This is a genomic window from Pseudomonas sp. MWU12-2037 (assembly GCF_023242345.1).
Classification (GTDB): Bacteria; Pseudomonadota; Gammaproteobacteria; order Pseudomonadales; family Pseudomonadaceae; genus Aquipseudomonas; species Aquipseudomonas gingeri_D.
The window spans coordinates 1-57,469 of sequence record NZ_JALLIZ010000028.1 but is presented as its reverse complement, the minus strand read 5'-3'; the positions used below and the strand labels follow the sequence as shown (position 1 = coordinate 57,469).

48 protein-coding genes (1 of these 48 cut by a window edge) are annotated in these 57,469 nt (G+C 59.6%); 22 read left to right on the top strand and 26 right to left on the bottom strand.

Going from position 1 to position 57,469, the window contains the following annotated elements:
- The 4 genes in view from M5B42_RS30435 to M5B42_RS30420 are tightly spaced (at most 51 nt apart) and all read right to left on the bottom strand, a layout consistent with a single transcriptional unit that may run on beyond the window.
- Window positions 1-300, bottom strand: the 5' end (the start) of a protein-coding gene (locus tag M5B42_RS30435) for an ABC transporter substrate-binding protein (protein ID WP_248747911.1). 1,302 nt of this gene lie to the left of the window's left edge; the window shows 300 of its 1,602 coding nt (coding positions 1-300); the start codon lies at window positions 298-300; its stop codon lies off the left edge, out of view.
- A gap of 51 nt (window positions 301-351) precedes the next feature.
- Complete coding sequence (locus M5B42_RS30430; RefSeq protein WP_248747910.1) at window positions 352-2,439, bottom strand: acetate--CoA ligase family protein; 2,088 nt, start codon at window positions 2,437-2,439, stop codon at window positions 352-354.
- A gap of 18 nt (window positions 2,440-2,457) precedes the next feature.
- Entirely contained in the window at window positions 2,458-3,618 is a 1,161-nt protein-coding gene (locus M5B42_RS30425) for an acyl-CoA dehydrogenase family protein (RefSeq protein WP_152739573.1), read from the bottom strand.
- 18 nt (window positions 3,619-3,636) lie between these two features.
- Entirely contained in the window at window positions 3,637-4,428 is a 792-nt protein-coding gene (locus M5B42_RS30420; protein WP_152739574.1) for an enoyl-CoA hydratase-related protein, read from the bottom strand.
- Between the two features lie 312 nt (window positions 4,429-4,740).
- Between M5B42_RS30420 and M5B42_RS30415 the strand changes: the two genes are divergently transcribed.
- The gene (locus tag M5B42_RS30415; RefSeq protein WP_103498739.1) at window positions 4,741-5,937 is read left to right on the top strand and encodes an MFS transporter; all 1,197 of its coding nucleotides are present in this window, start codon (window positions 4,741-4,743) and stop codon (window positions 5,935-5,937) included.
- Between the two features lie 43 nt (window positions 5,938-5,980).
- Complete coding sequence (locus M5B42_RS30410; protein WP_152739576.1) at window positions 5,981-6,577, top strand: NUDIX domain-containing protein; 597 nt, start codon at window positions 5,981-5,983, stop codon at window positions 6,575-6,577.
- A gap of 7 nt (window positions 6,578-6,584) precedes the next feature.
- On the opposite strand, the gene nadE is transcribed toward M5B42_RS30410, so the two are convergent.
- Genes nadE through M5B42_RS30395 form a run of 3 tightly spaced genes read right to left on the bottom strand, consistent with a single transcriptional unit; the run spans window position 6,585 to window position 9,300 of the window.
- Window positions 6,585-7,412: an ammonia-dependent NAD(+) synthetase gene (gene nadE / locus M5B42_RS30405; protein WP_248747909.1), complete on the bottom strand. Its 828-nt coding sequence runs from the start codon at window positions 7,410-7,412 to the stop codon at window positions 6,585-6,587.
- 1 nt (window position 7,413) lies between these two features.
- On the bottom strand, window positions 7,414-8,643 hold the full coding sequence (pncB, locus tag M5B42_RS30400; RefSeq protein ID WP_103498742.1) for a nicotinate phosphoribosyltransferase: 1,230 nt from the start codon (window positions 8,641-8,643) through the stop codon (window positions 7,414-7,416).
- A 3-nt stretch (window positions 8,644-8,646) separates the two neighbouring features.
- Window positions 8,647-9,300 (bottom strand): isochorismatase family protein, encoded by a 654-nt coding sequence (locus M5B42_RS30395; protein WP_152739578.1) that lies wholly within the window; start codon window positions 9,298-9,300, stop codon window positions 8,647-8,649.
- Window positions 9,301-9,468: 168 nt separating this feature from the next.
- Here M5B42_RS30395 and M5B42_RS30390 point away from each other — a divergent pair, with 168 nt between their 5' ends.
- Genes M5B42_RS30390 through M5B42_RS30380 form a run of 3 tightly spaced genes read left to right on the top strand, consistent with a single transcriptional unit; the run spans window position 9,469 to window position 11,244 of the window.
- Complete coding sequence (locus M5B42_RS30390; RefSeq protein WP_177098848.1) at window positions 9,469-10,014, top strand: adenylyltransferase/cytidyltransferase family protein; 546 nt, start codon at window positions 9,469-9,471, stop codon at window positions 10,012-10,014.
- Between the two features lies 1 nt (window position 10,015).
- Entirely contained in the window at window positions 10,016-10,732 is a 717-nt protein-coding gene (locus M5B42_RS30385) for an NUDIX hydrolase (RefSeq protein WP_103498745.1), read from the top strand.
- Between the two features lie 8 nt (window positions 10,733-10,740).
- Window positions 10,741-11,244, top strand: a complete 504-nt coding sequence (locus M5B42_RS30380; RefSeq protein WP_103498746.1) for an NUDIX hydrolase — start codon at window positions 10,741-10,743, stop codon at window positions 11,242-11,244.
- Here the strand turns inward: M5B42_RS30380 and M5B42_RS30375 are convergent.
- A complete protein-coding gene (locus M5B42_RS30375) occupies window positions 11,239-12,081 on the bottom strand; it encodes a PhzF family phenazine biosynthesis protein (protein WP_248747908.1) in 843 nt (280 codons plus the stop codon). The two genes, M5B42_RS30380 and M5B42_RS30375, sit on opposite strands and share 6 nt — an antisense overlap.
- A gap of 224 nt (window positions 12,082-12,305) precedes the next feature.
- Between M5B42_RS30375 and M5B42_RS30370 the strand changes: the two genes are divergently transcribed.
- Window positions 12,306-12,842 carry a phage infection protein gene (locus M5B42_RS30370; RefSeq protein ID WP_248747907.1) on the top strand — a complete coding sequence of 179 codons (537 nt, stop codon included), beginning with the start codon at window positions 12,306-12,308 and terminating at the stop codon, window positions 12,840-12,842.
- Between the two features lie 72 nt (window positions 12,843-12,914).
- Here the strand turns inward: M5B42_RS30370 and hemB are convergent, their stop codons facing one another.
- Entirely contained in the window at window positions 12,915-13,889 is a 975-nt protein-coding gene (hemB, locus tag M5B42_RS30365; RefSeq protein ID WP_103499260.1) for a porphobilinogen synthase, read from the bottom strand.
- 697 nt (window positions 13,890-14,586) lie between these two features.
- Between hemB and M5B42_RS30360 the strand changes: the two genes are divergently transcribed.
- The 5 genes from M5B42_RS30360 to M5B42_RS30340 all read left to right on the top strand — a co-directional run bounded on the left by M5B42_RS30360 (window position 14,587) and on the right by M5B42_RS30340 (window position 18,738).
- Window positions 14,587-14,898, top strand: a complete 312-nt coding sequence (locus M5B42_RS30360; protein ID WP_103499261.1) for a hypothetical protein — start codon at window positions 14,587-14,589, stop codon at window positions 14,896-14,898.
- 348 nt (window positions 14,899-15,246) lie between these two features.
- Window positions 15,247-15,942: a fumarylacetoacetate hydrolase family protein gene (locus M5B42_RS30355; protein ID WP_177098897.1), complete on the top strand. Its 696-nt coding sequence runs from the start codon at window positions 15,247-15,249 to the stop codon at window positions 15,940-15,942.
- A gap of 458 nt (window positions 15,943-16,400) precedes the next feature.
- A complete protein-coding gene (locus M5B42_RS30350) occupies window positions 16,401-17,777 on the top strand; it encodes a glycosyltransferase family 39 protein (protein WP_248747906.1) in 1,377 nt (458 codons plus the stop codon).
- A gap of 71 nt (window positions 17,778-17,848) precedes the next feature.
- A complete protein-coding gene (locus M5B42_RS30345) occupies window positions 17,849-18,031 on the top strand; it encodes a hypothetical protein (RefSeq protein ID WP_248747905.1) in 183 nt (60 codons plus the stop codon).
- A 359-nt stretch (window positions 18,032-18,390) separates the two neighbouring features.
- A complete protein-coding gene (locus M5B42_RS30340) occupies window positions 18,391-18,738 on the top strand; it encodes a hypothetical protein (RefSeq protein WP_152739583.1) in 348 nt (115 codons plus the stop codon).
- 49 nt (window positions 18,739-18,787) lie between these two features.
- Here M5B42_RS30340 and M5B42_RS30335 read toward each other — a convergent pair whose 3' ends face one another.
- The 9 genes from M5B42_RS30335 to M5B42_RS30295 form a co-directional block, all read right to left on the bottom strand.
- Complete coding sequence (locus M5B42_RS30335; protein ID WP_248747904.1) at window positions 18,788-19,378, bottom strand: hypothetical protein; 591 nt, start codon at window positions 19,376-19,378, stop codon at window positions 18,788-18,790.
- 41 nt (window positions 19,379-19,419) lie between these two features.
- Window positions 19,420-19,980, bottom strand: a complete 561-nt coding sequence (locus M5B42_RS30330) for a hypothetical protein (RefSeq protein ID WP_248747903.1) — start codon at window positions 19,978-19,980, stop codon at window positions 19,420-19,422.
- A gap of 126 nt (window positions 19,981-20,106) precedes the next feature.
- Window positions 20,107-20,958, bottom strand: coding sequence for a PoNe immunity protein domain-containing protein (locus tag M5B42_RS30325; RefSeq protein WP_248747902.1), 852 nt, complete (start codon window positions 20,956-20,958; stop codon window positions 20,107-20,109).
- Complete coding sequence (locus M5B42_RS30320; RefSeq protein ID WP_248747901.1) at window positions 20,955-21,362, bottom strand: hypothetical protein; 408 nt, start codon at window positions 21,360-21,362, stop codon at window positions 20,955-20,957. The genes M5B42_RS30325 and M5B42_RS30320 overlap by 4 nt, the downstream gene beginning before the upstream one ends.
- Before the next feature lie 756 nt (window positions 21,363-22,118).
- Complete coding sequence (locus tag M5B42_RS30315; protein ID WP_177098856.1) at window positions 22,119-22,640, bottom strand: hypothetical protein; 522 nt, start codon at window positions 22,638-22,640, stop codon at window positions 22,119-22,121.
- 697 nt (window positions 22,641-23,337) lie between these two features.
- Window positions 23,338-23,736: an SMI1/KNR4 family protein gene (locus M5B42_RS30310; RefSeq protein WP_177098857.1), complete on the bottom strand. Its 399-nt coding sequence runs from the start codon at window positions 23,734-23,736 to the stop codon at window positions 23,338-23,340.
- Window positions 23,737-23,738: 2 nt separating this feature from the next.
- Window positions 23,739-32,213, bottom strand: a complete 8,475-nt coding sequence (locus M5B42_RS30305; RefSeq protein ID WP_248747900.1) for a hemagglutinin repeat-containing protein — start codon at window positions 32,211-32,213, stop codon at window positions 23,739-23,741.
- A gap of 207 nt (window positions 32,214-32,420) precedes the next feature.
- Complete coding sequence (locus M5B42_RS30300) at window positions 32,421-32,930, bottom strand: toxin-activating lysine-acyltransferase (RefSeq protein ID WP_152742253.1); 510 nt, start codon at window positions 32,928-32,930, stop codon at window positions 32,421-32,423.
- Window positions 32,931-32,941: 11 nt separating this feature from the next.
- Window positions 32,942-34,642 carry a ShlB/FhaC/HecB family hemolysin secretion/activation protein gene (locus M5B42_RS30295; protein WP_248747899.1) on the bottom strand — a complete coding sequence of 567 codons (1,701 nt, stop codon included), beginning with the start codon at window positions 34,640-34,642 and terminating at the stop codon, window positions 32,942-32,944.
- Window positions 34,643-34,948: 306 nt separating this feature from the next.
- Between M5B42_RS30295 and M5B42_RS30290 the strand changes: the two genes are divergently transcribed.
- The 5 genes from M5B42_RS30290 to M5B42_RS30270 all read left to right on the top strand — a co-directional run bounded on the left by M5B42_RS30290 (window position 34,949) and on the right by M5B42_RS30270 (window position 40,930).
- On the top strand, window positions 34,949-35,863 hold the full coding sequence (locus M5B42_RS30290) for an AraC family transcriptional regulator (protein WP_177143637.1): 915 nt from the start codon (window positions 34,949-34,951) through the stop codon (window positions 35,861-35,863).
- 137 nt (window positions 35,864-36,000) lie between these two features.
- Window positions 36,001-36,756: a YkgJ family cysteine cluster protein gene (locus tag M5B42_RS30285; RefSeq protein ID WP_103495209.1), complete on the top strand. Its 756-nt coding sequence runs from the start codon at window positions 36,001-36,003 to the stop codon at window positions 36,754-36,756.
- Window positions 36,757-36,939: 183 nt separating this feature from the next.
- Window positions 36,940-37,380: a CBS domain-containing protein gene (locus M5B42_RS30280; protein ID WP_103495197.1), complete on the top strand. Its 441-nt coding sequence runs from the start codon at window positions 36,940-36,942 to the stop codon at window positions 37,378-37,380.
- 320 nt (window positions 37,381-37,700) lie between these two features.
- Window positions 37,701-39,392 carry a lipid IV(A) 4-amino-4-deoxy-L-arabinosyltransferase gene (gene arnT / locus M5B42_RS30275; RefSeq protein WP_248747898.1) on the top strand — a complete coding sequence of 564 codons (1,692 nt, stop codon included), beginning with the start codon at window positions 37,701-37,703 and terminating at the stop codon, window positions 39,390-39,392.
- On the top strand, window positions 39,389-40,930 hold the full coding sequence (locus M5B42_RS30270) for a glycosyltransferase family 39 protein (RefSeq protein WP_248747897.1): 1,542 nt from the start codon (window positions 39,389-39,391) through the stop codon (window positions 40,928-40,930). Before arnT ends, M5B42_RS30270 begins: the two co-directional genes overlap by 4 nt.
- 44 nt (window positions 40,931-40,974) lie before the next feature.
- On the opposite strand, the gene ggt is transcribed toward M5B42_RS30270, so the two are convergent.
- The 3 genes from ggt to M5B42_RS30255 all read right to left on the bottom strand — a co-directional run bounded on the left by ggt (window position 40,975) and on the right by M5B42_RS30255 (window position 45,384).
- The gene (gene ggt / locus M5B42_RS30265; protein ID WP_177098864.1) at window positions 40,975-42,702 is read right to left on the bottom strand and encodes a gamma-glutamyltransferase; all 1,728 of its coding nucleotides are present in this window, start codon (window positions 42,700-42,702) and stop codon (window positions 40,975-40,977) included.
- A 204-nt stretch (window positions 42,703-42,906) separates the two neighbouring features.
- Window positions 42,907-44,262, bottom strand: a complete 1,356-nt coding sequence (locus tag M5B42_RS30260; RefSeq protein WP_248747896.1) for an MATE family efflux transporter — start codon at window positions 44,260-44,262, stop codon at window positions 42,907-42,909.
- Between the two features lie 87 nt (window positions 44,263-44,349).
- Window positions 44,350-45,384, bottom strand: coding sequence for a hypothetical protein (locus M5B42_RS30255; protein WP_248747895.1), 1,035 nt, complete (start codon window positions 45,382-45,384; stop codon window positions 44,350-44,352).
- Window positions 45,385-45,620: 236 nt separating this feature from the next.
- Between M5B42_RS30255 and M5B42_RS30250 the strand changes: the two genes are divergently transcribed.
- Complete coding sequence (locus M5B42_RS30250; RefSeq protein ID WP_248747894.1) at window positions 45,621-46,433, top strand: glycosyltransferase; 813 nt, start codon at window positions 45,621-45,623, stop codon at window positions 46,431-46,433.
- Window positions 46,434-46,623: 190 nt separating this feature from the next.
- On the opposite strand, the gene M5B42_RS30245 is transcribed toward M5B42_RS30250, so the two are convergent.
- The gene (locus M5B42_RS30245) at window positions 46,624-47,502 is read right to left on the bottom strand and encodes a LysR family transcriptional regulator (protein WP_177098867.1); all 879 of its coding nucleotides are present in this window, start codon (window positions 47,500-47,502) and stop codon (window positions 46,624-46,626) included.
- 246 nt (window positions 47,503-47,748) lie between these two features.
- Between M5B42_RS30245 and ampC the strand changes: the two genes are divergently transcribed.
- Both ampC and M5B42_RS30235 read left to right on the top strand, forming a co-directional pair.
- Window positions 47,749-48,924: a class C beta-lactamase gene (ampC, locus tag M5B42_RS30240; protein ID WP_248747893.1), complete on the top strand. Its 1,176-nt coding sequence runs from the start codon at window positions 47,749-47,751 to the stop codon at window positions 48,922-48,924.
- A 43-nt stretch (window positions 48,925-48,967) separates the two neighbouring features.
- The gene (locus M5B42_RS30235; protein ID WP_103495205.1) at window positions 48,968-49,369 is read left to right on the top strand and encodes a hypothetical protein; all 402 of its coding nucleotides are present in this window, start codon (window positions 48,968-48,970) and stop codon (window positions 49,367-49,369) included.
- A 9-nt stretch (window positions 49,370-49,378) separates the two neighbouring features.
- Here the strand turns inward: M5B42_RS30235 and M5B42_RS30230 are convergent, their stop codons facing one another.
- The gene (locus M5B42_RS30230; protein WP_103495206.1) at window positions 49,379-50,287 is read right to left on the bottom strand and encodes a helix-turn-helix domain-containing protein; all 909 of its coding nucleotides are present in this window, start codon (window positions 50,285-50,287) and stop codon (window positions 49,379-49,381) included.
- A gap of 174 nt (window positions 50,288-50,461) precedes the next feature.
- On the opposite strand from M5B42_RS30230, the gene M5B42_RS30225 reads away from it, so the two are divergent.
- The 3 genes from M5B42_RS30225 to M5B42_RS30215 are packed head-to-tail and all read left to right on the top strand — an operon-like array spanning window position 50,462 to window position 54,256.
- Window positions 50,462-51,820: a glutamine synthetase family protein gene (locus M5B42_RS30225; RefSeq protein WP_248747892.1), complete on the top strand. Its 1,359-nt coding sequence runs from the start codon at window positions 50,462-50,464 to the stop codon at window positions 51,818-51,820.
- A 49-nt stretch (window positions 51,821-51,869) separates the two neighbouring features.
- The gene (locus tag M5B42_RS30220; RefSeq protein WP_248747891.1) at window positions 51,870-52,958 is read left to right on the top strand and encodes a polyamine ABC transporter substrate-binding protein; all 1,089 of its coding nucleotides are present in this window, start codon (window positions 51,870-51,872) and stop codon (window positions 52,956-52,958) included.
- Window positions 52,955-54,256, top strand: a complete 1,302-nt coding sequence (locus M5B42_RS30215) for an FAD-binding oxidoreductase (protein WP_248747890.1) — start codon at window positions 52,955-52,957, stop codon at window positions 54,254-54,256. Before M5B42_RS30220 ends, M5B42_RS30215 begins: the two co-directional genes overlap by 4 nt.
- A 100-nt stretch (window positions 54,257-54,356) precedes the next feature.
- Here M5B42_RS30215 and M5B42_RS30210 read toward each other — a convergent pair whose 3' ends face one another.
- The 3 genes from M5B42_RS30210 to M5B42_RS30200 all read right to left on the bottom strand — a co-directional run bounded on the left by M5B42_RS30210 (window position 54,357) and on the right by M5B42_RS30200 (window position 57,304).
- Window positions 54,357-54,623 (bottom strand): colicin immunity domain-containing protein, encoded by a 267-nt coding sequence (locus tag M5B42_RS30210; RefSeq protein ID WP_248747889.1) that lies wholly within the window; start codon window positions 54,621-54,623, stop codon window positions 54,357-54,359.
- 69 nt (window positions 54,624-54,692) lie between these two features.
- Complete coding sequence (locus M5B42_RS30205; RefSeq protein ID WP_177098871.1) at window positions 54,693-54,983, bottom strand: hypothetical protein; 291 nt, start codon at window positions 54,981-54,983, stop codon at window positions 54,693-54,695.
- Window positions 54,980-57,304 (bottom strand): S-type pyocin domain-containing protein, encoded by a 2,325-nt coding sequence (locus tag M5B42_RS30200; RefSeq protein ID WP_248747888.1) that lies wholly within the window; start codon window positions 57,302-57,304, stop codon window positions 54,980-54,982. Before M5B42_RS30200 ends, M5B42_RS30205 begins: the two co-directional genes overlap by 4 nt.
- Window positions 57,305-57,469: the final 165 nt, after the last annotated feature.

Below are 57,469 nucleotides of genomic sequence, written 5' to 3'. Positions count from 1 at the left end.
GGCGGAACCGTCCACGGCGATTTCCACCAGGGTGTTGTAGATCGCCGAGAAGCCGACGAAGGTGAAGGTGTCGCTCCAGGAACCGGGATCGTAGGAGTCGGAGGTGCTGCCGCCGGCCAGCCCCAGGCGCAGGGTTCCGCCGGGTTTTGGCGTGGCGTCGGCGGCCCAGGCGCTGAGCGGGAAGCCCATGGAAACGGCAGCGCCGGCCAGCCCGGCCACAGCGCCGAGCTTGAGGAAGTCGCGGCGCTCCAGTGAAAGGCCGTGGGAAAACTGAGGAATCTTGTTGTTATTATCGCTCATCGAATTGCCCCTGTTACGTTGCGGGAAAAGGGTTCGTTTACTGATGCGGTATTAGGCCAAACGGATCAACGCATCCACCGCCACCGCGCCCTCGGCGTTGACCAGCAGCGGATTCACATCCAGTTCCAGCAATGGCCCGGCGTTCTCGCAGGCGTAATCCGCCACCGCGCGAATCGCCTTGACCAGAGCCGGCATATCCACCGCGGGGCCACCGCGAAAACCGGTCAGCAGCGGTGCGCAACGCAAGCCCAGCAACGCCTGGTGAATGGCCTGGTCGGTGGTCGGCAGCAGCAGGCTGCAGCTGTCCTTGAGCAACTCCACCAGAATCCCCCCGGCGCCGATCACCAGCGCCAGGCCGAAACCGGCTTCGCGCTTGACGCCGACGATCAGTTCCGCCAACGGTGGCGCGGCCATGCGCTCCAGCAACACCTGATTGAAAGCGAGCTCCGGCGCCTGTCGGGCCAGGTTGCCGCGCATGGTCTCGAGCGCCGCCTGCAACGCCACCTCGTCCTTGAGGTTAAGGGCGACACCACCGGCCTCGGTCTTGTGCGGCAAATCGGCACTGACCACCTTGAGCACCAGCGGGTAACCCAGGCTGCGGGCCTCGACCAACGCCTGCTCCGGCCGACACAACTGACCCTCGGGCAACGGCAGGCCGAAGGGCCGCAGAGCCTGCTTGGACTGCCACTCATCCAGCAGCCGTCCGCTACCCAGCACAGCATCCGGGCATACCGGCAACAACGCCGCCTCACCGCCATACAACAAGGCCTCGCGCCGCTGGCGGTAATGAGCGATCCGGCCCCAGGCCGCCAGCCCGTCTTCCACCCCTTGCAACGCCGGTACGCCGTGGGCGTGCAGACGTTCGCGGGCATGGGCCGGCAATAACTCGGGAAAGGCCGAGGCAACGAAACCGCTCTTGCCATGCCGCTCCAGGCACTCGCAATACAGCTCCAGCAGGAGATCGCATTCCTTGCGCTCGCCGGTAAACTGCGCCGGATAATCGAGCACCAGCAAGGCGGCATCGGACGGGGTACGCAAGGCCGTTTCGAGCATCTTTGCCAGGGCGTCACGGTCGCCCCAGATCGCCGTGGTGAAGTCCAGCGGATTGACCAGGTTGGCGTAGCTGGGCAACACCTGCGCCAGTTCGCCGCGCTGGTCTTCGTCCAGGGTGGGCAAGGTCAGGCCATTACGCTCGGCGTAGTCGGCGATCAGCCCCGCATCACCGCCGGAGCAGGCCAACCCGGTCAGGCTCGGACCCGCCGGCAAATGACCGCAGGCCGCCGCCTTGAGGGTTTCGACAAAACTCACCGGGCCACTGACCCGAATCACCCCGAGACGCGCGAACAGGCTGTCGTACAGCGCATCGGAACCGGCCAGGGAGCTGGTGTGACTGAGGGCCAGCTCGGCACCGATCTGCGACACCCCGGTTTTCAGGGCGATCACCGGAATACCTTTCTCCAGCGCCTTGTACGCCGCCCGGGCAAAACCCTGGACATTCTTCAACCCTTCCAGGTGCAGGCCGATGGCGGTGACCCGTGGCTCGTCGAGCAGCACGTCCATCAATTCGGCCACGCCCAACTGCGCCTGATTGCCCACCGAAGCCATATAGGCCAGGGGCAAGGAGCGGTCGCTCATGGACAGGTTGTAGGCGAAGTTGCCGCTCTGGGTCAGCACCGCCACGCCCTTCTCCACCGCCTTGCCGCCGTGGGCCACCGGCCACAGGGCAACATTGTGCAGATAGTCGAGCAAGCCATAACAGTTGGGCCCGAGCAACGCCATCTCGCCCGCCGCCTGCAGCAATTGTTCCTGCAGGGCCTGCCCCGCTTCGCCGGTTTCGGCAAAGCCGGAGGCATAGCAGATCGCCCCGCCCGCGCCCTTGGTTGCCAGTTCGGCGACACAGGCCAGGGTCAGTTCGCGGTTGGTAGCGATAAACACCGCGTCCGGTCCACAGGGCAACTGCGCAACCGACGCCACGCAGGGAATTCCGTCGAGTTCGGCATGCTGCGGATTGACCAACCACATCTGGCCCTGGAAACCGCCGTCGGCACAGCGCTTGAACGCCCGAGCCATGCTGCGCCCACCCACGAAGGCCAGGTGACGCGGCGCAAGCAGGCGCTTGAGGTTGTCTCTGATGGACATAGTGTTCTCCTGGTCCGATCAGCGCAGCAGCGGCCGCAGCAGTTCGCGGGAAATGATATGGCGCTGGATTTCCGAGGTGCCTTCCCAGATCCGCTCGATCCGCGCATTGCGCCAGATCCGCTCCACCGGCCCTTCGTCCATCAGGCCCATGCCGCCAAAAATCTGCACCGCTTCGTCGGCGGCGCGGCCCAGTACTTCGCTGGCGAACAGCTTGGCCATACCGGCCTCGCCGTCGGTCATGGTGCCCTGGTCCATTTTCCAGGCGGTGTGCAGGGTCATCAGTTCGGCGGCGCGGATTTCCGTGGCCATGTCCGCCAGCTTGAAAGAGATGCCCTGGTAGGTACCAATGGCCTGGCCGAACTGCTTGCGATCGGCCGACCATTGCAACGCCACATCCAGCGCCCGCTGAGCCTGGCCGACACAGTTGGCCGCGACCATCACCCGCCCGGCGGTCAGCCAGGCATTGGCGACGTCCCAGCCCTTGCCGATCTCGCCCAGCACCTTGGCCGCCGGGACCCGGCAGTCGTCGAAGAAGATTTCGCTGGTGTGATAACCGCGGTTGCTGACGCATCTCGGGCCACGGCGGATGGTCATGCCGGGAGTGTCGCGATCCACCAGGAACGAGGTCACGGCGTTGCGCTGGCGGCCATTGTGTTCGTAGGTGTCGGTCACCGCGAAGACGATGGCGAAGTCCGCGTGCCCGGCATGGCTGATGAAATGCTTGCTGCCATTGAGGACGAAATCATCGCCATCGCGTACCGCACGGGTCTTGATCGCATTGGCATCGGAGCCGGCGCCGGGCTCGGTCAGGGCGAAACAGTCGACCTTTTCACCGCGCACACAGGGCAACAAGTAGTCCTCGATCTGCGCCCCGGTGCAGGCCATCAGGATCTTCGACGGGCGCGCGACAAACACATGCAGCGCCCAGGACACTTTTGACAGCTCACGCTCGATCAGCGCCTGGGACAGGTAGTCGAGGCCACCGCCACCGACTTCTTCCGGCATGTTGAAGGCATAGAAGCCAGCCGCGATGGCCTTGGCGCGAATCTGTGCGGCCAGTTCCGGCGACACCGCGTCGGCGCGGTCAACGGCTTCCTCATGGGGCAGCAGTTCTTTCTCGACAAAGCTGCGAACGGCGTCCACCAGCATGTCCTGCTCTTGGGTCAGTTGGAAATTCATGGGGTACCTGCTGTTCGGTTACTGGCCGATAAAATGAGGGGCGCGTTTTTCCACCACGGCCCGGAGTGCCTCGGCACCATCGCGGCTGCGACCGCAGAGCAGGCCGGCGGCCTGTTCGGCCTGGAGCTGTTCGGCCAGGCTGCGCTGGGCGCCGTCGCGGATCAGCACTTTGCTCTGGGCAAAGGCGAAGGTCGGGCCTGACGCCAGTCGGGCGGCCAGCTCGGTGGCGGCGGATGCCAGCTGCTCATCGGCGCAGACTTCGCTTACCAGGCCGGTGGCCAGGGCGCGGTCGGCCCCCCAGAGTTCGTCGAGGAACAGCAGGCGCTTGGCCTGCTCGCTACCGATCAGGCGTGGCAGGTGCCAACTGGCCCCGGCGTCCGGCGAATAAGCCATGCTGGTATAGCCGGCCTTGAAGCGCGCCGATTGCGCGGCCAGGCGAAAATCGCAGCACAGGGTCAGGTCCATCCCGGCCCCCACCGCCGTGCCGTTGATGGCGGCGATGGTCGGCTTGGCGAAGTTGTGCAGGCGATTCATCAGGAGGTGGGCGGTTTCGGTCCAGCCGTAGCTTTCGAGGATTCCACGGCGCTCGGCATCGGCCCATTCGGCCAGGTCCGCGCCGGCGCAGAAGCTGCGGCCGCTGCCGGTCAGCACCAGCACCCGCACCGCCGGGTCGGCTTCGAAGCGTTCCAGCAGGTCGATCAGTGCCTTGAGGGTGGGAATGTCCAGCGCATTGCGCTGCTCGGGACGGTTGAGGGTGATCCGGGCGATGCCGGCCTCGACCGCGTGAAGCAGTGTCGGGTGGGAGGTCATGAAGGGCCCTCGTCTTATTGTTTTTGAGCGTGAGGTGAAGCGTTGCGGCCGATACTAAACAAGTGTTCAGTAACATCGCAATCTCTTGGGAAAATCCGCAGATGTGCGGACTTAAAGGGCAAGTCATTGATTAAAAATGGGATTTATAAAATCGAAGGCAAGACCGCGAGCAAGTTGTTACATCTTCGAACAACTCCCCTTGATAGCCGTCGAATAATCAACATGGCTGATATCGACTATGCCTGTGACCCTCTTACACCGCCGCCCGCCAATGTCTAGACTCGCGTTCCGTCCGTTCCAGAGCCTTCGCCGATGAATAACCACCCCGCCCCCGTGATGACCCGAGCCCTGGTGATGTTGTTCGCCTTCTGCTGTGGCGCCATTGTGGCCAACATCTACTACGCCCAGCCGATCATCGAGCTCATCGCTCCGGACCTCGGTATTTCCGCCCACAGCGCCAGCCTGATCGTGTCCCTGACCCAGATCGGCTACGCCCTGGGCCTGTTTTTCCTGGTGCCGCTGGGTGATCTGCTGGAAAACCGCAAGCTGATGATCGGCACCGCGCTGATCGCTGTGATCAGCCTGGTGGCCGCCGGCCTGGCCCGCCAGCCCGGTGTGTTCCTGGTGGTGTCGCTGCTGATCGGCTTCAGTTCGGTATCGGTGCAGATCCTGATTCCCCTGGCCGCGCACCTGGCCCCTGAAGAATCACGCGGGCGCGTGGTGGGCGGGATCATGGGCGGCCTGCTGCTGGGTATCCTGCTGGCGCGGCCGCTGTCCAGCGTGATCGCCGACCACTTCGGCTGGCGCACGGTGTTTATCGCCGCCGCCGTGCTGATGCTGTTCATCATGCTGGTGATCCTCACCACCATGCCCAAGCGCCAGCCCAACCACAGCGCCACCTACGGGCAACTGCTGGGGTCGCTGGGGAAACTCTTTCGCGACCAACCGGTGCTGCGTCAGCGCGCCTGGTACCAGGGCCTGATGTTCGCCACCTTCAGCCTGTTCTGGACCGCCGTGCCCCTGGAGCTGTCGCGGGTCCATGGCTTGTCGCAGTCGCAGATCGCCTTGTTTGCCCTGGTCGGAGCGATGGGGGCCATCGCCGCGCCGATGGCGGGTCGACTGGCGGATGCCGGGCATACACACCGGGCGTCCTGGCTGGCGATGTTGCTGGCAACCCTGAGCTTTGCCCCGGCGCTGATTCATCCGGCCTATAGCGTGATCGGCCTGGCGGTGACCGGCGTGTTGCTGGACTTCGCGGTGCAGATGAACATGGTGCTCGGGCAGCGTTCCGTCTACGCCCTTGATGCAGCCAGCCGCGGTCGCCTGAATGCCTTGTACATGACCAGCATTTTCATCGGCGGCGCTACCGGCTCGGCCCTGGCCAGCGTGTTGTATGAGCAAGGCGGCTGGCTGGCGATCATGGCGCTGGGCAGCGCGATGCCGCTGGTGGCGCTGTTGAGTTTCCTGATGGTCGCGAGCCGTCGGAAGCGTCAGCCGGCGCTGGCATAGAATCTTGTATGATCTGCTCTTTGCACACCACAGGGCGTGGATCATGACCGCAACGAAAGACCGGGTTCGCATCATCGACAGCACCGTCCTCTCGGACGACTGGTACCTGCTGAAGAAAACCACCTTCGATTTCCTGCGCAGCGACGGCACCTGGCAGCGGCAAAGTCGCGAGACCTACGACCGCGGCAATGGCGCGACCATCCTGCTGTTCAACCGCGAAAAACAGACCGTGGTGCTGACCCGGCAATTCCGCTTCCCGGTATTCGTCAACGGCCACGACGGCATGCTGGTGGAAGCCGCCGCCGGCCTGCTGGAAAACGCCTCACCCGAAGACCGCATCCGCGCCGAAGCCGAGGAAGAAACCGGCTACCGCGTACAGAACGTGGAAAAAATCTTCGAAGCCTTCATGAGCCCGGGCTCGGTGACCGAGAAACTGCATTTCTTCCTCGGCGAATACGACGGCGACAGCAAGGTCAGCCACGGTGGCGGCCTGGAAGCCGAGGGCGAGGACCTGGAAGTGCTGGAGTTGTCCCTGGACGACGCACTGCAAGCCGTCCGGCGTGGGGAAATCGTCGATGCCAAGACCATCATGCTGTTGCAGTATGTAGCCTTGAACAAGACCCTCGACACCCCGCGCTGACCCCGGCTCACACCGGCGAGTACGGCAAAGCCCGCTTGTGCGCAGTCCTGGCGTAGGCGGCTTCGATGATCGCGCTGGCCCGCGCCGACACCGGCAGCCCCAGCAAGTAGGCGTCGATCTCGGCATAGGTGCAACCATAGGCGAGCTCGTCCGGCCTGCCCGGCACCAACTCCTCAAGGTCGGCTGTCGGCTCCTTGTACACCAGTGGCTCGGGAGCCCCCAGGGCCAAGGCCAGCCGCCGCACCTGGCCCTTGGTCAAACCGGACAAGGGCGCCAGGTCGCAGGCCCCGTCACCGAACTTGGTGAAAAAACCCATCAGCGCCTCCGCGGCGTGATCGGTGCCGACCACCAGCCCGTTGACGAAGTTGGCGAGGGCATACTGGGTCATCATCCGCGCCCGGGCCTTGACATTGCCTTTGACGAAATCCACCTGTGCCGGTGTCGCGTCCTGGTCCTCGATTTCAAGACTGCCCATCAACCCGTCCACACAAGCCGAGATATTCGCGGTGTTGATCTGGTCCGGCCGGATAAAGGCCAGGGACGCCTGGGCATCGCTTTCGTCAGCCTGGGTCCGATAAGGCAAACGCATGGCGATAAAGCGCGCCGTCCCCCCCTCCTCCCGCAACTGCTCCACCGCCAACTGACACAGCCGCCCCGCCGTCAGTGAGTCGACGCCGCCGCTGATCCCCAACACCAGCGCCTCGCAACCGGAGCGCTTCAACAGCGCCTTGATGAAGTTGATGCGGCGAGCCAGTTCCGCCGCCTCGTCGCCCGGTACCAACTGCCGGTTCACCCCAAGCACCTTGGCAATACGATCCTGATTCTCGGTTCCCATCTCACACCTCCAGTTTCTGGTTGAATTCAGTCACGTTGAACACCTGCGCCGCATAACGCAGGAACGAGGGGTCTTCACAAACGTTCTTCACCGGGTCATCGGAGAACTTCACCACCGGTTCGCCGTGGACCCGCACCAGCTTCATCACGATGCTCAGCGGTTCGACCCCATCGACATCGCAGGCAAGGCTGGTGCCCATGCCGAAACCGAAGCGGGCCTTGCCGCGGATATGGCGCAGGATCGGCAGGCACTTCTCGAAGTTCAGGCCATCGGAAAACATCAGGTCCTTGGTCATCGGATCGATCCCCAACTGTGCATAACGCGCCAGCACCTTGTCGGCCCAGACAATCGGATCGCCCGAGTCCTGGCGCAGGCCATCGTAGAGCTTGGCGAAATACAGGTCGAAATCCTTGAGGAAGAAATCGGTGCTGATGCAGTCGGTCAGGGCGATGCCGAGACGTCCGCGGTATTCGCGTACCCAGTTCTCCAGCGCCGCATTCTGGCTTTCCCGCAGACGGCCGAGTTGCTGGTGCACCATCAGCCATTGGTGGGCCATGGTGCCGATCAGCGGAAGGTCGAACTCATAGGCCAGGTGCGCATTGCTGGTGCCGACGAACACGCCAGGGAAATCCCGCCGCATGATATCCACCACCTCACGCTGGGCACGGAACGACAGCCGGCGACGGGTCGAGAAGTCCGAGACCCGCAGGTCGGCCAGTTCCTCGCGGCTGAGGTTTTTCTCCAGCCACTCGAACTTCTGGTAGAGCTTGCGGCTGACATCTTCCAACGCCACGTCCGGGTATCTGTCGCGGTTGCGCAACTCGCTGACCAGGGCCAGTACCGGCTGTTCGAACATGATGCAGTGCAGCATCGGGCCGCGGACGCGGATGCTCAGCTGACCGTCGATTTCGCTGACATGGATATAGCTCAGGTTGAACCGGAACAACCCGAGGAACTGCTCGAAATCCGGTGTCAGGTATTCGCGAAAACGCCGGTTGAACAGGAAGCGCAGTTCACCGTCGCGCATTTGCAGGTCGGCGAGTTTTTCCAGCTCCAGGCGCAGCTCGGGGATCAGGTGCGTGAGCTTCTCCCGGGAACGCACGATGAACTGATACTCCACCTCGACGTTGGGGTACTGGTGCAACACCGCCTGCATCATGGTGAAGGTGTAGTAGTCGGTGTCCAGCAGTCCCTGGATGAGGCCGCCTTCGCGGTTGAATGCACTTTCCATGACTTACTCCTTGTGACCCGCCGCACGGGCCAGCTGTTCGCGACTGTTGACCACCTCGACACGCGCCTGTTGCAGGTCGTGGACCGCCTGCTGCGCGCCGTCAGCGCTGAGGGCACGGCAGGCCGGCAGGTAGACGATGACCTTGAAACCCGCCCCCGCCAGCTGCAACGCGGTGGTCTTGACGCAGAAATCCAGGGCCAGGCCACCGACGATCACCTGCCGGACGTGCCGGGCATTCAGGTACTCGATCACGCCGGTGGAGAGTTTGTGCTGGAGGTCGTGGAAGCAGGCGCCGTAAGGGTGCAGTGCCGGCTCCACGCCCTTCCAGACAAAATAGTCGTAGTCCTGGGGCGCCGGCAGTTCATCGAGCAGCGTGAAACCTTCAGTACCGGGGACGCAGTGACTGACCCAGGTCAGGTCGGCATGCTCAAGGCCAGTGGGCCTGAGCATCTGCTCGTGGGAGCTCACCACCCAGGGTGCCTGGGGACTGTGGGCGTCCTTGCTGCCGATGCGGATATCGGCCAGCGAGGCCATGAAATTCAGTTCGGCACCGATCAGGTGACCGCCCACCACCGGCAGCTCATCCGGGCAGAGTGGCGTGAAGCCTTTCTGGGCGTCGACATCGAAGGCGGCGGTCTTGATCACTTGAGCATTCATGGCTGTTTCTCCCTTGGCGATAAAACAAAGGTACACATCATGTACTTTCAATGCAAGCGCGACGCCATTGACTTCTCTATTATCTATTCTGAATCAATCTATTTCATGAGCCCGTCACTTGATACATAAGTACATGACGAGTACCTTTAAGACAAAGGAGACCCTACCATGTACGAACTCGCAATCTACGGCGGCGCCTTCAACCCCCCGCACGCCGGTCACGCCCAGGTGATGATCGAAGCCTCCCGTCACGCGCGCTCGCTATGGGTGGTGCCATCCTTCAGGCATCCCCATGGCAAGCACATGGCCAAGTACGAGCGGCGCCTGGACTGGCTGCGAGCGATCGTCGAACAGGTGCGTCCGGCCTGCTCGTCGGCGATTTCGGTGTGCCGGATCGAGCAGCAATTGGCCCGGGAGACCGAGGCGCCCATCTACAGCTATGAGTTGCTCTGCGCCCTGGCCGAGATGACCGGCCTGCCCACCCGTCAGATCGCCCTGGTGGTCGGGCACGATGTCGCCGCGCAGTTGCCGGACTTCCATCTGGGGGCGCAATTGCTCGAACGTTTCTCGGTGCTGTGCGTGGAGGAGCAAGCGGGCGTGCGCAGTACACTGCTGCGCGAACGGCTGGCGCAGGGCGAAACATTACCCGCCCACTGGATGGCACCCGGCATGGATCCGGTAGACTACGGGCTCTATGCCGTACACAGGACTTGATATGCCGGACCGTTCCCCCACCGCACCGAGGAAAAGCGACTACCTGCACACCGTCGACTTGTGCGTGCTGTTCTACTGCCGTCACTCCCAAGCCCTGCAGATCCTGCTGCACAAACGTGAAGCCGATCCCTTCGAGGGCCATTGGGCCCTGCCGGGCGTGGTAGTCAACGGCGCGGTGGCCGACCTGACCCTGGACGACGCGGTGGAACGCCTGCGCGCCAGCGACAAGGTCAACCTGCCGCTGGCCTGGATCGAACAGGTGGGCACCGTGGGCGATGCCTTTCGCGACCCGCGCTGCTGGTCATCCTCGACCTTCTACCTGGCCATCGTCAGTGAAGAGCCGACCCTGAACGAGCAACAGGCCTGGTTCGCCCTCGACAGCGTCGCCGATGCTTCGGTGCGCCTGCCCTTCGATCACAACGCACTGGCGGCGGCAGCCCAGGAACGGCTGTTGTCCAAATCGCTGTACAGCAGCCTGCCGCTGATGTTCCTCGGTACCGAGTTCAGTGCCCCGGAAGCCACCGCGATCTTTTCCCTGGTACTGGCGCGTCCGGTGCTCAAGACCAGCACCCGGCAACGCTTGCTGAAGATGACCGAAGCCGGCTACCTGCGGGAAACCGGGCGCAAGAAACAGGGTGATGGCGGCCGTCCGCAAGCCACCCTGGAACACCTCAAACCTGACGCGCTCTATCTGTTCGACCGCTGCTTTCTGGAGTAATGCCACGCATGAAGCCCGACACCGAATCCGAATGCCTGCTGCACACGCCCTACTTCGATGTGGTCAAGGAGCGGGGTTATTTCATCATCAAGGAAGCCCAGGCCATCAATGGCGTGGTCGCGGTGCCCGTCCTGCCGGATGGTCGCCTGATGCTGGCGGTGCTGCAACGCCGGGCCATCGGCGCCCAATCGATCGAGTTTCCCCGTGGCGCCATCGACCTCGGTGAAACCGCCTGTGATGCCGCCGCCCGCGAACTGCTGGAAGAAACCGGCTGGCCGGCGCTGAAGGTCACGGAACTGGGCCTGCTGCACAGCAACACCTCACTGATCGCCAGTGCGGTTGCCGTCTGCCGGGTGGACATTGATGGCGAAGCGGTGGAAGACACCGATGGCGAGGTCGACAAGGTGCTGTTCGTCACACTGGCCGAACTCAAGGCAATGATTGCCGCCGGTAGGATTACCGACGGACATACCTTGTCGGCGGCGATGATGCTGATCGCCCAACCCTTATAGGTTCAGGCTACCGGTGATGCAGGTCACGGCGGCACCGCCGACCCAGATTTCGTCACCCACCTGCTCCACACTGATCCGCCCGGCACGGCCCATCGCCGTGCCCTGGCTGACCCGATACGACTGCGGTGCCCGCCCCTCTCCCAGCAGCCAACGCGCAATACCGGCGTTCAGACTGCCAGTGGCGGGGTCTTCACACATGCCCTCACCGGCGATAAGAGCACGCACTTCGAACTGACATTCGTCGCCATCCAGTGCTGGGTTCCAGGGCGCCACCAGCCCCACCGCCAATCCTTTCAACTGGGCATAGTCGGGTTTTACCGCCAGCACCCGCGCCCGATCGGGCAGCATCAGCACCAGCCAATCAACGCCATTGTCGACCCACTGGGCATCGAGCACCTCCTCCGGAGCCAGTCCCAGGCCGAGGCGAACCCGCTCACGCAACGCCTCGTCCAGGGGGCCTGCGCGACGCAGTGGAGGTGCGATAAAGGCCAGGTCATCGCCTCGGCGGCGAATCCGTACCAGGCCGATCCCGCACTCCTGGACGATCTCCTCGCCCCGGGGCACGCCACCGGCCTCCAACCAGGCATGGCAGGACCCCAGGGTCGGGTGACCGGCGAAAGGCAACTCCCTGATCGTGGTGAATATTCGTACCCGGTAATCAGCCCGAGGATCCTGGGGCGCCTGCAGGAAGGTGGTTTCGCTGAGATTGGTCCAGGTTGCGAAGGCCTGCATCTGCTCATCGGTCAGTTGGTCGGCGGCGAAGACCACAGCCAGTGGATTGCCCTTGAATGACTCGCGGCTGAAAACATCCAGTTGCTTGAAATCGTGCTGGCTCATGGTCGGGCTCCCTGGTGGAAAAAGGTCGGCGGTCAGTGTTGGGATTTCATCACACAACCCGACTCTTGAACCCACACAGTCAGGCCATTTTCAGCCACTACACCTGCCGGTGTTCCTACATCATTACCGTCGATGGTCACCATCGACCCAATGAAGTTCTCTTAAAAATCCAGGCGCGTAACCTTGGCTCCATACCCAACACATAACACCCGGAGCACACCACCATGAAACGCCAACTCTTTCTCGGCCTCGCTTTCTCGGTACTGGCAGTCAACGCTTTTGCTGCATCCTCGGCTCAACCCGTGGTCGCACACACTCAACAAGCAGTCGCTGAAGGCGGCTCTGATCGTCTGATCGATCGTCGTGTAGCCGAAGGTGGTTCTGATCGCCTGATCGACCGTCGTGTAGCTGAAGGTGGCTCTGATCGCCTGATCGACCGTCGCGTAGCCGAAGGTGGCTCTGATCGCCTGATCGACCGTCGCGTAGCCGAAGGTGGCTCTGATCGTCTGATCGACCGTCGTGTAGCTGAAGGTGGCTCTGATCGTCTGATCGACCGTCGTGTAGCCGAAGGTGGCTCTGATCGTCTGATCGACCGTCGTGTAGCCGAAGGTGGCTCTGATCGTCTGATCGACCGTCGTGTAGCCGAAGGTGGCTCTGATCGTCTGATCGACCGTCGTGTAGCTGAAGGTGGCTCTGATCGCCTGATCGACCGTCGCGTTGCCGAAGGTGGTTCCGACCGTCTGATCCAGAATCGTGCATGAGTCGCGTTACCGCAGCATCCAGCCAAGAGCCCGGCCTTATCAGCCGGGCTTTTTCTTTGCGCGCTGTCTGGGTCAGATCCCGTCGCGAGCAATGTCCATCGCGAAGTAACTCAGAATAATGTCCGCTCCGGCGCGCTTGATGGCACCCAGGCTTTCGCGAACGATACGGTGCTCGTCAATGGCCCCGGCCTGGGCACCGAACTTGATCATCGCGTACTCGCCACTGACCTGATACGCCGCCAGGGGCAGGCGCGACGCTTCGCGGATATCGCGAATGATGTCGAGGTAGGCACCGGCCGGCTTGACCATCAGCACATCGGCCCCTTCCTGCTCGTCCAACAGCGACTCGCGCACCGCCTCACGCCGGTTCATCGGATTCATCTGGTAAGCCTTGCGGTCGCCCTTGAGCGCCGTACCGCCCGCTTCGCGGAACGGGCCATAGAGCGCCGAGGCGAACTTGGTCGAATAGGCCATGATCGAGGTGTCGAGAAAACCGGCGGCGTCCAGGGCACTGCGAATGGCCTGGACCTGGCCGTCCATCGCCGCGGACGGCGAGATGAAATCCGCTCCCGCCTGTGCCGCTACCACCGCCTGGCGCCCGAGATTCTTCAGGGTCGCATCGTTGTCGACCGCGTCGCCATGCAGCACGCCGCAATGACCATGGGAGGTGTACTCGCAGAAACAGGTGTCGGACATCACCACCATTTCCGGTGCCGTGTCCTTGCAGATACGCACCATGCGCGCCACCAGGCCCTCTTCGTTCCAGGTGTCGCTACCCGTCGCGTCCAGATGGTGGGAGACACCAAAGGTCATCACCGACTTGATCCCGGCCCGAGCGTAACGCTCGATCTCGCTGGCCAGTTTCTTTTCCGGGATCCGCATTACACCGGGCATGCTGGTGATGGGCACAAAATCGTCGATACCTTCCTCGACGAAGATCGGCAATACCAGGTCATTGAGGCTGAACTCGGTTTCCTGGAACAGACCGCGCAGGCTTTCATTTCGACGCAGGCGACGCAAACGCGTCGTCGGAAATAGCTGTGACATCGTGTTTCCCGAGGCTGATTCAAAAGAGACGGATTCAGAAGCTACCGAGCTTAGGCCAGTCTCCCGCTGTTTTACACCGGCAGATCAAGAAAGGTCTGTTACGCAGGCTGCAACAGTGCAAGCCCCTTGAATTCATGGACTACGACCGTAAAACCGGTGAAACCAAGACTTACCGGTCACATTTCGTCCATCCGGCCCTTTTACATAGTTGTAAGAAATCGCGATTTTGCAATATGTAGTGCTTAAAAATATTCACTACAAAACGGTTGACGCCTTCTTTCCGCGCTTGCATGATGGACCTGCCTCCCCGATCGGGAGCGCCGCAAAAGCTGTTGTTACAACAGGCTCGACAAGCCGTCGAGCTGTTCCGGATCTGTACTGCCCACAAGGCAGATTGATGAAGCTGACCTGGCGTGATCGTCCCAACGGGCGAGAAGCACCGGCCTAACGTCCTCAAAATGCTTGTGGCTGACTTCGTTACTGTCGTCAGCGCCGTTCTAAGGATCGCGCTGTTGCTTCTTATCGTTGAAACGTTGCGTGTAGCAGGGTTTGAACCCCGCTACATAAATCGCGCCCAGGGCCGGCGCCACACTCGACGGACACCATTGTCCGTGTGCGGCACCGCAGCAATTCGCCGTCTTGGCAACGATACACACGTAAACCAGACAGATTAACGAGTGGTCAAAGGGGCTTTAACATGAATCTGAACAATCAAACGACTATCGATCAACTGGCTGGCCTGTTCGCATCGCGCAAAGACAGCCTTGACGACCATATTCTCTGGATCAGCCAGACCGGAGACGTGAAACTCGACCCTCGCTCGCCCTACGCCGACGAGCGCGCCTTCAGCCAGGCCCAGCCCGCGCTGTTCGCCTGCATCAAGATGTACCGCCGGGGCCAGGGCTATGTCGGCAAGAAAGCCGCAGCCGACAAAGACTTCATGGCTCGCGTGCTGCAATCGCTGAAGTCGGAATGGGCCGCTCACCACGCCCTGCCGAAGAGCGCCTGAAGACTCGCTATAACTGAGTAGCGCAAGGCGTCTCACACAAAACCCGGCTATCCAGACTGTGTGAAAACCTAGCAATCTGCTGGCCGGTTAAAGAAAATGCCCGTATCGCAAGATACGGGCATTTTTCTTATGCGCTATATCCAAGGTGAAAATCGCTCTCAGAGCGCGCTGTTTCCACTGTCGCTGTATCGCCGGGTTTTGTCTTTCTGGAGGCGCGACTCGACGGCCCCCCACTGCCGTGCAAAATCCAGAAGCGTGCTGGATTTGTCCAATTTCCCGCCGCCCCACTCCTCCACACTTGAGCCATGGCCACAGCGCCACGGCCCGATTCCAACGAGGAGAAATACCATGAGCGATTATGTGTTCGCCCCCCCTGCCACCCCATCCCTGGCCGTTGAAGGCGAGTCCGCGCGCTTTCCGATTCGCCGGGTGTTCTGCGTCGGCCGCAACTACTCCGAACATGCCCGGGAAATGGGCCACGACCCGGACCGCGAACCGCCGTTCTTCTTCATGAAGCCCGCCGATGCGGTGGTGCCGGCCAGCGGCGTGATCGCCTACCCACCGCTGACCGAGGACCTGCACCATGAGATCGAGCTGGTGGTAGCCATTGGTGAAGGTGGTACGGATATCGATCCGGACGACGCCCTCGCTCATGTCTGGGGTTACGGCGTCGGTCTTGACCTGACGCGGCGTGATATCCAGGCCCAGGCCAAGAAGCTCGGACGGCCGTGGGATTGGGCCAAGGGGTTCGACGAGTCGGCGCCTTGCACGGCCTTGCGTCGCGCCACTGCGCTGGGATATCCGCAAAGCGGCGCGATCTGGCTGAAGGTCAACGATGTCGAACGCCAGCGCGGCGATCTGGCGGACCAGATATGGTCGGTGCCGGATGTGATCAGCCATATCTCGTGCTCGGTAGAACTCAAGGCTGGCGACCTGATTTTCACCGGCACACCGGCCGGCGTCGGTGCTCTGGTGGCGGGTGACCGGATCAGCGCGGGGATCGAGGGGATCGCCACGTTCGAGCTGACCATCGGTCAACGCTGATTGGCGACCGGAATGTCGCCAGCGCAATCAAGGCACTGGCGGCAACCAGCGATCCAAGATGCAACCATCAGTCATGACTCACTGACGAACTCGATCCGGCATGTACGCTTGCCGCAGACCCCGCCCAAAACAGCACATTGGGCTCGAGGGCATTCATGATCAGTGGGAGAACTTCTTTTCCCTTCGATGAAATTTCCTAGAACGCTCCAAGCACTTGTTTGCGCCTGATCTGAACGCTAGGCTTCACTCCGTCACTGTCAATTCAGTGAGCGAGTTTAGTCATCCGCTGTCTGATCAGGCGCACAGTGCCACCTTCTCCGAGGCGCTTTTTTTCGGCCTCCGTTTTAAGGGTGGTCATGCACAGGGCACTTTGGTGCAGCGTTTTTCCTGATCACTGGCCGACTAATCCTACATCTTACGGGCCCCTTGCATCATTCATTCTTTGAGACACTCATCCTATGAAAGCCTTGACCAGGCACTTAACAAGACAGATTGCCGAAAGACCCTGCCTGGGTATTTTCTTTACCACACTTATCATCTTCATGGGATTACAATACAAGGCCGCCATCCTTAACTATACAACTCGCTTTGTCGATTTTGCAGACTACATGCTCCACCACGGCGTGACGCTGTTTCCTATTGCCGAAGACTTGAAACCTTATCCCGACTATACGATTGCAAACACCTTCCTGATTTATTTGACCTCCTTACCTTTTGGTCGGATATCCATTCTTTCTATGGGTTTACCCTACTGTATTTCAGCGGCTTTGATGCTGGTGTTTATTTATAAACTGGGGGCATTGCATGAGAGAAAATGGGGGTTGTATGGTGTCCTTTTTTCGCTGTTCACCTGGGCGTTTCTGGATGGGGTCAATTCTTTAGCGCTTGACGTCTATCCCGCGCTGTTTACGGTGATCTGCTTCTACCTGGCCTACTCCGCAGACTTGAAAAAAGACCCATCGCGCCTGTTTTTTGTGTTTGTCGGGTTGGCACTGGGTTTTATGTTCCGCGGCCCTATTGGCCTGATCGGCCCGGCGATCGTTGTCGCGTCTTATTATCTGCTGAGCAGGCAGTGGCGCAGGGTATTTTTATTTTCATTGATCTCTGGCCTGATTTTCATTTCAGGTGCTGCCTTGCTGGCATGGGCCGCCTACCTGCAAGGCGGCACAGCTTTCATGCAAGATGTATTGATGATGCAAGGGCTGGAGCGCTTCGCCAGCAACCATTCGCCGCGCTATTACTTCTATTTTACCGGAGGATTGCTGGTCTACGGTGTCACGGCATTTTTTGCCTTGATCGTTATCGTAAAAAAACACAGACAATTCTTTTGTGCGCCTCGACAGTTCGACAACGGCATGCTGCTTTATCTCAGCGCATGGTTGCTTGCCCTGCTTATACTCTTCACCATTCCCAACTCGAAAAAATCGCGCTATATACTTTCAATCACACCAGCCATCTCGCTATTGGCCGCCTATATTTTTGTCGATAAATCGGGCGTATTTCTCAGAGCAAAAAACTGGCTGCTGCGGTTCTGCCTGGGGCTCCCCGCCGTTGGATTGGGGTTGGCCTTCCTAGTACTGATATATAACGCTTATGCAACGACTCCACTGCAACCAAACTATCCAGGTATTCTCGGTAGCTTTGTTGCTCTTACCGCCGTCCGTTACACGCTAATCAAATATTGGTCCGGACATCCGCATCGTGAACTGATTACCCTGTCGTTCGGGGTCGGAGCATTTCTCTTGCTGGATGCATTTTTCTTTAACCCCATCACTTATCACCTCGAGTTGGCGAACGAGCCGACACCCAGGTTTCTCCCCTATTGGTTTTGGTGAGAACCCTCCGAGGGTAAGCCCAGGTGCTGAGCGGACACACCATCAGCCCTGGCGCCTGACAGGACTCCGTCATGGAACGGGAGGCGGCGCTTCCCGCGACGTTGATGATAATGGTCGATGTCTCGCCACTGACTGAGACCAATCCACGACCAGGCGCGACCGTCACCAACCTGCCGTACTTGAGTAAAGGATACGGCTCAGGCTGTATCATCCTTGATGATCGCCAGGGCGAATGTAATGCAACGCAGGCCTGACATCGGCGGTGATACTGTCTGGCGATTGGGCGCCAAGCGAGAGAACTCTCTTTCCCTTGAGTGAAATTTCCTAGAAAATCCCGACCGCTTGTTTGCGCCTGATCTCATGGCTAGGCTTCACTCCGTCACTGCCAATTCAGTGACCGGGTTTAGCAGCTCGTTTTTACCGAGGCACGCAAGTGCCGCCTTCCGTTCAAGCGGCGTTTTTTTTGCGCCTGCTGTTCTTTATGGTGGCTGTGCGTGGGGCACTTTCGAGTGCGCCGGGTCCCTTGGTAACCGGTCTGCTAACCCGCGTACAGTCGCCACCCATTCCGTTTAGCAGCGATGTCTGGCGACTCCACTTACCAAGGAGTTTTGCCATGTTCAAGGTCACCCCCAATCCGCCTGTGACACTCAACGTTGAAACCATCGACCCTCGTGCCGCCGACCGGGCTTTGTCTCACTACAATCTCGGGCCGGACGCTGGTTCGAAGCCCGCACCAAACGCTGCGCTGCATGATCATCTACCTGCCCCAAGACACCAGGAAGATGCCTTGGTCAACGTCTATTCGATTCTGCAATCCGCTGCGGCCACGGCCTATGAGCACGCCGATAACCAAACCGGCTCGAACCGCAAAGTGGCGATGGGTGTGGTGCACCTGATTGAGCTGGCACAGTTGAAGATGGACTCGGTGCTTGATGGACAGAGCATCAGCGTCGGCGGCTGATAGGACTGAGTAGTTGAACGGGAAGCCGTACTTCCCGTTCCGCACCCTTTTACACCTTCTTCCTCGCCGCCTGAGGTCGTTTTTTCCGGGTAGCTGGCTTCACCGCCGCCTCCCTTCCCGGCCATAGCGACACGCCCAGGGCAATAAGAATCACTGCACCCAGGCCACACACCGAGATCATCACAACATTCGCCTTCCACTCTCCCGTTGCGACAGCTTCGCTTCTCCAAGCCATCCATGGATGGTCTGGCGACACCCTCAGCCCCTCGGCTGCCGCCTTGTCGCAAAATCGTTTCGTCAGCGCGTTCTGCTCACTCTGGCTGATAACGGGATCGGGGTGACGGCTATACCTCGGCGTATCTGGCGGCGTCCAGGTTTCCTGATAGTGGCGAGCGAAGTCGTCCCCATAGCTGAACGTAGCCGAGACGTCCCACCACGAGTCCTGTTTGCTGTAGCGCATGTTCATCGAACATTGATCGACGCGAGCCGCGACCAACGACCAGTCGCGCGCTTGCCAAAGCGTGGCGGCATCGTAAAGCCCCATGCCAGCACAAACCAGGAAGACGATCCCGAACACGATGAGGACAATCGAACGAATACCAGAGAAGAAGGTTATGACCCAGGTAAAAAATCTCTGCATGATTTCCCTTGAGAGGTAGCCTTTGGTTTCTCAAATCGGACTCAAAGGCCCGATACGCTCGCCACGGGAATACGCACCTCTGACTGGGTGACATCGTAGACATGCTGTTCACAGCGGTCACCCACAAACTGAAACTCCACCAGATAGACCTTGCTTCGCTCCGGTGTGAATGTGCTTCTAACCGGGCCACATCGGTAGATACGCCCAATGCTCTCGTCACTGGCGTAACCCGAGACCACGAACGGTTGATCGGCGTCGGCCTGTACCTCCAACTGCGGGAAGCGCTTCAAAGTTGCGCTGCTAACCGTTTCGTTGAGCGTGGCAATCCAGCCGAACACCTTGCCCCGACCGGTATCCACTACAGTTCCCTGTACATCCATGCGCTGGTCAGGATCCGTTGCGCGCCTGATCGAAAACTCTACTGGGTGGGTGGCGCCCGACGCTTTCATGATGACCTTGGCGTGCTGCGCATCGACGGCCACCTTGTTCTGGCGCAGTTGGATACCGTCCTTGAGCAAACTGGGGGAAGAGTCTCTGACGTTGGATTTACACCCAGGCAATATCAGAATCAGGCTCAACATTAGCAGTGACGTTTTTTTCATGAACACTCCATGTACACTATTAAAAAATACTTGCCGCCAGACAAGGGTATCTCAGGAGCAGACTAAATCACCCGTTTCCTTTTGCACCTAACCAGCAGCAGTGAGAAGCCACTCCTTTTTTTTCATTTACACTTTACCCAACAATCTTGATAGCCATCCTTTTTTTGGTGCTACCTGAGATATGCAAGAGCTAGAGTCACTTGGATGCATCAGGTCGCCTGGGTATTGTTCATGGCCCAGGCATTGAGTGTCATCTAAACCGAATGCCTTAACCGCAGCTACCGCCTCAAAACACCAACGCCCGAAGTAACTCCCCATTTCTAACGGTTTTTTTGAATCACCAAATACATACCACCAAAGTTGATTTTCACCTCGGCGATTCAACTCCGGATACCAGTGCTCGACAAACTCTAACAGCAAACCGGCCTGCTCCATCTTCGGAGCGTCAATAGCTTTTAGTAGTCGAGCATAAGGTTTAGCATGTAAAAGACCAGACCCAATAGCTCGCCCTGACTGACGACTAGAAATTATACGATCAAGTAACTGGTCCTGCCCTCCCTCACCGACCAAGCTCACCAAACGCAGCCACAGCTCGTCCGAAATCTCCAGCACCAAAGCCAACCCCACCAACCAGAAACACCAGTTGTAATGATTAAGGTCAGACAGGTCAAAAATCCAGTCTCGGCAACTCTCTAAATTTTGCTCAGCGCAAATCTTTTCCGATAACTGACTGGACAACTCCCAAGCGTCAAGCAAATTTGGAAAATACTGAGCCAGACTATCGACCCCAGCCCCCCGAGAGTAACCACTGATCATAAAACGTAAATTATCTTTGGCATATTGAAAAGCAAACTGAGGTGCGTAAACCGGATTTGCAGACGGTTCACTCATTATTTTATTCACCCTAGCAATCCATTCTAGGTCCTTGTTGTGTCGAACGCTCCAGTATTGTGAATCCCCTATCGGAGCACGAATCATGGCTTACCTCCCGAGAAAACCATTGATGGTAGTATCTTAGATGTATCCACTGCCTTCGCTTTACCAAGCGAATCAAGCACTTCAATTTCCGTGGCGCCATCGGGACGCGTTCTCACAACCCAGGTTTCAGTCCTATTTGTACTGATAGATGCAAAAATATCTCGACTTTGATCAAGACCGACAGAGCGTTCGAGACGATCGCCACCAGTGATCCAGTTTTCAGAGCCTTGTTTTCCATCCAATGTACTGCCAAGAGCAGAGCTGCCAGATTTCTTGTCATCACCTACAAATTTATACTCTACAATTACATAATCCACACCCGAGCGTTTGACTTTATACAGATCATCAATCCCAGTTTCTCCGACACCTGGAATACGTGCCAGTTTCTCACCATCGGGAATCACTTTCTGAACCGTATCAGCATAGGGGACGGATCTATTTTCGACGCGCCTAGCAGGAGCAGTATCTTACTCATAAAATTAAAAATATAAAAATAAATCCGCCCCCTTTTACACTAATCGGTCCCCTTTGGGGCTCTTCTTCTCCGCTCAGAAAATGGCACGCCTTATTAAGCTTAAATTCTTACGCCACCACCAAAAAGTCAAAATAAAAGACAATGGAAAACCAAGCCATAAAAACACCTTATTAAAATCCGCCATAAAAGGAGTCGCAACGACCAAAACAACGATTAATGAAACCAAACAAAAAACACACCACACCATAACAAACAAACCGATCAGTCTGCATGCGCGCAAAAACAAATTATTTATCATCCTTAATCCCTGTGTAAAAATCAAATGCCTTACCACCAACACCTTTCAAGCAAAAAAGGGGACGCCCATTAGCCGGTCTCGCAGCACCATTCAAATCGGCCCTTTTTAGGTCAGCATTCGGATACGGTAGAAAAAATCTACTTACCTTGCCCACTGAGATTATCTCGCCATGGCGCAATCAACCCGCTCTGGAGGGTTCGATCAATCACACCATTCTCAATACTTCCAACATAAATAGAATCCAATTGAAACTCAAAAGACAGACTCTCCTTTTACGCAAAGGGGACGGATTCATTTTTGATACACCTGACAGGACCACCGCTTTACTCACCCCAAAAAATAAATCCGCTCCCTTTTAGATCGATTGCCAAAGTGTCACCAGAGCAATCAAAGCACCGGCGGTAACCACTGATCCAGGGTGCAGCCGTCGGCCTTCGGCAATTCCTGGCTGCTCAGAGGGAGTCGAACACCGGAATCCTGATCAAAGATGCTGACCTGGCAGGTGCCGAAATTATTCGGGCCATCTGCGATGCCACCCTTGATCACATAGCGGGCTCCCGGAATGAACTCACTGACGAAGTCGACCCGGCAGGCGCGGTTACCGCTGGCCCATCCTAGCAGTACCAAATGGATGGGTTTTGCAGCTTCAATGGTGCGAAAACCTTCGGGGCTCGATGTCTCACCACTGACCGAGAACAGCTCACGACCAGGCTTCACTGTCACCGACCTGCCGTACTTGCAGGCCATGGTCGGCGCGTCGGTCAGGCTCAGGCCATTGCGACGATTGCTCATCGCATCCAGCTCGCTACGGATTTGAGCTTGGGGGGCGTTGACGGGAGGAACGTATTGCGGAATTTGCGAGCAACCCGCAATCAGTAGCAGGAGCGAGCCTAGGTAAAGCGGTTTCATGAGCATCCCTGTTCATTTCAGTTTGAGGTGGGGCGCTCAGCGGGACGAATAGAGGCAATGAGCGATACCGCTCAGGCTGCATCATCCTTGATGATCGCCATGGGCGAATTGTAACGCAGAGCACGCTTGACGTCTGTGGCGATGTTGTTTGGCGCTTTTGTGCCCAGCAAGAGAACTCTCTTTCCATTGAGTGAGATTTCCTAGAAATCCTGAACGCTTGTTTGCGCCCGATCTCGCGGCTAGGCCCTCCTCTGTCGCTGCCAATTCAGTGACCGGGTTTAGCAGCCCATTGTGATAAGGCGCACGGCGCCACATCCCAATCTCTGCGACCCTGTCCTGGCGCAAAACCCACATCTTTACTGCAAGTAGGACATGCTTTTGTCCCCAGAGCAGAACCAGTTGCCGCGTTATCCCAAGAATCTTGCACCGTTTTCTTTCTACAGCCGGATGGTCACTTTGTTACATCTACTGCGTCGCTTACAAGACCATCAGCCGTCCCACCCACACCTTTTGCACCTCTATTTACTTCCCTTCCTTACGTAGACTGCTGATAACCCGATTCCAGTAGCGAACAGCCTCAAAATGCTGCTGTCTCGTCAACCAAGTCTTGTTCTCAGGGCTGGTTGGATCACCACCAACAATAACTGGTGTAATCTCGAACAGCTCCATGCCCCTGGGGCGTGAATGCTGATTCAGGTCACTCATTTCGGTCTGCCAATCGAGCAAATAGGTCAGGGATGTCACGCGCTACTGAGATGGCATACTGCCGACTCATGCCTATAAACGGGATGCGCACTATCGGCATTGCTGCATCCTGGGTGTCGAATCCATATGCCTCCCCTCCTCCGTTAGAAGCGAACAAAAAGATACCTGGTGCATATGTTTCGACCTCATATTCACGATTGAAATCGGCCAACTCCTCTGTTTTCCAAAAGATAATGTAGTTGTCGCCAATGAAGCCTTCGCCGCCGTCGTGCTCCTTGAGGAAGTCAATATAACTCTTAGGAAGCGCGATTCCTAAGTGCGTTGACAGACCATCAACAGCCGAAAATTCAACCGGAGCATTGAGCTGCCCCTCTGTCAGATCATATCCCATCGCTATCTTCCTAGGTCTTTCTGCAATTGGTTCCACCACGGAGTTACCTGCTGCCGATGAACATCGCGAGGCAGGATAATTTTGTTGGAGGAGTCGGTCGGACTGCCACCAAATTTCACTGGATTAATTTCATGCACGTCCACCGGCTGCCCCACAAGTCCTTGTTCTCGGCGGAGAGTGCTATTGGCATTGTTGGCAGCATTTCTGGCGGCATTATACTCCGCGCCCTCCAATAATCTGAATGGCCCTTGCGGGGCCGGGACACCCTCTGGATAGCCTGTCCAATCTGAAATCGAAAAACTTCCTGGCGGAGGATCGATAGAAACTCGAGGCACTGCACTTTCGGCGACACTGTTAGCAGTTCCTTTTGCACCATCCAACCCCCGCTCAGCCTGAACCAACTCGTCGCCCAGTTTAGCAAGGTTATTGAGCTCCGTAACCCTGGATACCTTCCCAACCCCAGCAATCTCACCCGGCCCCGGAATCAGCAGCGTCGCCAGATCAACGGCATTTCTCCCCGTTTGCAGCCCCTTCTCGTAGCTATTGTTTTGCAGCCCGAAAACGAAATCCTGACCTTTTTTTGTCGTCAGCCAGTTGGTAACCATGTCCGAGTTAGGTTCGACAAAAGGATCGAGAAGGTTATTCGTAGCGTCTAATGGATGACCGAATAGAACATCATTCCCCAAGGACATCACCGACCGGAAGCTAGACCAGGCGCTTAGACCGCCACCCGCCGCCATACCCCCGACCGAATCAAGTACCCCGCTCTTTTTATCACTGTAATCAAGATTCAGCTTGTAGTAGTCAACCAGATTGGCCGTATTGAACCTGTCGGAATCGCCCAAATATCTAATATTGACGTTGTAGTCCTTGAACTCAGCCGAGTGAGCAACGTTGTAGTTCTTTATCAGACTCAACGTTTCATCGGAGGTATAGCCCTTCCCCCCGTTTTCAAGCGTTGCAGCAGCACTGTCATACCGAGCTGCCAGTGGTGAAAGCGCACTCCCCAAATGCTCCAATGTCTTCGCATCGAACTGACTGCTCTCCCCCCCTATCGTTTGTTTCCACTGAGCATCGGTATAGAAAGCAAACGCGCGCGCCATTCGCGTCTCGGCTTCGGCTGGGCTGATGCCCAGCTCGACCGCCATTTTGGGGGCCTCCTCTTCAATCAGGCGCGCTTCTGTAGGGTGAGCCTCACGGTTGTATTTATCGATATTGCCGGCAATAACGGCGCCGCTCATCTGCGCAATCGAACCGCTGCCGCCTGCCACCGCAGCCCCCACCCCGGCGGCGATCCAGGTGCCGAGAGCATCGCGATTTTCCGGTCCGATACCGTTATTTTTCAGTACCTGGTCCAAGGTCGGCATAACGGCCGCCGATGCGCCCGCGCTGAGCGCGCCATTCGCCGCCGTACCGCTGGATAAGCCCTGCAATGCACCCGCCAGGCTATGCAGCAAGATACGCGCCGAGCCACCTTCAGCCCACACTGCTTGCAGGCTTGTGTCCTTGCTGCGGGTCGCGTCCGCCAGTTGCTGATCGGCATAGTCGCCGATTTTCTTGTAGGTATCCGCCGCCGTGGTATTGGCCACGATACCCACCGCCGTCGCCCCGCCCGCGCCGCCCAACCCCGCAGCGAGCAGGCCCGTGGCGATATCGGCCATGATTCGCTTGTCGCCACCGATGTTCCAACTGGCCGCATCTGCCGCAGCCGCATTCGCAGCTGCATTCGTGGCCGCTAGCTGCGCATCTGACATGACCCCTTTCGACTCTTCCGCCTCTTTTGCCAGTTTATTCGCGGCATCCGACTTGGCTTTGGCAACCGCATCTACGATGCCGGTAGCCAATTGCACAGTGCTTTGAATAAGGTCGATGCGTTCCTGCATTGCCTTTTGGTCAGGCTTGTCCAGTTTCTGGTTGGCGTTCGCGGTATCACGGTTAAGCCCGACCAGATCATTCGCACCCTCAGCACTACGCACGATTATCGTGCCTTCGCTGACAGCACTACGGGTTTTGCTGTGATCCGAGTCACTGAGCGACAGCGGAACGCTGCCCCCCACCGTCGACCCGGAGTTGCCGCCGTAGGACAACGACATGCCAACCGACTGACTCTTGATATCGCTGGTGTTCTTGATGTCGCTGACAATCAACCGATTCGTATCGAGCAGGTTCTTGTCCGCAGACGCCTCACTGGCAATCACCGCGCCTTGCAGCGTGGTCTTGTCACCCACATGAATGTTGTAACCACCCGCTCCCGCGAACAGCCCGCTCTGATCCGTCACGGCCTTGTAGTTACTGTTCATGTTGCCCGCCGCCAAGCTGGCGGAAGCCGTCACCATCGAGCCGTAGCAGAACGGTGGAATACAAATACTCGCACCGAAGCCGGCACTGCCCTGCTCGCTCTTCTGGGTCTCGCTGTCCTGGCGCGAGGTGATAGTGAGATTGCCGCCGATATCTGCCTTGATGCTCTGCGCCCGGACCTGCGCGCCGGCCAGGGTGGTGTCCTGTCCACTGCGCAGGACCAGCGAGCCGGTATCCAGGGTGCTGTTGACCTGGGTGACAGAACCGCCAGTGCCCATGCTCTTGGCGATGGACGCCCCCAGGTCGAGGGTGAAACCATTCTGCTCACCGATATTGAAACTGGCACCGATCGCGGTTTTGTCGTTATTGCTGTCGTTGGCCCAGTTCGCGGTGTCCTGCGCGCTTTCCAGGGTGATGTTGTTCTTCGCCAGCAACACCGTATCGGCCGCTTTCATGCCACTGCCGATGATATGAATATCGCCTGCCGTCCCCGGCGCGCTGCCATCGGCGATGATCGTCAGGGTTTTACCGGCCGTGATCGTGCTTTGCTTGGCCGTCTGGCTGTCATACTCGCTGGTGCTGGTGGTGTGGGTGCTCGCCAGCTCGGTGCCGATCTTGATCAACGAACCATTGCTGTTAGCACTGCCCGTCTTGTTGGAATAGCCCGATCGACCATCGTAGGCATCCGACGATGCCCCTCCCAGGTTGTAACCGGCCAAGGCCGCCTGCGCCCACTTCACCGCCTTGAGTCGAGGATCGTCCGCGCTGTTCGCGGCTTGTATCGCGCTGCGAATGGTGTTGTAGCTATCAACCACCGTGCCGCCCAGCACTCGCCCCACCGCCAGGCTGCGGGTCTCGTCGGTGCTGCTCTGACTTGCGCTTTCCATACCGGCAGCGATGGTCACATTGGCACCGGTCAGGCTCATGCTCTGGGTGCTGACCAGATCACTGGCGGTCACGCTGAGTGAGCGACCGGCATTGAGCGACACATTACCGGCACTGGAACCGAGGGTGCTGCCGGTCAAGGTGGTTTCCGAGGACTGGCCGGTATGGTTCTGGCTGCTGATGGACAGGTGCTGGTTGCCGGTCATGTCATCGAGGCCCAGCTTGTTCCCCGTCAGCACGCCGGTGAAGTCGTGGTTCTTTTCCTTGTGCAGTTCGTTGCGGGTGAAGGTGTTTTGCGCCGCATCGATCTGCAGGTCACGCCCCGCGCTCACGGTGATATCCGCCGTGCTCACCAGCGACGATCCACGGACCAGTCCATCCTGCCCGGCCTGGACATCGACGCTGTTGCCGGAGACCAGGCTACCCACCGCCGTGGTTCGGGTTTCGCTGACCTTATCGGTCACTTTGCTGGCCTTGAATCCACCCAGGCTGCGGCTATTGCTGTCTTTGTCGTGGCGCGTCTGCGTGCTGTCGACAGCGGCGACAATCGAAAGATCGTTACCCGCCGAAAGCTGAGCCGCACCTTTCTCCGCGATCACTTCGCTGCCCTGAACCACCAGGTTGCGTCCAGCCTGAACCGCCAGTTGCTGCGCATCGAGGTGCGAGCCCTGGGCGGTGGTTTCAGTGACGGAGTCGCGGGTGGTCGTGGTTTTGCTGGAAAGGAAGCCATTGCTGCCTTTGACCTTGTGCGCTTCGTCGGCGCTACGCATGTTCTCGCCGGCCGTCAGGTTGACGTCCCGCACAGCCTGGGCAATCACGGTACCGGCGGTGCTGCTGAGGCTGGCGGCACGCGCATTGAGGTCGTTGCCGGCGCGCAGGCCCAGGTCACCCTGGGTCTGCAGGCTGCTGCCACTCTCGCTGCGGCTCGCTTCGGTGCGCCAGTTGTCCGCGTTCCAGTGGTTGCTCTGGTCGCGGCTCTCGATGACCGTTGTCAGGTTCAGGTCACGACCGGCGGACAGGCTGGTGACACCGGCGCTGCCGCTATTGACCACTTGCGCGCCCTGCAGGTTGATATCACGTCCGGCGGTGGCCATCAGGTTGGCCGCCGGATCGGAAACGAACAGGCCGGCGACCCGCGAAAGATTGGTCTGGCTACCCTGCGCGCTGTGGGTGGTGATCGTGCTGGACTGCACATTCAGATCACGCCCGGCGCTGACCATCAGGCTCTTGTCGGCGGAGATCTGGCCACCGAGGTTGTTCAGGTCCTGCGTCGCGTCAAGGCTGACGGCGCTGCCTTGAATACGCCCTTCCAGGTTATTGAGCGTGTCCGCCTTGATCGAGACCACTTGCCGTCCAGACAAGCTCGCGCTGTTGACCAGATTGCCCGTCACGTTCAGGTTCAGTTGCTGCCCGGCCATCACGCCGCCCGCGCCGTTGATGTCGCCGTCACGGACCCGCACATAGACCTGCGGCACCAGCACACTGCGGACTTCGCCATTGGCCAGGGTGACATCCTTGGCCACCAACCAGACGATATCACTGGTCAACTGGGCCATTTGTTGCGCGGTCAGGGCCACGCCGGGAATCAGCTTCCAGTTATTCGCGTAGGTGACGGCGTTGTCGATCAGGCCGCGATACTGCGCTTCGTCACTGGCATAACCGTCGACAAAACGGCGACCGGTCAGTTGCGCCACCTGCTCGCGAATCAATTTCTGCTCATAGAAACCATCACCCATGCGTTGCTGGGTCGCCGCCGGGTCCAGGTTCAGCCGGCCGAGCATGTAGTCCGAGGACAGCCACTGGCCATAGTTGGTGAAGCGCGGATCGGTTTCGATCAGATAACGAGAGGTGCTGCCGGGCATCGAACGAAACAGCGCGTTGTCCGGCAAGGCGCTGTTCACCCCGCCGGTGAGAATACGCTCAGCCACGCCACCGACATTGTTGGTGGCGTTGGCCAATACTTCGCTGATCGGCGTGAGGCTTGGCGCTTGGATCGTGCGGCTGGACACCTCGGTAGCGCCCACCGCCCCAAGGTTCAGGCTTGTAACCTGGGGGCCACTGCCTTGAGGCGCGGTGTTCTGTTCATAGACCGTCGGCTGCAAGGAAATAGCCTGCACGCTGGGCGCCGGGTTGTAGGCGGTAGAGTCGATCCCCTGACGGTCGCGGCCTTTGCGCTGGATGCGATAGAAGTGTTCGAGTGCGCCGCTGTCCGTGGTGACCTGCTGTCCGGCGACTTCGGTGTTGGTCAGGCTGTTGGCGTTGGTTTGCAACACGCCACCGGCGATGATCCGGCTCTTGTCGTTGAGGACCTGGCCGGCGTTGATCGTCAGATTGGCGCCGGCGAGTATCTGCCCGGGATCGGAACTGGCAATCTGGGTTTGGGTCACGACGCGGGTCAGGTCGTAGCGGTTCCAGTCGTCATTACTGCCTTCGGGGGTCACCAGAATGTCGACTTCATTGTTATAGGTCGAAATCTGATTCGGATCGTAGCGATTGACCGAGCCCGTCAGTTGATACTGTTGCAGCGCCTGGCGCGAGACCTCGACTTCACGTGTCGAGAAGTGTTCGTTGGTGTTGCGCACCGAGGCCGCGTTCAACGTCAGGGCACCGAGGGCCTCGATGGTCGCACTCGCGTTATTGAGTTCGAGGGCCTGACCGGTCGCATGGTAGGCGCTATCCAGCGCCCCACCGATGGCCATGTCTCCGGTACTGAAGATCAGGCCATGTTCGCTGTTGTTCAGGTATTGCGCACCGATATCCAGGCTCACACGAGCGGCGATCACCGCCGCCGTACCGTTTTCGACGGTATTGGTCAATGTGCCCGCCGCCAGCGCCAGCTGGTCACCGTAGATTCGTCCGGTGCCCAGGTTGCTCAAGGTCGGCGCGCTCAGCCGAGTGTACTGGCCGTCGATCAGGCCGCGGTTGACCAGCGACTCGCTGGCACTCAGTTGTACCTGCAAGGCGCTGATCTCAGCGGCGGCTGCGTTATCGATTTGCCGGGCCGACAGCGTCAGCAGGTTACCCGCCTGCAAGCTGCCCTGGTTACTCAGTCCCCCCGTGGTGGCCAGGGTCAGATTGCCGTTGGCCTGCAGCAGGCCGGTATTGAGGTAATCGCCATTGAGGGTGAAGGACAGATCACCCAGGCTCAAGGCCCGACCGTTGCCGGTATAGCTGGCGCTGTTGAGCGTCAACGAGCGCCCCGCGACCAAGGTGCCGCCCTGGTTGCTCACGGTTTGGGTTTTAGCCGCCAGGTTACGGTCGGTCAGCAGAAACTGGGTACCGGCCGAGATCTTCCCGGACTGGTTGTCCAGCACGCCGCTACCGGTCACGGTCAAGGCCTGATCGGCAATGATCGAGCCGACCTGGTTGCCCAACTGATCGGCGTTGAGGCTGATGGTGCGCCCTTCAATGCCTTGATCCAGGCCCTGGGTGCCGGCGTTGTCGATCTGCCCCGCGGTCATCAACAGATCGGCACCGGTGCGAATCAGGCCGCCGCTGTTATCGAGCTTGCCGTCGATGGTGAACTTGAGGTTACCCAGTGCTTCGATGCGCCCGCCGTGATTGCCGAGGCTGGTTGCCGCGATTGTCGCATCGGTACCGCTCTGGAGTTGCCCGGCGCCGCCATTGCCGATGCTCCCCGCCGTGATGTCCAGGGCCTGCCCGGCACCGACGAAACCTGCGGTGTTGAGCAACTGGCCCGAGACCAGCGCGATCGATTGCAGCGCCTGAAGGTGACCGTTACTGTTGTCCAGCAAACCGTCCGTGGCCGTCAGTGTCAGGCTCGACTTCACCGAACCGATACTGCCCTGGTAGTTGCTCAGCGAGGCGGCAGTGATTTTCAGTGCGCCCTGGCTGGCGATCACACCTTGGCTGTTATCCAGTGCCCCCTGCAAATCGATGCTCGCGAGTGACAGGCCGCTCTGCAGGATTTCGCCTTTCACGTTGGACAACTGACCGGCCTTGATCCCTACTTGAGCCGCACTGACTGTGGCGCCATCGGTGCGCAATACCTTCGCTGCGGTGGCGGTCAGCGTGCCCTTCGCGGACACGCGGGCCCGGCTGACGTCGATATCGCCCTGCCCGCTGGTGAGTGTCAGTTGGGCGGCGGAGGTCTGGCTGTCACTCAGGTCGACGGCCGCCGCCTGGGCCTGCAGACTTTCGGCGGCGATATTCTGCCCCTTGGCGCTGAGCTGGCCCGAAGCGTCCAGGGTCAATGAGCCGGTCTGGCCCAGCTTGCCACTGCTGTCGACCCCGGCAGCCAGGGTCGAACCACTGGTGCTGCGCAGGTTCACGGCCGTCACCCGGGTATTGCCCTGGGCGGCGACGATACCGCTGTTGTCGATATCGGCCGTGGTCTTGAGCGTCAGATCGCCCTTGGCGTACAGCGTGCCACTGTTCTGGACTCCGCTACCTGTATCGACCTGCGTCGAACCGGCGCTGCTGATCTGTCCGCTGTTTTCCAGACGTCCGTCGGCACGGATCACCACCTCGCCGGCACTGGCGCCGATCTGCCCGGCATTGCGCACCCCGACACCGGCGCCATTGCCCACCAGGACGATCTTGCCCGCATACATGCCGCCCAGTTGCGCGACATCGATGCCGACCACGGGTACAGCCGCAGTGCTGTTGTCGGCGGCGGTCTTGCCGGCCTGGATACTCAAGTCCTTGGCCCAGATACCGGCATTGACCTCGACGGTGCGCGCGATGATTTCGGTGTAGTCGCTGTCGCGGGTATCCATCCCGGCACCGTTGATGGAGACCTTGCCGCCGGTGACCTGATAGCCACGCAATTCGCCGTTCTCGAACTGCGCCTTGCCGGTGGTGAGGGTCGCGCGATTGGCGTTGATGAAACCACAGCCGTCACAGCTGATCCCGGATGGGTTGGCGATCACCACCTGAGCCCGGGAGCCGGCCACTTCGACATAACCGTTGAGCTGGCTCGGATTGCTCGAATTGACCTCGTTGAGGATCACCCGCGCCGTGCCCCTGCCCAGCGCCGGGTTGCCATCCACCCAACCGCCAAGCTGGGTCTGACTGTTGGTCGCCGAGTTATTGAGGATCACACCACGCCGATCGACATCGAACTGTTGATAGGTATTGCGCGACACACCGCCCGCGCTGGGCGCGGTGATATTGACCTGGGTGACGCCGTTCCCGGTCACCCCGATGCCCGGCTGCTGCGCGGCAGGTGCGCCGGGGTCGGCGACCACCGCCGCCTGGGCCGACGAGGCGTCCAGCAGGATCAGGCCGAGCGCCGCCATCAAGGCAAAACGCAGGGGTGTCAGTCGTACCACGCAGCCGACGCCAGGCGCTGCGCCTGCCACATGACCGCCAGCTGATTTCGAGCCACTGCTCACATTTTCGGCCACCACCATCAACAGGCCGCGCGCCTTGTTGAAAATGATCCGATACAGATGCTTGTTAATGTTCCAATTCCTTTTGAGCTGCGCCAATCCGTAGAGGCGCCAGATATCAAGATAAAAAGCTGCGGGTTGTGAGACCTAAGGCAGCGGGTGGGTGGCGAACCAGGCACGCGCTTCGGCAGGCAGGACACCGATGCCCTGCCAAGTCTTGATACTCAAGCCACGCTCATCGCCCCGATGCCCCAGGTGACGGCCGAAGCGTTGCGCCCAGAGACGGCTGTGCAGCAATTTCGATAGCTGCCTGGTATGCCCGAAAGGCGCGACCCAGTCGCTGATCCAAAGACGTTCGCCACTGTTCCAGTCGGCCTCCGGCATGCACACCGGCGGGTTGTGCAGATAGCGCTGTTCGGCCTCGGCACTGAGGTTCATCCACGCCATATAGAACACCGGCCTGCCTTGCTCGCTGGCGAGCATGAACTGGCGCTGCTTGATCGCCGGCAGCAGCAGCGCCGACAAGCTATGCAACGGCGCATCGCGATGGGCCGCCGAGTGCATCCACAGCCAGACGGCGGAGCCGAGCACGCTCGCTTCGTTCCAGGGTTCGTCGAACAGTTGGGGTGCAAGGATTTCAAGACTGCCAAAACGCATATCTGCCTCCGTCAAAATGACCAGCTGAGATTGAAGCCAGCAGTCACATCGGCCGTCTCAAAGTTCTTGGGTTTCATAAGTGGTTGGCCAAGGAACAGGTCGTAGGACACCTGCTTGTAGCCACCGCGCATACCGACCACCGCACCGGCGAGTCGATTCCCGGACAGGTACTGGGCGGAGTGTCCGCCGACCTCGCCATAATCGACGCCGAGATAGAGTTCCTGGCTGTTCTGGAAGACAAACCAGCCCAGGTCATTGCGCAAGGTCCAGCCCCGTTCGGCGGAGAGGATCTGTTCGCCATCGAACCCGCGGACGCTGTAGCGCCCCCCGATGGAGAAGCGATCCTGGGCCACCAGCGGCGAGCGGTTCCATTGGCTGCGCCAGGCGCCGATGTAGCGAAATTGCTGTGTCCCGATACGGAATGGGCTTTGCAGTTGAGCGCTGGCGCTGATGATCTTCGACCGTGAAGTCCCCTCGTCGAGGTCTTCTTCCGGTGCGCGCAAGGCATGGAACGCCCCGGTACCGCGTCGATAGCTCAAGCCCAGATCCAGGGTGTTGCTGCCAATGAACTCGCGATGATCCAGCCCCATCTGCCACCCGGCCATGCGCCGGCGCTGCACTTCAATTTCGGTGTCATCGATGTAGTTGCTGGAGGTCCGCGTCCAGCCACTGACCCAGGCCGACGTCTTGCGCACGGCGTCACGGTAGAGCAGTCGAGAAAGTTTCAGCTCGTTGTTGTTACTGTGGCCCTGATAGTCATAACTCTGATTGTTCCCGGCCACGGTCTGGTGATAGTCGTACTCGCTGGAGGTCAGCCCCAGTTGCCAGTAGTCGTACGGCAACGAGTAGTACAGGGTGTGCCCTTCGGAACCGCGATCACCACTTTTGCCACCGCCCAGGTTGTGGCTGAAACTGGCATAGAACAGGTCATTGAGACTCAGCGGATTGTCCAGCGACAACGCGACGTTGCCCTGATACCTGCCGGTGTCCTTGCTACCCGAGTCGTCCATCGACAGGCTCACGCGCGCAATGGAAGCTTGCTTCCAGAGGATCACCACATCGCTTTCACCCGGTTTGGCGTCGGTGTCGGTTGCCGGCGTGATCTGCACGTCGGCCTCGGCCGTGGGCACCCGTTTGAAGTTCTCCAGCGCCTGTTCGATGTCCCGCAGGTTCAGCAGCTCACCAGGTTGGGCGGGCATGGCGTTCCACAGTGTCGCCCGCGACGGGGTGCCGTCGGCAAACCGGATATGTTTGATGCGTCCCGGAATCAGTACCAGGGAAAGCGTCCCCTGGCTCAGGTCCTGAGGCGCGGCCAGCACCCGCGTGGTGACGAAGCCCCGCGCAATGATCAGGTTCTGTATACGCTTCATGGTCAGGTTGATGCCCGCGGCACCCAGGCAACGACCTAGTGCGGGATCAGACGCCGGGTTGGCGGCACGCAGGGCCCACTGGAAAGCCGCCGAATCCTCGCCTTCGAGCACAATATGGCGAATGGTGAAGCAGGGCGCTTCATGAGCCGGCAGCAGGCCCTGGCCATCATCGGCGGAAGCCTTGAGGCGTACGTCAGGGGAGGAGTCGAGCTGCTCACGCAGGACCCGTTCGCGCTCTTGCTGGCGCAGCAACGGCTGTTCCGGTGCCACCGGCTCGGCCGCCATGGCCGTGAGGCTGGCAGACAGGCTGATGATTGCGAAGGGGTACAACGAATGTTGCAAAACTGACCGACCGGTCACGCAGGCGCGCAACCGGGCACACAAACGAGGCTTGAAAAACACAACACATCCCTGAGAATAAAACTTCCTGCAACGCGCCGTTAATCAGCGCCTTGTCGAACAGCTGTAATGAAAAACCGACAAACCAGAAACAATTAGATACATCAACTCAGAAAAGTTCCGCGCCCCAGAGAAACAAAAGAACCGGCGACGACAAACCAGCACAAGCCAAAATCCACCCGTGGCGTCGCAAAGCCCTCCTTCGCCCCTTAGAATGTCGGCATCCGGTTCAGTTCAAGGACAGTGTCGATGTCGAGTTCCTCCCGTGTGCGCACCTATGGCATGCAGCAACGCAGCGACCGCCCGGACTTCTATATCCGTGACAAACAGGCCCGCCCGGCCATCGTCACCCCGCACCGACATGACTACTTCCAGATCCAGATCAACCTGGGCGGCGACACCGTGCAGCACATCGGCGGCGCTATCCGGCCTTATCCGCGCCAGGCCCTGGCGTTTATCCTGCCCCATCGCCTGCACCTGATCCCGCACCCGGAAGACGGCAACTTTGTCCTGATCAACTTTTCCCAGGCGTTTTTCCTGCCGCACCTGCATTGCGACCCGTTGGATCTGGAGGACCTCTCTATCCATGACCTGCCGGAGCTATCACCGTTCCAGCATCAGGAGCACCTGGATTTTATCCTCGCCGACCATGACTTCGCCGAAGTCCTGCTCCTGCTGGAAAAGATGCGCGAGCTGGATCAGGGTCGCGATCTTGGCACCCGCCAGGCGCTCAAGGGCTGCCTGCTGCAACTGACCGGCAAGATCTGCAGCCTGTATGCAGACGAGTTGCAGGCCCTGTCGGCGAACAAGGCGGCACGACGCGGCCGACGGGATGCACTGGCGCGGGTCTCGAGTTATCTGCGCGAGCATATCGCCGACCCGGCGCTGAACCTCAAGGACACCGCCGAGGCGGCCTTTCTGTCGCCCAACTACCTGACCCACTTGCTGCGCAAGGAAACCGGCAGCACCTTCTCGGAGCTGGTCCTGGAACGCCGCATGCGCCTGGCGCGCACGCACCTGCTCAACAGCGAAAAGCCGGTGAGCCAGATTGCGCAACTGTGTGGTTTTGCCGACGAGGCCTACTTTTCACGCCGTTTCAAGGCCACCCAGGGCCTGCCACCGGGGCAGTTTCGGCGCCGGCGGCAAGAGCCTGGAAGCAACTGAATCCCAGCAACCGAGTTTATTTTTCCAACTCTGTAACAAAAAGCTACTCGCTTCCCTCCACAGATCAAACTCCGTGCAACCACGGGGGCCGGCGCTTGCGCGTCGGTTCAAAAAGAGCTGGGTGAGGTGGCGAGTTGATCAACACACGATTTTCCTGCGTGGGCTGCGGCAAATGCTGCAATGACCATTACGTCCCGTTGACGCTCGAGGAGTCCCGCCAATGGGCGGCGGACGGCGGCACGGTGATCGTGCTGGTAGAAGCGTTCCTGGAAAACGGCCTCGGGGTGGCCGAAGCACAATTCGAACACGCCCGGCGCCGTTCGATCCTGGTTCCCAGCGGAACAACCCAGGCCTGGCTGGCCGTCACGTTCGCCGCCTACAACAACGGGCCGTGCCGCAATCTCGATGCCGACAACCGCTGCGGTATCTACGAGCGGCGCCCGCTGGTCTGCCGCATCTATCCGGCGGAGATCAATCCGCATATCCCGTTGCGCACAGACCGCAAGGACTGTCCGCCCGAATCCTGGGAGCAAGGCCCGGACCTGATCGTCGGTGGGCAACTGGTCGACCAGGAACTGGCCGAACTGATCGAGCGCTCGCGCCAGGCCGACCGTGAGGATATCGGCGCCAAAGCAGCCATCTGTGCCCGCCTCGGTATCAGCACGACCGCCCTCAAGGGCAACGGCTTCGCTACCTACCTGCCCGATATGCAGGCGTTCATGGCAGCCATCGACGAGGTTCGCGGGGAGCGGACGCTCAGCTCCACTGGACAGCACTGGGCTTTTCATCTGGCCGATGAAAACAGCACCCGGGCACTGCTCGCCCATGGCGCGGCAGTCACTCAATCGGGTACAGGACACTACCGCTTTATTCCCTTGCGATCGGCCGATTAAGGCGCTTGACTCAGTGAACGGCGGTCATCTGCGGCAAAAAATCGGGCAATGACGTTTTTTCAGCCTCTACAGGCCGCTTTCCGCATCGTCTTCGCGGTATCCGTCTACGATTCTGTAAGAGCGCCACGATGGAGTGTGGCCCTCCCAAACAAGAACACTAAGAACAGCAAGAGAGAGCCGTCCATGAAAACCGTCGCAGAGCTGTTGAAACTCAAGGGTAGCCAGCATCAGGGCGTGCATACCATCGCCCACGACCATACTGTGTTCGAAGCCTTGATACTGATGGCCTCGAAAAATGTCGGCGCCCTTCCGGTACTCGAAAACGGCCAGGTCGTGGGCATCATCAGTGAACGTGACTACGCCCGCAAAGTGATCCTGCACGGGCTCAGTTCGGTCACCACCAAGGTCCACGAGATCATGAATGCCCCGGTGATCAGCGTGGATTCACGCCAGAACGTGGAAACCTGCATGAGCATCATGACCGACAAGCATCTGCGCCATCTTCCGGTGGTCGAGGACGGGCAACTGATCGGCCTGCTGTCCATCGGTGACCTGGTGAAAGAGGCCATTGCCGAACAGGCCGACCTGATCCGCCAACTGGAACAATATATTCGCGGCGAGTAAGGCCAGCCCCGGCCCCTGGAATGGCTCACGGCAGGAGCGACGCCGCTCGCTCCCGCCACCTCAATGATCGCCCAATAAAGTATGTCAAAATGTTTATGAAACCCCGCTAATACGGGGCTTCCAGCGATATTTCCGATTTTTTCACAACGCTTTCACTTCACTCCCACCTGCGCCTCTCTACATTCCCCCCCTGCCCACACGCGGCCTTGTCTATCCTTTACAGTTTTAAACATCGAAACCCTGGATCGGGCCATCAAGTCCATGCATTGTGCCTGCCCCGCTCAAACCCTAGCTGCGGCGCTTACCGCTAAGGTCGACCCATGAACCCTCACGTGTTTCCACTTTCCGCCGCGACGCTCAGGCGCTGGTCCGTGCCGGTGCTGCTGCTGGCCTTCGCGGTGTTCTACCTGTTGCCCATGATGGGCCACGGCCTGTGGATCCCCGACGAACCGCGCTACGCCCAGATCAGCCAGGAGATGTTGTTAAGCGGCAACTGGACCTCCCCGCATTTCATGGGCCTGCGCTACTTCGAAAAACCCATTGCCGGCTACTGGATGATCGCCATCGGCCAGGCCATATTTGGCCAGAATTTTTTCGGCGTTCGCGTGGCATCAGCCGTGGCCACCGGCCTCAGCGTACTCTTGACGTATCTGATCGCCCGGCGCCTGTGGAACGACCCGCGCAAGAGCTTCGCTTCGGCCCTGCTGTTCATGAGCTTCGGCCTGATCGCCGGGCAAGCCAGCTACGCCAACCTCGACCCGCAATTCACCCTGTGGTCGAACCTGAGCCTGTTCGCGTTCTGGTTCGCGGTCGACAGCAAGGAACAACGCCAGCGCCTGTACGCCTGGGCCGGCCTGGGCCTGGCCTGCGGCATGGGTTTCCTGACCAAGGGTTTCCTCGCCCTGCTGCTGCCGGTACTGATCGCCCTGCCCTATATGATCTGGCAACGCCGCCTCGGTGAGCTGTTGCGTTATGGCCCGCTGGCCGTGATCGTGGCGGTGATCATCGCGCTGCCCTGGGTGCTGGCGGTCAATGCCCAGGAGCCCGACTACTGGAATTTCTTCTTCTGGCACGAACATATCCAGCGTTTCGCCGGCGACAACGCCCAGCACGCCCGGCCCTGGTGGTTCTACCTGCCGCTGCTGGTGGCATCTTGCCTGCCGTGGTCGGTGCTGCTGATACCGACGTTCAAACAGGCCTGGGAGCAAAAGCGCCTGCCCGGTACCGGCTTCCTGTGGCTGTGGTTCCTCTTGCCCCTGGCCTTTTTCAGCCTGAGCCGAGGCAAACTGCCGACCTACATCATGCCGTGCCTGTTGCCGCTGGCGCTGATGATGGGCAATGCGCTGATCGATCGGGTGACCCGCGCCGAAGGCCGGATGCTGCGGCTCAATGGCTGGCTCAACCTGGTCCTCGGCGTGGCGGCCATGGTCGCCCTGATCTACCTGCAAACCAGCCGTTCGATCTACGAAAACAGCCATGCGGAAGTCTTCAATCTCTCGCTGGTGTTCATCATGTTGATGGGTTGGATCATCGCCAACGCCCTGCAAGCGCTACGTCCGCTCACCCTTTGGGCCATGCCGGCGCTGGGGATCGGCTTGCTGGTGGCGCTGCTGCCGGCGGGCATGCCGGCCAGCATCGTCAACAGCCAGATGCCGGACCAATTTATTGCAGAACATGTCAATGAATTGCGCCAGACCAACCGTCTGCTGAGCAATGAGCTGGGCGCCGCCTCCTCCCTGGCCTGGCGCCTGCAACGCCCGCGGGTGGATTTGTTCAACACAGCGGGTGAATTGAAGTACGGTCTCGACTATCCTGATGCCGCCGAGCGGCAGGTCAACTCCGCCAACGTCGAACAATGGATGACTGAAGCCCGTAAACAGGGTTCGGTCGGTGTAGTGCTACGCGTCAAGAGCGTAGACGAAATGCGCGAAGTCGAGCAGCTCCCACTGGACGGCAAGCGTTATCAAAAGGGTAATACCATCATCATGATCTTCCCGCAGACCCAACCATGAATCAGAGTTTCTGGAAAACTGACAAAGGCGCACTGACGCTTCTGCTTATCGTATCGGCCGTCCTGCTGCTGGTGGGCCTGGGCCAACGCGAGTTGTGGGGCGCGGAAACGCGCTGGGCCAACATCGCCCTGCAGATGCTGCAGTCGGGCAACTACTTCGACCCCTACCTCAAGGGCTCGCCTTATTACGACAAACCGCTGCCGTCCTACTGGCTGATCACCGCCAGCGCCGGCCTGATGGGCGGCCTGGGCAATTGGTCGCTGCGCCTGTCGTCGGTGATTGCCGCCTGGCTGACGGTCTGGCTGGTCTACCTGATCGGCGAGCGCCTGTGGCGCAAGGGCACCGGCCTGATCGCCGGCTGGATGCTGGCGACCACCTTCTATTTCGTGTTCTGGGCACGGGTGGCAACCGCCGATATCCTCACGGTGTTCGGTGTGGTCGCGGCCATCTGGTGGTACTGGCGCGGGCCGGACGATACCCGGCTGGGCCGCTACACGGTGTTTTTCCTGATCCTGGCCCTGACTTCCCTGCTCAAGGGGCTGATCGGTTTCATCCTGCCGGGCCTGATCCTGCTGCCCCACGTGCTGGCTGACGGGCGCTGGAAACGCCACCTCAACCCACGACTGTTCGTCGCCCTGGTGATTGCCGGCGCGCTGTACGCCATTCCTTTCGTGCTGTCGCATTTCTATGGCTCGCCGACCTATGGCGAAAGCGGCCTGGCGCTGGTGTTCAAGGAAAACGTGGTCCGTTTCTTCAATCCCTTCGACCATATGGGGCCGATCTACACCTACCTGATCTACCTGCCGGCCTACACCCTGCCCTGGGCACCGTTCTGGATCCTCGGCCTGTGGGTCGCCATCCGCCAATGGAAGAAGATCGAGCCCAACACCCGCTGGCTGGTCTGGGGACTGGGGCTGCTGTTCCTGTTCTTCACCCTCAGCGGCAGTCGTCGTAGCTACTACGTGCTGCCCCTGGTGCCGTTCGCCCAGTTGCTGGCGGCCTGGTGGGTGACCCGACGCCTGGAAGAGAAGCGTGCGGCCGGCAAGGTCGCGGGCCCGGGCTGGTCGAAAGGCTTCGCGGCGGCGGCGCTGCTCCTGCTGCTGGTGATCGGCGTGCTCTACCCGTGGACCAACAGCGGCGGCGGCGTGACCAAGTTCGCCGACGACGTGCGCGCCAAGGCCAGCCAGCAAATGCCTTGGGACGAATGGAAAATCGTCATGATCGAGGTGGACAACAAGCTGCCGATGTACATGAACAACCAGGGCGCACCGTTCTACTACATCAAGGATTCCCAGGACTACCCACGTACCGGCGACAGCGCTGCGTTCATGGCCTGGCTGGAGAAAACCAGCGGTCAGCGCTGGGATCCGTCACGTACCCTGATCGTCACCAGCTACAGCAAGCACGACGAGGTGCCGTTAAGCTACCTCTCAGCTGACCATGATGTGGTCAACACCGAGCTCACCAATGGTGCGCGACTGGCCAAGAAGAAAGAGAGTGGCAGCGTGGCTTATATCCCCAAGGCCAAAGGCCTCTAGCCAATAGACAAGGGCACCGAAAGGTGCCCTTGTTCATTTCAGCCTCAATAACCCAACGACAGCCCCGTATTACGACGCGGATCGTTCGCGCCGTAGAAGCGGTTGTTGCCTACCGGCTTGCCATCGAGGGAAGGAGCGCCGACCAGGATCGCCGCCAGGTGATTCGACGGCTGAGGGCCGGCAAACTTGTGGCCCCAGCCTTCAAGAATCTTCTGCGTGTCCGGGCTCAGGGCAAAGGCCTCGATATTGGTCTCCTCCGGCAGCCATTGCTGGTGGAAACGCGGCGCGTCCACCGCTTCCTGGATGTTCATCTTGTAGTCGATGACATTGAGGATGGTCAGCAGGGTTGCAGTGATAATCCGACTGCCGCCAGGCGTCCCCACCACCATGACCGTCTTGCCGTCCTTGGTGACAATGGTCGGGCTCATCGATGACAACGGTGTCTTGCCCGGGGCAATGGCATTGGCCTCACCCTGCACCAGGCCGTACATGTTCGGCACACCGACCTTGGAGGTGAAGTCGTCCATCTCGTCATTGAGGATGACCCCGGTCTTGCTTGCCATGACGCCAGCACCGAACCAGTCGTTGAGGGTGTAGGTCACCGATACCGCGTTGCCCCATTTGTCGACGATCGAGTAATGGGTGGTGTTGTTGCCCTCATGAGGTGCCACGCCAGGATTGATGTCCTTGGAGATCCCGGCCTTCTGCGGTTCGATGGCCGCCCGCAGCTTCTCGGCGTAACCCTTGTCCAACAGGTGCGCTACAGGGTTCTTGATGAAATCGGGATCACCCAGGTAGCTGTTGCGGTCGACGTAGGCGTGCCGCATGGCTTCGATCTGATAGTGCACGCCCTGGGCCGAGTGATAACCCAGGTCCGCCATCGGATAGCCTTCGAGGATGTTCATGATCTCGCAGATCACCACACCACCCGAGCTCGGCGGCGGCGCCGAAACGACGTGGTAGCCACGGTAGTCGCACTCGATGGGGGCCAGCTCGCGGGTCTTGTATTTGTCGAGGTCGGCCTGGGTGATGATGCCCTTGCCGGCCTTGCTCGAATCGACGATGGCCTTGCCGACCCAGCCCTTGTAGAAGCCGTCGGTGCCCTTGGCGGAGATTTCCCTGAGGGTCTTGGCCAGGTCTTTCTGCACCAGCTTCTGGCCGACCTGCATCGGTTCGCCCTTGTTCAGGAAGATCGAGCCCGAATCGTGAATGTCTTTCTTGAACTCGTCAGTGGCGGTGTGCAACAGGTCGATATCGCCCTGCTCCAGCACAAAGCCCTCGTCGGCCAGCTTGATGGCCGGGGCCATGACCTGAGCGCGTTTTTTCGTACCGTACTTTTCCAGCGCCAGTTCCATGCCCGAGACGGTACCCGGTACGCCGACCGCCAGATGGCCTTTCGAACTCAGGTTAGGGACGACGTTGCCGTCCTTGTCCAGGTACATGTTGGCCGTGGCGGCCAGGGGCGCTTTTTCGCGGAAATCGAGAAAGGTCTTGCGACCGTCGGCCAGTTGCACGGTCATGAAACCGCCACCGCCGAGGTTGCCGGCGGCCGGGTAGACCACCGCCAGCGCATAAGCGACGGCGACCGCCGCATCGACCGCGTTGCCGCCGGACTTGAGCACGTCGACCCCGACATGGGTAGCCAGGTGCTGCGCCGTGACGACCATGCCATTTTCGCCCGCGACCGGGGCCTGGGAAGCAGCATGAACAGGGGAAATAGCCAGAATCAGTGCCGTCGCCAGGAGCGAACGCGCAAGGGGTTCAAACTTCATAAGCCGACTCTCTTGTTTTTATTTGCGGGGAACAACGCAGACTCCTGCCTGCGCAGGCCTTTACCAAGGTAGGCGCTCCAGCGGTATTTACCTAGTACCAATGCGCAACTTTTTACGGGTACCACGCTGAGCCAGGGGGACATGGCAAACACTTGATGCCACCGGACTGTGAACTGGTGCTGACACCATCGGCGGAGCCCCCTGTCAAATCAACCGTTCGATCCGCTTGTGCCGCCACACCACCTTGTAATACGCGCTCTGCAAAACCAGCATGCAGATGTAGGCCACCGGAAACGCCATCCACACCCCTTCCAGCCCGAAACGCGCATCGAGCAGGTAGGCCACCGACAACTCCACCCCGACAATACAGAAGATCGAGATAAACACCGGCGCCAGCACCGTGCCGCTGGCGCGCATGATGCCGCCGATCACCGCCTGGAAACCGAACACCAGAATGCTCCAGAGCATGATATGCAGCAGGTGCTCGGCCTGGGCGCGGGTGATCGAATCGGTGATAAACAAACCCAGCAGCCAGTGGGACAACATATAACCCAGGACAATCAGGGCACCGGTCAGGCAGGCGTTGATCATCAAGCCCGTGCGCAGAATCGGCCCCAGGCGCTCCAGACGCCCGGCCCCAATGGCCTGGGCCCCCAGGATCGAAGCGGTAATGGCAATCGACAGCGCCGGAAACTGCACATAGTTGACGATCTGGGTCACCGCGCCATACGCCGCCGTCGCCTGGGAACCGTGATGGTTGACCAGGGACAGGATCACCAGTTCGGACAGCGATAACACCACCATCTGCAACCCCGTGGGCAGGCCGATCTTCAGGACTTTGCCCAAGATGCTCCAATCCAGGCGCATCGCCCTCAGCAATGTCCAGTCCGGGGCCATGACACTGGCTTTATGCCGCAGGCGCAAGGCCAGGAAAACCATCGCCAATGCCGTGCCCACCAACCCCGCCACGGCAGCGCTCTTGATACCCATCTGCGGCAAACCGAGCCAGCCACGAATCAGCGCCGGGGTCAGGAGCAGGCCGGTGGCGGTGGAGACCGCCAAGGCCAGCAGCGGCGACAGCGTATCGCTGATGCCCCGCAACAACTGGGTAAAAAGCACGAAGACCAGCAACAGCGGCATGATCAGCATCATCACCTGGGCATAACCGACTGCCTCGTCGAGCACATCAGCGGGCGTACCCAAGCCGATCAGCGCCGGGCGCGCAAACACGCTGCCCAACACTGCCGCGACCAAGCCGATCAGGACGCCCAGCGCCAGCGTCGTGCCGGCTACCGCCTTGACCGAGTCGGGCTCGCGGGCGCCCCAGGCTTGCCCTATCAATACCGAGGCCCCCGCTCCCAACCCGATGATCAGGGCAATAAAGAAGAATACGATCGGAAACATCCCCGACACCGAGGCCAATGCCTGGGTGCCAAGCATCTGGCCGATATAGATGCTGTTGAGCGTACCGGAAAGCGACTGGAGGAAGTTGGAAAGCACCATGGGTGCCAGAAAAACCAGATAGAGCTGCCAAAGCGGGCGCTGAGCATTTTTTTGCATGAAGGGGTCGAGTTCCAAATAATTGCATCTGCGTGCTCGCCGACTCTACCTTATAGCGCCGACCGTGTTGAATTTTCCTCGTCTTGATCAAGGATGCGGCGTCACTTTCGCTGGCGGCTCGACCAGCACCCGCTGCTCCACCGCTGTCGCCAGATAGCCTTCGATCTGGGCCGCCAGATAGTGGGTCGTGGCCGTCACCCCGCCACTCGGGTCCGACACCAGTTTGAGCCACGCCTTGTCGAACGCCTCCCCCAGGGTCTTGCGAATGCGCACCCGGGTATCCGGCTGCTCATGCTCGTGGACGATCGCGCGAAAACCCGCGACCCCGAGGGAAATCATCGCCCCGGCAACCCGACCGACCGCCGTCGCGACCGCACCGGCCACCCCACGGCTGGTGAACTCGGACTGGAGCTTCTCGCTGGTCTGCCGGGCGACCGAATTGATCCCCGCACTCGATGTTCCGTCATTTGCGCCTCCCGCCAGGTGGGTACGCGCGTTCAAGGCGAGATAGGCCGGCAACTGACTCAACGGCGCGGCATGCAGCGTTTGATAGAGTGAGGCATTGTGGTCGGCGGGCGGGGCCAGGGAGATCGCCGGAATCTGATTGATGTGCTGGGCGAGCTGATCCGCCGGTACGCCATACCGCTGGGCGATCACCGTCAGTTGTTTGCCCATCTGTTCGAGATAGAACTGCGCCGCCTGATCCATGATCGAGTCGGGATCGATCTCCACTGCCACCGGGGCCAGCACCCGCGCGCGATATTGCTCCTGCAGGTAACTCGCCAGACGCTTGGCCGATGGATCCTGCTCGCCCTGGTCATTGAGCCGGTACCAACCGACCTTGATCGACAACCACTCCTGGGTCCAGTAACCGTCGAACCAGGGGATGAATTTTTCGTCAGTCTGCTGATAGATCCGCGTACGCCAATACTCCATGGTACTGCGTGCCCAGGCATCCGCTTGCACGGTGGCTTGCTCGGAAGCCTGGATCAGATCGACATCGACTTGCTGCCAAACCTGCGGCGAAACCACCGTCGGCGCCGCGACCTCGTGGGCACGTTCAAGACCGGCACACCCGGCCAGCAGCAGCATCCAGACAAGGATCAGCACACGCAGGCTCAAGGTCGCAACTCCCTAAAACCGGCTCAAGCACGGGCGTGCTACCGGTATCACCTGCCTTGAGTATAGGTCGCGAACCTGATGGCCCCCGTACTGCCGACTTTCACCTGACAATCAATGGTACGGGCAGGTGTCAAAAAAGTTACCCAACGGAGAAACGCCTGAAACCTGGCCCCTTGCAGAATGCGCCCACGCCTGACCTCCCAGGCACTTACATCGGCCCATAAGCGAGGCTTTCCATGATGGTGCGCACGCGTCCCCTGCAAGCGAATTACAGCATTGTGCTAGTCAACTATAAGACCCATGAGCTGACGCGGACTTGTCTGGAATTGCTGAAGACCGCCTTGCATGGAACCGATGTCCCGGTATTCGTGGTGGATAACAATTCGAACGACGCAAGCCTCGAGTATTTGCACAGCCTGGACTGGATCAACCTGATCGAGCGCAAAAGTGGCGCCCCTGAATGCGGGAGCGCCGCCCATGGCCGAGCTCTGGACCTGGCCCTGGCGGAAGTCGAAACCGAATACCTGTTTCTGCTGCACACCGACACCTTTATCCATGATCCGGACGTGTTCGGCCTGATGATCCGGCAGTGCTCGACCCCGGAGGACGTCGTCGCGGTCGGCTGCCTGGAGCAGTTGAATCGGGGCGTGATCCGCTCGGCCTGGCGCCTGACCTCACGCTTTGCCAAGCATTACACCCGACGCGGCCTGCGCGCCCTGGGGATAAATGCCAGGGAGCCGAGGCCGTTCCGGGAAAAGCATCTGAAAAGCTTTTGCACGCTGTGGAACGCGCGGCTGATCAAACATCACGGGCTGCACTTCCATATGAGCGGCGGCAACCCCGGCTACGAGCTGCAAGACCGCATGACCGAACTCGGCTACCGGGTCGAGTGCATTGCGCCGCGCCAGCTGTTTCGCTATCTGGACCATATCCAGAGCGGGACAGTGGCGGCCACCGGCGGTTTTGCCAAGAACCACCGTCGGGTCAAAATGTACAACCGCCTGAGCCCGGAGCCCATTGCGGCCCTGCCCGCTTCGCCGTACCTATAACCCGGCGTTTGAATCATCATTTCGATTGATCATTCAAATCGCAAAACAGAATTTTTTATTTGCCCGCGATCCGTCCAGGATAGGCCTGCCTCCACAGTCCCGGACGAAGCCCCCATGAATCTCAATTTTGCCATTGCCTGCGCCGTTGTCGTGTCCTTCGCCATTGCCCTGCTTCACGCCTGAGCGCGACTCAAAGCGTGGCCACGGCCTCACCCAGCCAACTCCTGAACGCCGCCATCGCCGAGGTTTCAGGACGCGACTGCAAACGCGTCAGCCAGTAGCTGCCCGTGGCAATCTCGACATCGAAGGGTTGTAGAACAAGCTCCGCCTCCAATTGCCGGGCGAACATCATTACCGGCACCAACGCCACACCCGCCCCCTGAAGCGCCGCCTCCATCATCGCCAGCGAGGAATCGAAGACGATGCTCTCCGGTACCCGCCCTTCGTCCGGCAAGCCCGCTGCCTGAAACCATCGCGGCCACTCGTCCGTCCGATAAGAGCGCAGCAGCGTCTGCTTCAGCACATCGGCGGGGGCTTTGAGTTGCCGGGCAATCGGCGCGGTGCACAGCACTGAAAGGGGCGTTTCCAGCAGGTGCATCGCCTCTACCCCGTGCCAGGCCCCGGCGCCGAAGCGGATGGCGAAATCCAGGCCCTCGGCGGCCACATCGACGCGGTTGTTGTGGGTCGACAGCCGCAAATCGATAAAGGGATGCCGGGCGCGAAAGTCCGCCAGGCGCGGTAACAGCCAGCCCAGCGCAAAAGTCCCCACCGCCCCCACCGTGAGCACCTCTCGATAATGCCCGCCCTCGAACCGCCCCAGGGTCTGGGCAATCCGGTCGAAAGACTCGTTGAGCACCGGCAACAGGCTTTCGCCTTCGGCTGTCAGCATCAGTCCGCGGGCAACGCGCTTGAACAGCGTCACCTTCAACTGGCGCTCAAGGCTCTTGACCTGATGACTCACCGCGGCCTGGGTCACGCACAGTTCAATCGCCGCCCGGGTGAAACTCAGGTGCCGCGCGGACGCCTCGAAAGCGCGCAGCGCATTCAACGGCAAGTGCGGTCGAACCATGATCAAGCCCCTAATTTTTCTAATAGCCAATCCGAAATTTCATTGTTTGTCGATTTCCCGCCCACTGACTACATTCGGCGTCCTGGCATTTGCATGGGCCGCTGAAACTCACGGAAAGCCGCGTAAATCGGGGATTTTCCCCACTCGTCAGTGCAGCCGGATAATCGCACCGGCGTATTTTCGACACAAAAAACCGCTCCTGGGCGAGCGGTTAACATAATGAAACATATTGGGAGCCTTTGAACCATGTTCAAGAAGAACCTTGCCAAACTGGAAGTCCTGGTGACCTCCCTCCTGCTGATCGGCGCCAGCAACAGCTTCGCGGCGGACACGCCCCAGGCCGACGTCAAGTCCATCGTCGACGCCGCTATCGCCCCGATCATGCAGGAGCAGAATATTCCCGGCATGGCGGTGGCCGTGCTGGTGAACGGGAAGCCATATCACTTCAACTACGGAATGGCCTCGAAGAGCAATCGGCAAGCGGTGACCGATGACACCCTGTTCGAGATCGGCTCGGTCAGCAAGACCTTCGCCGCCACCCTCGCCGGCTATGCCCAGGCCCAGGGCAAGCTCGTCCCGTCGGAGCGGGTCAGCCACTACCTGCCGGAGCTGCAAGGCAGCGCCTTCGACAACATCACGGTGTTGCAACTCGGCACCTACTCCGCAGGTGGCCTGCCCCTGCAGTTCCCGGACGCGTTCGACGCCCAGGACAAGATGCTCGACTACTTCAAGCAATGGAAACCGACCTATCCGGCCGGCACCTATCGGCAGTATTCGAACCCGAGCCTGGGGCTCTTCGGTTATGTGGCCGCGAAAAGCCTCGGCGCACCCTACGACGAACTGATCGAAAGAACCCTGCTGCCGGCGCTGGGCATGAAGCACACCTATCTCCACGTGCCGCCGGCACAGATGGGCCATTACGCCGAGGGTTACACCCAGGATGACCAATCCGTCCGGGTCGGCCCGGGCGCACTGGATGCCGAAGCCTACGGCATCAAGACCACCGCAACCGACCTGCTGCGTTTTGTCGAGGCCAACCTCCAGCCGGAAACCCTCGAAGCCCCGCTGCACAAAGCCATAGACCTGACGCAGAGCGGCTACTACCAGATCGATGGGACCACCCAGGGGCTGGGATGGGAGTTCTACCCCTACCCGATCAAACTTGAGCAGTTAGTGACGGGTAATTCCTCGGAAATGGCCTACGAGGCCCACAAGATCACCACTCCATTCAACCCCGCGCAGCCGCCGCAAAAGAATGCGCTGTTCAACAAAACCGGGGCGACCCGTGGCTTCGGCGCTTACGTCGTCTACGTGCCGGCGAAGAAAATCGGCATCGTGATGCTGGCCAACAAAAACTATCCCAACCCGGTCAGGGTAAAAGCCGCCTACCAGATCCTGAACGCACTGGAGGGCGTCAAGTAAGCGGATAGGCAAAGGCCGGCCGGGTTGGCTATGATCGGAGACCATGACAGTCTCACTTCCGATCCGTCAGCCCTGCCCACCCGGCGCCTGCATTTGCGAGCGGGAACAACTGCTGCAAATAGCCGGCGCAGACCTGCGCATCCTGGGCCTGACCCGTCAGCAGGAAAAGGTGCTGCTGGAGCGTCTGGAAAACCTCAAGAGCCTGGCCGACCTCGAACACCTGCAAAAACGGATATACGAACAGTTGGGCCTGCGGGTGTCCGTCGTCCCGGGCTTCAATGAAGTACGCACCATGCGTGGCATCGATATCCAGATCGCCGACCACCCCGGCCTGTGCCGCAAGACCCGCCAGTCGATTCCGGCCGCGATCCGCCGTGGCCTGGAGAAAAACCCGGAGATCGCCTACGCCCTGCTCAACGCCAACGACCTGTTGCGTGATGCCTGAGACGCGGTCTCAGCGCAGCCGCTGGCCGCGCTTGAGGGTCTCGCTGGGCAGTTCGCCGAACAGCGCCCGATAGCTGTTCGAAAACCGCCCCAGGTGCCAGAACGACCAATTCATCGCCACCTCGGCCACCGTCTTGTCCAGGGCATTGCGCCCGAGCAGTTCATGGCGGGCGCTGTTGAGCCGGCGCAAGCGCAGCCAATGGCTCGGCGTCATGCCTGTGTAGGCCTTGAAGGTGTACTGCAACTGACGCAATGAAACCCCGGCGAAACCGGACAGCTCCAGCAGGTTGAGGGTCTCATCAGGCGAATCGGCCGCCCACTCGCCGATGCGTTTCATGATCGAACGCTCCTCGGCGCGGCGCTGCAAGGAACCTGGGTCCAGGCAGACAGCGTTATCGAGAATGTAGAGACAGTCGTCCAGCAGTTGCTGGGTCAGGCTTTCCCGGCTCGGCGGATCGAAGGTCTGCGCCAGACGGGTCAAGGTCCCGCTCAGCCAGCGGCTGAACAAGCCGTTCTGTTGCGAATTGAGCGGCGCCATGAACAACCCCTCCAGCCGTGCCACATCCAGGCCATGGTGCTGCACGAACTCCGGACCGAACACCACCGCCACTTCCTGGTAGTTCTCGGGAGTGATCCAGATATTGCGGCTCTCGCCGTTGAGCACATACAAGGCGTTGTCACTGCGATCGAAACAGAAGGCCAGCGCACCCGACGGCGCACTGAAATTCTGCTCGACCCGAGTGTTCATGCACTCCTCGTAGATCTGCACCCCTTGCAGGTCCAGGTAACGAATCTGCCCGGCGAAATGCCCCGGCGACATCTGCTGGTAATGCTGCACCCAACCGGGTGTGGCGCGTATCTGCTCGGCCACATCGGCGGTATTGAACGCTTGAACCCGCAAGGCGTTTGACTCTGTCATCGGATGACCGTTCGCACTCATTTGGTGCGTCTTATGCCGTCATAAAGTGGATAGATGGGACCCCCATCGCTCGCCCAAGATAGTCGCCAATGCGCCGCAGGGGAAGTCTCTCGCCGCTCGGCCGGGATGCAGACAGATCACCCGGCGCAGAAAAAAACCAACAACGAGGTCTTTATGAATGCCCCTTTCGATCAGCTGTCTTCGTGGCTGAAAGAACACAAGATTACCGAAGTAGAGTGCGTGGTCAGTGACCTGACCGGTATCGCCCGCGGCAAGATCGCACCCACCAACAAGTTCCTGCATGAGCGAGGCATGCGCCTGCCGGAAAGTGTGCTTTTGCAAACGGTAACAGGGGACTTTGTCGACGACGATGTCTATTACGACCTGCTCGACCCTGCCGATATCGACATGATCTGCCGGCCGGATTCGTCGGCCATGTATGTGGTGCCATGGGCCATCGAGCCCACCGCCATCGTGATCCACGACACCTTCGACAAGCAGGGCAACCCTATCGAGTTGTCGCCGCGCAATGTCCTGAAGAAGGTCCTCAAGCTGTATGCCGACAAAGGCTGGCAACCCATTGTTGCCCCGGAGATGGAGTTCTACCTGACCCAGCGCTGTGAAGACCCGGACCTGCCGCTCAAGGCCCCTTTGGGGCGTTCGGGTCGCGCGGAAAGCGGTCGGCAGTCGTTCTCCATCGATGCCGCCAACGAATTCGACCCGCTGTTCGAAGACGTCTACGACTGGTGCGAAGCCCAGGGCCTGGACCTCGATACGCTGATTCACGAAGACGGCCCGGCGCAGATGGAAATCAACTTCCGTCACGGCGATGCCCTCGACCTGGCCGACCAGATCACCGTGTTCAAGCGCACCCTGCGCGAAGCCGCGCTCAAGCACAACGTCACCGCGACCTTTATGGCCAAGCCGATCGCCGACGAGCCCGGCAGCGCCATGCACCTGCACCAGAGCGTGGTCGACAGCGTCACCGGCAAACCGATCTTCGTCGATGCCGACGGACAGATGAGCCAGCTGTTCCTGCACCATATCGGCGGTCTGCAGAAGTACATCCCCAAGCTGCTGCCGATGTTCGCCCCCAACGTCAACTCGTTCCGCCGCTTCCTGCCGGACACTTCGGCGCCGGTCAATGTCGAGTGGGGCGAGGAAAACCGCACCGTCGGCCTGCGGGTGCCGACCTCCAGCCCCGACGCCAAGCGCGTGGAAAACCGCCTGCCGGGCGCGGATGCCAACCCTTACCTGGCGATTGCCGCGAGCCTGTTGTGCGGCTACCTGGGCATGGTCGAGCAGATCGAACCGAGCGCCAAGGTCGAAGGCCGCGCTTATGAACGCCGCAATCTGCGCCTGCCGATCACCATCGAGGACGCGCTGGCGCACATGGAAGACTGCCCGACCATCGAACGCTACCTGGGCACCCAGTTTGTCCGTGGCTATGTGGCGGTGAAACGTGCCGAACACGAAAACTTCAAGCGTGTGATCAGTTCCTGGGAGCGGGAGTTCCTGCTGCTGAGCGTCTGATCCAGAACCTTTACCCAGACCGAAAAACAACCCCGACAAGAGGTGTCGAATGCGTCTATTGAAATCCGTCGTTCCGGTAGCACTGGCCTTGCTGTTCAGCGCCACCGCACAAGCCGAGCCGACCGTCAGCGTCTACAACTGGACCGACTATATCGGTGATACCACCCTCGCCGACTTCCAGGGCAAGACCGGTATCAAGGTGATCTACGACGTCTTCGACTCCAACGAAACCCTGGAAGGCAAGTTGCTCGCCGGCCGCACCGGCTACGACGTGGTGGTGCCTTCCAACCATTTTCTCGGCCGCCAGGTGAAAGCCGGGGCCTTCCTGAAACTGGATCGCTCGCAGCTGCCGAACTGGAAGAACCTCGATCCCAAACTGCTCAAGCTGCTGGAGAAAAACGACCCGGGCAATGAACACTCGGTGCCGTACCTGTGGGGTACCAATGGCATCGGCTACAACGTCGACAAGATCAAGCAGGTGCTGGGCATCGACCATATCGATTCCTGGGCGGTGCTGTTCGAACCGGAGAACCTGAAGAAGCTCACCCAGTGCGGCGTCTCGTTCATGGACTCGGCCGACGAAGTGTTCCCGGCGGTGCTCAATTACATGGGCATGGACCCACGCAGTTCGAAACCCGAGGACTACAAGAAGGCTGAAGCCAAGCTGCTGACCCTGCGGCCCTATATCACCTATTTCCACTCGTCCAAGTACATCTCGGACCTGGCCAACGGTGATATCTGCATTGCCTTCGGTTACTCGGGTGATGTGTTCCAGGCCGCGAACCGGGCCAAGGAAGCGAAGAACGGCATCAACATCGCCTATTCGATTCCCAAGGAGGGCAGCAACCTGTGGTTCGACCTGCTGGCGATTCCCGCCGATGCGACCAATGTGAAAGAGGCCCATGCCTTCATCAATTACCTGCTGGACCCGCAGGTGATTGCCAAGGTCAGCGCCACCGTCGGCTACGCCAACCCCAACCCGGCGGCCAAGCAGTACATGGACGAAGCTCTGGTGAACAACCCCGAGGTCTATCCCTCCCAGGAAGTCCTCGATAAGCTCTACATCTCCACCACACCGACACCTGAGATCATGCGCCTGATGACCCGCTCCTGGAGCAAAGTGAAGTCCAACAAATGAGTCAAGCCAGCCCAATGGAACACGCTCGCTCCTATTACGCGGCGACCGCCGGTTCGATGCCGGATTATCCCCGGCTCGACTCCCAGGTGACTGCCGATGTGTGCGTGATCGGCGGCGGTTTTACCGGCGTCAACACCGCCATCGAACTGGCGCAGCGTGGGCTATCGGTGGTGCTGCTGGAAGGCCGGCGGATCGGCTGGGGCGCCAGCGGGCGCAATGGCGGGCAGTTGATTCGGGGCATCGGCCATGATGTCAGCGGTTTTGCCAAGTATGTCGGCACGGAAGGCGTGCGTTATCTGGAGCGTGCCGGTATCGAGTCGGTCGAGGTGGTGGGCAATCGCATCCGCGAGCACGCCATCGACTGCGATCTGCGCTGGGGCTTCTGCGAACTGGCCAACACCCCGGCGCAGTTCACGGCGTTCCGGGCCGAGCAGGCGCATCTGGCGGAACTGGGTTATGCCCATGAAACCCGGATTGTCGGGCCCCAGGACATGGCCCAAGTGGTGGCCAGCACGGCGTATGCGGGCGGTCTGATCGACAAGGGTTCGGGCCATTTGCACCCGCTCAACCTGGTGCTCGGTGAAGCGCGGGTGGCGAAGGCGCTGGGGGTTCAGATCTTCGAACATAGCCCGGTGCTGGAGCTGATCCATGGCAGTACGGTGGAGGTGCGTTGTGCCGCCGGTAGCGTGCGTGCCAACAGCCTGGTGCTGGCCTGCAACGCGCACCTGGAAGATCTGGAACCACGTTTGAGCGGCAAGGTGCTGCCCGCCGGCAGCTATATCATCGCCACCGAACCATTGGCCGCCGAGGTGGCGGCCGAGTTGATTCCGCAGAACCTGTCGCTGTGCGACCAGAAGGTCGGGCTGGATTACTACCGTCTTTCTGCCGACAAGCGCCTGTTGTTCGGCGGTGCCTGCCATTACTCCGGACGCGACCCGGCGGATATCGCCGCCTATATGCGACCGAAGATGCTCAAGGTGTTCCCGCAACTGGCGGATGCGCGCATCGACTATCAATGGGGCGGCATGATCGGCATCACCGCCAATCGTTTCCCCCAGGTCGGGCGCCTGCAACAGCATCCGAATGTGTTCTATGCCCAGGGTTATTCGGGACATGGCGTCAACGTGACCCACTGGACCGCGCGGTTGTTGGCCGAGGCTATCCATGCAGGGCAAAGCAAAGGCATGGATATCTTCAGCGCGGTGCCGCATATGACCTTCCCGGGGGGCAAGGCCTTGCGCTCGCCGTTGCTGGCGCTGGGGATGCTGTGGCATCGGTTGCGTGAAGCGCTGGGCTGAGTCAGCACTGACAGTAACAAAGGCCAGGAAAGAACACTCTTTACCGCTTTTACAGGATAACCGAGTTCTTTCCTGGTTGGCCCGGAGCTGAAGGAAATACTCAGAGGAGCTGGAATTTTACTAAGGTCTCTTTGACTTTCTCGCGGAGCTGATTTTCATCGAGCTCATAGTCAGCCCTATCTTCATCAGGATTGTAAATTTCGGCCAGCATAAATAACTCCCCTCCACAATTTAAAACATCCTCGCTTCGATTTTTTACACCACGCAGCCCCCTTCTTTCAACACATATATCTTCAAAGAATTTATGAGCGCTAACTTTCCCATTTAAAAAGCCCCTGCCCAGCTCGATTAATTTCATAGTATTCATAAGCCATCACCCCAAGTAAATTCGACCACATAGCCACACCACCTTAAAAACTCACCTACTGAAAATCACCTAGCGACCAAGCTTGACGACCTTAAAGTATTTATTTTCCGCGACAAAAGCGGGCTCTTTCCAGTTAGGACCCTTTATATAAGTCATGGGATGCTCACCTTGTTGTATAACACCTGACGCCCCCATTTCTCTGACAGTAGACAAAAGTTCGCCTTTTTCGATAACATCAAAACGATAGCGAACAAAAAATCTATCTAGGCTGCGGTAATCGATACCTTTTTCACTACCAGCCAAAAAAGAAATAATATCTTTTACAGACTCGCCCTCCACCAACGACTTAAAATCAATCATTTAAACTCCCTCCACACCTGCTCATCAGCGGCCTTTATAGCATCGAACGTATAAAATAAATTTTCCTCATCTTTTAATTTGTAATCCTCCAAGGTTGCCGTGTGAGCATTGTTCCAAACCTCAGAGGCGGCGTCTTTGCCCTTCGGTACGACACCATCCGCAATCCCTAGTGCCCTGTAACGCTCAAGTTCTCTGATTTCGTGTGTATAAAATCGTTTATCGACGTCAGCAATTGATAGTTCACCGCGCAAGACTTTCTCTAATCGGTCAACCATTATTGCATTTGCATCTGACGGTGCAAATCGCCCTGTATGCAACTTAACAAGATCAATACCATCCTGAGTAACCGACGCCGTTGTCCAGTCGAGATTTTGGATTGCGCCTCCAGCCTTGTCAGGATTGTACATCCGACCGCTGTGTTCACCCCTTGTAGTAGCCCCCTCATACGGAGAGCTAAACACTACATAAATGGGCGGCAAACCTGAGTCAGCAGGAAAAGTATAGATACCATCCCGAATATCCCACTGATCCATCCCCGGCAAGGGTTCGGCCTTTACCTCGATGGGTGTCAGCGTGATCCCCGTGTAGATCGGAATTTCTACAGGCTGTACCGGCGATGTCGTCGAACTGCCGTCAGGGGCCGCAATCGGAAAGGTCAGGGTGATCGCCGGCGTATCAGCCGTGGTGAAGGTATAGGCATTCGCCGCCGGGTCCAGCGTCAAGGCCCTGACCGGCACCTTCGGCGATAACCCACCATTGGCTTGCGTGGCAATCAGCGAGTACTTCGAACGGTCGCCGTAAACCCGATACGGCAGATCCACCGTGCCACCGGCCACCGCTATCGCCGACAGGTTCTCCGGCAAGTCGGGGATCAAGTCCCTGGCTGGCAGGCTCAAGGTGGTCGGCGGATAAAGATCGCTATTACCTAACGAGGGGGAATACAGCAGCAGGCCAACGCCAACACCCGTGGCGCGATCAAACACAGCGCTGCCAAGGGTTTTCAGAGCCTGGATGCCCGACTGAATGGCGGCTTCCAGCGTCAAACCGGTGCCCGTCGTGATCGCGATGAAACCCGCTGCCGCACTGAGTTGGGTTGCGCCTGTCGGAGCAAGCCTGAAAGTATGTGCTTCAGCCGCCTTGCGTTTCGCTTCAGTCTTTGCGAACAATCGAGCTTGCTCGTCGGCGACCGCCCTTGCGCGAGCTGCCAAAGCACCAAAGGCGTTCGAGGCGATACCCAGATATCTGGCGGACTCTGATTTCAGCAGGGCATCGTGATGGCTCGCCCATTTTTGACCTAGCTGCCCGGTCGCCTGCAAGTGAACCAGATTGGCCAGGGCTTCCAGTTCCGGCTTGCTCAAGGGGGAAACAATCTTGGGATTTGTCGCGGGATAAGTGAGGGTGACCCCACCACTTGTCCAGGGCGGCGGCGCCTGGATGGGCCGGATCGCGGCAAGCTTGCCGGCGATCATATCGTCCAGCACGGTTTTGTAGTGAATCAGTGCCTGAGCCGGTGCCAGCCCCGCCACGGAGCCCGCGGCGATAGAAAGTTCTGTTTGAAGAAACTCCGGCAGGCGTTGGACGTGAATATCCCGTTCCACGCCGATGACGCCAAGACGTTGTTCCAACAACGCCTGCCAGGCAGCGTCATTTACGGAAACAGCCGACTCTGCCTGACGCCTTTTGGTGTCCAGCTCCGCAAGCTTTGCAGCCAGGACATCCATCGAAAGCGACAGCACCTTGAGTTCCAGCGCCGCTCTGTAGACAGTATCAAAAAGAGCATGCAAGCCGCTCACGGATTCGGCAGTAGCAGCTCCCGAGAGCCAAAGCTCACGCATTTTCTGACGCGGCAAAACCTCCATCATGAAAAACGGGTTATGACCATAAAGGCCATAAATGGCGGGTGCCGTGGAAATATACTGTGATTTCTTTACATCAATCAGATCCAGCGTAACCCTTTGATCGAGCCTTGCCGCCTCTTCGGGAGACAGGACACTTTCACCTGTGGCAGCCTGCTTTTTCTGCGCCAGTTCCTGTTCCATATTAACCAGGAGCGCTTTGAGACGTGGCTCATATTCGTCCGCAATAAATTGAAAGTCCGTTTCTCCCCCCATCAAGTCAGACAGGACATTTGGCGTGGTCGTGTCACGAAATCTACCCGGCCCTCCCTCTCCCCGTCTCGGCCCTTCCTGAAGTCCCCAACCATCGCCATTTCCACTGTAAGCCCCACCCACACCGGAACCGAAGGTTTGTGGTCTTCCCGCAACGATGTGCAAGGGCCTGATTTCAAAAGCCTGTCCGACTACATATCGCTCGTCCGCCATATCAAGTCTCCGCTTGATCCACTCAAGAGTGTTTACTGTCGTTTACTCCGACAGAAGGCGATGCAAGAAGAGAACTTGTCTTTTGAGGGGAATAACTCTTTATCGCGTAAGGCATGGGCTACAGGTTGACCATCCGACTGACGAGTAGCGGATGTCGTTAGCCCC

What these genes read in the sequence shown, in the direction of transcription:
- M5B42_RS30370 (WP_248747907.1), top strand. Translation starts at nt 12,306, where the DNA reads ATGAAACGCCAACTCTTTCTCGGCCTCGCTTTCTCGGTACTGGCAGTC.
- M5B42_RS30395 (WP_152739578.1), bottom strand. Translation starts at nt 9,300, where the DNA reads ATGAATGCTCAAGTGATCAAGACCGCCGCCTTCGATGTCGACGCCCAG.
- M5B42_RS30210 (WP_248747889.1), bottom strand. Translation starts at nt 54,623, where the DNA reads ATGAATACTATGAAATTAATCGAGCTGGGCAGGGGCTTTTTAAATGGG.
- M5B42_RS30270 (WP_248747897.1), top strand. Translation starts at nt 39,389, where the DNA reads ATGAATCAGAGTTTCTGGAAAACTGACAAAGGCGCACTGACGCTTCTG.
- M5B42_RS30410 (WP_152739576.1), top strand. Translation starts at nt 5,981, where the DNA reads ATGACCGCAACGAAAGACCGGGTTCGCATCATCGACAGCACCGTCCTC.
- pncB (WP_103498742.1), bottom strand. Translation starts at nt 8,643, where the DNA reads ATGGAAAGTGCATTCAACCGCGAAGGCGGCCTCATCCAGGGACTGCTG.
- M5B42_RS30220 (WP_248747891.1), top strand. Translation starts at nt 51,870, where the DNA reads ATGCGTCTATTGAAATCCGTCGTTCCGGTAGCACTGGCCTTGCTGTTC.
- hemB (WP_103499260.1), bottom strand. Translation starts at nt 13,889, where the DNA reads ATGTCACAGCTATTTCCGACGACGCGTTTGCGTCGCCTGCGTCGAAAT.
- M5B42_RS30350 (WP_248747906.1), top strand. Translation starts at nt 16,401, where the DNA reads ATGAAAGCCTTGACCAGGCACTTAACAAGACAGATTGCCGAAAGACCC.
- M5B42_RS30245 (WP_177098867.1), bottom strand. Translation starts at nt 47,502, where the DNA reads ATGGTTCGACCGCACTTGCCGTTGAATGCGCTGCGCGCTTTCGAGGCG.
- M5B42_RS30385 (WP_103498745.1), top strand. Translation starts at nt 10,016, where the DNA reads ATGCCGGACCGTTCCCCCACCGCACCGAGGAAAAGCGACTACCTGCAC.
- M5B42_RS30335 (WP_248747904.1), bottom strand. Translation starts at nt 19,378, where the DNA reads ATGCAGAGATTTTTTACCTGGGTCATAACCTTCTTCTCTGGTATTCGT.
- M5B42_RS30280 (WP_103495197.1), top strand. Translation starts at nt 36,940, where the DNA reads ATGAAAACCGTCGCAGAGCTGTTGAAACTCAAGGGTAGCCAGCATCAG.
- M5B42_RS30360 (WP_103499261.1), top strand. Translation starts at nt 14,587, where the DNA reads ATGAATCTGAACAATCAAACGACTATCGATCAACTGGCTGGCCTGTTC.
- M5B42_RS30390 (WP_177098848.1), top strand. Translation starts at nt 9,469, where the DNA reads ATGTACGAACTCGCAATCTACGGCGGCGCCTTCAACCCCCCGCACGCC.
- M5B42_RS30200 (WP_248747888.1), bottom strand. Translation starts at nt 57,304, where the DNA reads ATGGCGGACGAGCGATATGTAGTCGGACAGGCTTTTGAAATCAGGCCC.
- M5B42_RS30355 (WP_177098897.1), top strand. Translation starts at nt 15,247, where the DNA reads ATGAGCGATTATGTGTTCGCCCCCCCTGCCACCCCATCCCTGGCCGTT.
- M5B42_RS30225 (WP_248747892.1), top strand. Translation starts at nt 50,462, where the DNA reads ATGAATGCCCCTTTCGATCAGCTGTCTTCGTGGCTGAAAGAACACAAG.
- M5B42_RS30215 (WP_248747890.1), top strand. Translation starts at nt 52,955, where the DNA reads ATGAGTCAAGCCAGCCCAATGGAACACGCTCGCTCCTATTACGCGGCG.
- M5B42_RS30205 (WP_177098871.1), bottom strand. Translation starts at nt 54,983, where the DNA reads ATGATTGATTTTAAGTCGTTGGTGGAGGGCGAGTCTGTAAAAGATATT.
- M5B42_RS30345 (WP_248747905.1), top strand. Translation starts at nt 17,849, where the DNA reads ATGGAACGGGAGGCGGCGCTTCCCGCGACGTTGATGATAATGGTCGAT.
- M5B42_RS30315 (WP_177098856.1), bottom strand. Translation starts at nt 22,640, where the DNA reads ATGAAACCGCTTTACCTAGGCTCGCTCCTGCTACTGATTGCGGGTTGC.
- M5B42_RS30420 (WP_152739574.1), bottom strand. Translation starts at nt 4,428, where the DNA reads ATGACCTCCCACCCGACACTGCTTCACGCGGTCGAGGCCGGCATCGCC.
- M5B42_RS30300 (WP_152742253.1), bottom strand. Translation starts at nt 32,930, where the DNA reads ATGCGTTTTGGCAGTCTTGAAATCCTTGCACCCCAACTGTTCGACGAA.
- M5B42_RS30310 (WP_177098857.1), bottom strand. Translation starts at nt 23,736, where the DNA reads ATGGGATATGATCTGACAGAGGGGCAGCTCAATGCTCCGGTTGAATTT.
- M5B42_RS30340 (WP_152739583.1), top strand. Translation starts at nt 18,391, where the DNA reads ATGTTCAAGGTCACCCCCAATCCGCCTGTGACACTCAACGTTGAAACC.
- M5B42_RS30430 (WP_248747910.1), bottom strand. Translation starts at nt 2,439, where the DNA reads ATGTCCATCAGAGACAACCTCAAGCGCCTGCTTGCGCCGCGTCACCTG.
- M5B42_RS30260 (WP_248747896.1), bottom strand. Translation starts at nt 44,262, where the DNA reads ATGCAAAAAAATGCTCAGCGCCCGCTTTGGCAGCTCTATCTGGTTTTT.
- M5B42_RS30290 (WP_177143637.1), top strand. Translation starts at nt 34,949, where the DNA reads ATGTCGAGTTCCTCCCGTGTGCGCACCTATGGCATGCAGCAACGCAGC.
- M5B42_RS30325 (WP_248747902.1), bottom strand. Translation starts at nt 20,958, where the DNA reads ATGATTCGTGCTCCGATAGGGGATTCACAATACTGGAGCGTTCGACAC.
- M5B42_RS30230 (WP_103495206.1), bottom strand. Translation starts at nt 50,287, where the DNA reads ATGACAGAGTCAAACGCCTTGCGGGTTCAAGCGTTCAATACCGCCGAT.
- nadE (WP_248747909.1), bottom strand. Translation starts at nt 7,412, where the DNA reads ATGGGAACCGAGAATCAGGATCGTATTGCCAAGGTGCTTGGGGTGAAC.
- M5B42_RS30425 (WP_152739573.1), bottom strand. Translation starts at nt 3,618, where the DNA reads ATGAATTTCCAACTGACCCAAGAGCAGGACATGCTGGTGGACGCCGTT.
- ggt (WP_177098864.1), bottom strand. Translation starts at nt 42,702, where the DNA reads ATGAAGTTTGAACCCCTTGCGCGTTCGCTCCTGGCGACGGCACTGATT.
- ampC (WP_248747893.1), top strand. Translation starts at nt 47,749, where the DNA reads ATGTTCAAGAAGAACCTTGCCAAACTGGAAGTCCTGGTGACCTCCCTC.
- arnT (WP_248747898.1), top strand. Translation starts at nt 37,701, where the DNA reads ATGAACCCTCACGTGTTTCCACTTTCCGCCGCGACGCTCAGGCGCTGG.
- M5B42_RS30330 (WP_248747903.1), bottom strand. Translation starts at nt 19,980, where the DNA reads ATGAAAAAAACGTCACTGCTAATGTTGAGCCTGATTCTGATATTGCCT.
- M5B42_RS30380 (WP_103498746.1), top strand. Translation starts at nt 10,741, where the DNA reads ATGAAGCCCGACACCGAATCCGAATGCCTGCTGCACACGCCCTACTTC.
- M5B42_RS30235 (WP_103495205.1), top strand. Translation starts at nt 48,968, where the DNA reads ATGACAGTCTCACTTCCGATCCGTCAGCCCTGCCCACCCGGCGCCTGC.
- M5B42_RS30415 (WP_103498739.1), top strand. Translation starts at nt 4,741, where the DNA reads ATGAATAACCACCCCGCCCCCGTGATGACCCGAGCCCTGGTGATGTTG.
- M5B42_RS30375 (WP_248747908.1), bottom strand. Translation starts at nt 12,081, where the DNA reads ATGAGCCAGCACGATTTCAAGCAACTGGATGTTTTCAGCCGCGAGTCA.
- M5B42_RS30250 (WP_248747894.1), top strand. Translation starts at nt 45,621, where the DNA reads ATGATGGTGCGCACGCGTCCCCTGCAAGCGAATTACAGCATTGTGCTA.